General features: G+C 68.9%; 49 protein-coding genes (2 of these 49 only partly in view). 29 read left to right on the top strand and 20 right to left on the bottom strand.

Features of this window, described 5'->3' with window-relative positions:
• Window positions 1–210, bottom strand: the 5' portion of a protein-coding gene (rdgC, locus tag CYFUS_RS36805; protein WP_095992455.1) for a recombination-associated protein RdgC. 450 nt of this gene lie to the left of the window's left edge; only the first 210 of its 660 coding nucleotides appear in the window; its start codon is at window positions 208–210; the stop codon falls past the left edge of the window.
• A 101-nt stretch (window positions 211–311) separates the two neighbouring features.
• On the opposite strand from rdgC, the gene CYFUS_RS36800 reads away from it, so the two are divergent.
• Both CYFUS_RS36800 and CYFUS_RS36795 read left to right on the top strand, forming a co-directional pair.
• A complete protein-coding gene (locus CYFUS_RS36800; RefSeq protein WP_095989453.1) occupies window positions 312–779 on the top strand; it encodes an MAPEG family protein in 468 nt (155 codons plus the stop codon).
• A 33-nt stretch (window positions 780–812) separates the two neighbouring features.
• Window positions 813–1904, top strand: a complete 1092-nt coding sequence (locus CYFUS_RS36795; protein WP_095989452.1) for a hypothetical protein — start codon at window positions 813–815, stop codon at window positions 1902–1904.
• A 15-nt stretch (window positions 1905–1919) separates the two neighbouring features.
• Here CYFUS_RS36795 and CYFUS_RS36790 read toward each other — a convergent pair whose 3' ends face one another.
• Window positions 1920–2819, bottom strand: a complete 900-nt coding sequence (locus CYFUS_RS36790; protein WP_095989451.1) for an ATP adenylyltransferase family protein — start codon at window positions 2817–2819, stop codon at window positions 1920–1922.
• Between the two features lie 60 nt (window positions 2820–2879).
• Complete coding sequence (locus CYFUS_RS36785) at window positions 2880–3866, bottom strand: hypothetical protein (RefSeq protein WP_095989450.1); 987 nt, start codon at window positions 3864–3866, stop codon at window positions 2880–2882.
• 122 nt (window positions 3867–3988) lie between these two features.
• Here CYFUS_RS36785 and CYFUS_RS36780 point away from each other — a divergent pair, with 122 nt between their 5' ends.
• Entirely contained in the window at window positions 3989–4198 is a 210-nt protein-coding gene (locus CYFUS_RS36780; protein ID WP_095989449.1) for a hypothetical protein, read from the top strand.
• Window positions 4199–4285: 87 nt separating this feature from the next.
• Window positions 4286–7597, top strand: coding sequence for a PAS domain-containing protein (locus tag CYFUS_RS36775; protein WP_095989448.1), 3312 nt, complete (start codon window positions 4286–4288; stop codon window positions 7595–7597).
• Between the two features lie 3 nt (window positions 7598–7600).
• Here the strand turns inward: CYFUS_RS36775 and CYFUS_RS51990 are convergent, their stop codons facing one another.
• Complete coding sequence (locus CYFUS_RS51990) at window positions 7601–7738, bottom strand: hypothetical protein (RefSeq protein WP_198317012.1); 138 nt, start codon at window positions 7736–7738, stop codon at window positions 7601–7603.
• Between the two features lie 162 nt (window positions 7739–7900).
• Between CYFUS_RS51990 and CYFUS_RS36770 the strand changes: the two genes are divergently transcribed.
• Entirely contained in the window at window positions 7901–9004 is a 1104-nt protein-coding gene (locus CYFUS_RS36770) for an NADH:flavin oxidoreductase (RefSeq protein WP_095989447.1), read from the top strand.
• Between the two features lie 58 nt (window positions 9005–9062).
• Here CYFUS_RS36770 and CYFUS_RS36765 read toward each other — a convergent pair whose 3' ends face one another.
• Window positions 9063–10856 (bottom strand): immunoglobulin-like domain-containing protein, encoded by a 1794-nt coding sequence (locus tag CYFUS_RS36765; RefSeq protein WP_232537865.1) that lies wholly within the window; start codon window positions 10854–10856, stop codon window positions 9063–9065.
• Between the two features lie 448 nt (window positions 10857–11304).
• Between CYFUS_RS36765 and CYFUS_RS36760 the strand changes: the two genes are divergently transcribed.
• Window positions 11305–13500, top strand: a complete 2196-nt coding sequence (locus tag CYFUS_RS36760; protein ID WP_232537015.1) for a M4 family metallopeptidase — start codon at window positions 11305–11307, stop codon at window positions 13498–13500.
• Between the two features lie 62 nt (window positions 13501–13562).
• On the opposite strand, the gene CYFUS_RS36755 is transcribed toward CYFUS_RS36760, so the two are convergent.
• Complete coding sequence (locus CYFUS_RS36755; protein WP_095989444.1) at window positions 13563–14738, bottom strand: MFS transporter; 1176 nt, start codon at window positions 14736–14738, stop codon at window positions 13563–13565.
• Between the two features lie 143 nt (window positions 14739–14881).
• On the bottom strand, window positions 14882–16096 hold the full coding sequence (locus CYFUS_RS36750; protein WP_095989443.1) for a vWA domain-containing protein: 1215 nt from the start codon (window positions 16094–16096) through the stop codon (window positions 14882–14884).
• A gap of 198 nt (window positions 16097–16294) precedes the next feature.
• On the opposite strand from CYFUS_RS36750, the gene CYFUS_RS36745 reads away from it, so the two are divergent.
• Complete coding sequence (locus CYFUS_RS36745) at window positions 16295–19639, top strand: type 2 lanthipeptide synthetase LanM family protein (protein WP_095992454.1); 3345 nt, start codon at window positions 16295–16297, stop codon at window positions 19637–19639.
• Window positions 19636–19848, top strand: a complete 213-nt coding sequence (locus CYFUS_RS36740) for a mersacidin/lichenicidin family type 2 lantibiotic (RefSeq protein WP_095989442.1) — start codon at window positions 19636–19638, stop codon at window positions 19846–19848. Before CYFUS_RS36745 ends, CYFUS_RS36740 begins: the two co-directional genes overlap by 4 nt.
• Before the next feature lie 85 nt (window positions 19849–19933).
• Here CYFUS_RS36740 and CYFUS_RS36735 read toward each other — a convergent pair whose 3' ends face one another.
• Window positions 19934–20722: an aminoglycoside adenylyltransferase domain-containing protein gene (locus CYFUS_RS36735; protein WP_095989441.1), complete on the bottom strand. Its 789-nt coding sequence runs from the start codon at window positions 20720–20722 to the stop codon at window positions 19934–19936.
• A gap of 244 nt (window positions 20723–20966) precedes the next feature.
• Between CYFUS_RS36735 and CYFUS_RS36730 the strand changes: the two genes are divergently transcribed.
• From CYFUS_RS36730 to CYFUS_RS36655, 15 genes are all read left to right on the top strand, one after another.
• Window positions 20967–22232, top strand: coding sequence for an NAD(P)/FAD-dependent oxidoreductase (locus CYFUS_RS36730; RefSeq protein WP_232537014.1), 1266 nt, complete (start codon window positions 20967–20969; stop codon window positions 22230–22232).
• 17 nt (window positions 22233–22249) lie between these two features.
• Window positions 22250–23608 (top strand): sigma-54 interaction domain-containing protein, encoded by a 1359-nt coding sequence (locus CYFUS_RS36725; protein WP_095989440.1) that lies wholly within the window; start codon window positions 22250–22252, stop codon window positions 23606–23608.
• A gap of 100 nt (window positions 23609–23708) precedes the next feature.
• A complete protein-coding gene (locus CYFUS_RS36720; RefSeq protein ID WP_095989439.1) occupies window positions 23709–24395 on the top strand; it encodes an MBL fold metallo-hydrolase in 687 nt (228 codons plus the stop codon).
• A 13-nt stretch (window positions 24396–24408) separates the two neighbouring features.
• Window positions 24409–24750, top strand: a complete 342-nt coding sequence (locus CYFUS_RS36715) for a rhodanese-like domain-containing protein (protein WP_095989438.1) — start codon at window positions 24409–24411, stop codon at window positions 24748–24750.
• The gene (locus CYFUS_RS36710; protein ID WP_232537013.1) at window positions 24747–25613 is read left to right on the top strand and encodes a sulfite exporter TauE/SafE family protein; all 867 of its coding nucleotides are present in this window, start codon (window positions 24747–24749) and stop codon (window positions 25611–25613) included. Before CYFUS_RS36715 ends, CYFUS_RS36710 begins: the two co-directional genes overlap by 4 nt.
• 77 nt (window positions 25614–25690) lie before the next feature.
• The gene (locus CYFUS_RS36705; protein ID WP_095989437.1) at window positions 25691–26050 is read left to right on the top strand and encodes a PAAR domain-containing protein; all 360 of its coding nucleotides are present in this window, start codon (window positions 25691–25693) and stop codon (window positions 26048–26050) included.
• Window positions 26047–26919 (top strand): DUF4123 domain-containing protein, encoded by an 873-nt coding sequence (locus CYFUS_RS36700; protein ID WP_095989436.1) that lies wholly within the window; start codon window positions 26047–26049, stop codon window positions 26917–26919. Before CYFUS_RS36705 ends, CYFUS_RS36700 begins: the two co-directional genes overlap by 4 nt.
• Window positions 26920–26928: 9 nt before the next feature.
• Window positions 26929–29286: an RHS repeat domain-containing protein gene (locus CYFUS_RS36695; protein ID WP_095989435.1), complete on the top strand. Its 2358-nt coding sequence runs from the start codon at window positions 26929–26931 to the stop codon at window positions 29284–29286.
• Window positions 29287–29391: 105 nt separating this feature from the next.
• Window positions 29392–30627, top strand: coding sequence for an ISL3 family transposase (locus CYFUS_RS36690; RefSeq protein WP_095989294.1), 1236 nt, complete (start codon window positions 29392–29394; stop codon window positions 30625–30627).
• Window positions 30628–31095: 468 nt separating this feature from the next.
• Entirely contained in the window at window positions 31096–31596 is a 501-nt protein-coding gene (locus tag CYFUS_RS51255) for a DNA/RNA non-specific endonuclease (protein WP_157758874.1), read from the top strand.
• A 31-nt stretch (window positions 31597–31627) separates the two neighbouring features.
• Window positions 31628–32239 (top strand): hypothetical protein, encoded by a 612-nt coding sequence (locus CYFUS_RS36680; RefSeq protein ID WP_157758873.1) that lies wholly within the window; start codon window positions 31628–31630, stop codon window positions 32237–32239.
• A gap of 3 nt (window positions 32240–32242) precedes the next feature.
• The gene (locus tag CYFUS_RS36675; protein ID WP_095989432.1) at window positions 32243–32566 is read left to right on the top strand and encodes a hypothetical protein; all 324 of its coding nucleotides are present in this window, start codon (window positions 32243–32245) and stop codon (window positions 32564–32566) included.
• Between the two features lie 2 nt (window positions 32567–32568).
• On the top strand, window positions 32569–33246 hold the full coding sequence (locus tag CYFUS_RS36670; RefSeq protein WP_095989431.1) for an SMI1/KNR4 family protein: 678 nt from the start codon (window positions 32569–32571) through the stop codon (window positions 33244–33246).
• 949 nt (window positions 33247–34195) lie between these two features.
• Window positions 34196–34414 carry a hypothetical protein gene (locus CYFUS_RS53295; protein WP_232537012.1) on the top strand — a complete coding sequence of 73 codons (219 nt, stop codon included), beginning with the start codon at window positions 34196–34198 and terminating at the stop codon, window positions 34412–34414.
• A gap of 289 nt (window positions 34415–34703) precedes the next feature.
• Window positions 34704–35108: a DUF5335 family protein gene (locus tag CYFUS_RS36655; RefSeq protein ID WP_095989429.1), complete on the top strand. Its 405-nt coding sequence runs from the start codon at window positions 34704–34706 to the stop codon at window positions 35106–35108.
• 33 nt (window positions 35109–35141) lie between these two features.
• Here the strand turns inward: CYFUS_RS36655 and CYFUS_RS36650 are convergent, their stop codons facing one another.
• Window positions 35142–35618 (bottom strand): MarR family winged helix-turn-helix transcriptional regulator, encoded by a 477-nt coding sequence (locus CYFUS_RS36650; protein ID WP_095989428.1) that lies wholly within the window; start codon window positions 35616–35618, stop codon window positions 35142–35144.
• A 204-nt stretch (window positions 35619–35822) separates the two neighbouring features.
• Here CYFUS_RS36650 and asnB point away from each other — a divergent pair, with 204 nt between their 5' ends.
• Together asnB and CYFUS_RS36640 are read left to right on the top strand one after the other, a co-directional pair.
• Complete coding sequence (gene asnB / locus CYFUS_RS36645; protein ID WP_095989427.1) at window positions 35823–37739, top strand: asparagine synthase (glutamine-hydrolyzing); 1917 nt, start codon at window positions 35823–35825, stop codon at window positions 37737–37739.
• A gap of 114 nt (window positions 37740–37853) precedes the next feature.
• Window positions 37854–39674, top strand: a complete 1821-nt coding sequence (locus CYFUS_RS36640) for a penicillin-binding transpeptidase domain-containing protein (protein WP_232537011.1) — start codon at window positions 37854–37856, stop codon at window positions 39672–39674.
• Window positions 39675–39681: 7 nt separating this feature from the next.
• On the opposite strand, the gene CYFUS_RS36635 is transcribed toward CYFUS_RS36640, so the two are convergent.
• From CYFUS_RS36635 to CYFUS_RS36625, 3 genes are read right to left on the bottom strand one after another with little or no spacing between them, the layout of a single operon-like run.
• Window positions 39682–40014, bottom strand: a complete 333-nt coding sequence (locus tag CYFUS_RS36635; RefSeq protein ID WP_095989425.1) for a MazG nucleotide pyrophosphohydrolase domain-containing protein — start codon at window positions 40012–40014, stop codon at window positions 39682–39684.
• A 33-nt stretch (window positions 40015–40047) separates the two neighbouring features.
• Window positions 40048–40842: an ABC transporter ATP-binding protein gene (locus CYFUS_RS36630; protein WP_095989424.1), complete on the bottom strand. Its 795-nt coding sequence runs from the start codon at window positions 40840–40842 to the stop codon at window positions 40048–40050.
• 46 nt (window positions 40843–40888) lie between these two features.
• On the bottom strand, window positions 40889–43576 hold the full coding sequence (locus CYFUS_RS36625) for an MGH1-like glycoside hydrolase domain-containing protein (protein WP_095989423.1): 2688 nt from the start codon (window positions 43574–43576) through the stop codon (window positions 40889–40891).
• Between the two features lie 37 nt (window positions 43577–43613).
• Here CYFUS_RS36625 and CYFUS_RS36620 point away from each other — a divergent pair, with 37 nt between their 5' ends.
• Window positions 43614–44231 carry a hypothetical protein gene (locus CYFUS_RS36620; protein ID WP_095989422.1) on the top strand — a complete coding sequence of 206 codons (618 nt, stop codon included), beginning with the start codon at window positions 43614–43616 and terminating at the stop codon, window positions 44229–44231.
• A gap of 5 nt (window positions 44232–44236) precedes the next feature.
• Here the strand turns inward: CYFUS_RS36620 and CYFUS_RS36615 are convergent, their stop codons facing one another.
• Complete coding sequence (locus CYFUS_RS36615; RefSeq protein ID WP_095989421.1) at window positions 44237–44890, bottom strand: hypothetical protein; 654 nt, start codon at window positions 44888–44890, stop codon at window positions 44237–44239.
• Between the two features lie 65 nt (window positions 44891–44955).
• Between CYFUS_RS36615 and CYFUS_RS36610 the strand changes: the two genes are divergently transcribed.
• Window positions 44956–45660, top strand: a complete 705-nt coding sequence (locus tag CYFUS_RS36610; protein ID WP_095989420.1) for a hypothetical protein — start codon at window positions 44956–44958, stop codon at window positions 45658–45660.
• A 26-nt stretch (window positions 45661–45686) separates the two neighbouring features.
• On the opposite strand, the gene CYFUS_RS36605 is transcribed toward CYFUS_RS36610, so the two are convergent.
• The 5 genes from CYFUS_RS36605 to CYFUS_RS36585 are packed head-to-tail and all read right to left on the bottom strand — an operon-like array spanning window position 45687 to window position 50307.
• Window positions 45687–45872 (bottom strand): hypothetical protein, encoded by a 186-nt coding sequence (locus CYFUS_RS36605; RefSeq protein WP_002624798.1) that lies wholly within the window; start codon window positions 45870–45872, stop codon window positions 45687–45689.
• On the bottom strand, window positions 45869–46726 hold the full coding sequence (locus CYFUS_RS36600) for a hypothetical protein (protein WP_095989419.1): 858 nt from the start codon (window positions 46724–46726) through the stop codon (window positions 45869–45871). Before CYFUS_RS36600 ends, CYFUS_RS36605 begins: the two co-directional genes overlap by 4 nt.
• 50 nt (window positions 46727–46776) lie before the next feature.
• Window positions 46777–47952: a TadE family protein gene (locus CYFUS_RS36595; RefSeq protein ID WP_095989418.1), complete on the bottom strand. Its 1176-nt coding sequence runs from the start codon at window positions 47950–47952 to the stop codon at window positions 46777–46779.
• Between the two features lie 14 nt (window positions 47953–47966).
• The gene (locus tag CYFUS_RS36590) at window positions 47967–49466 is read right to left on the bottom strand and encodes a TadE/TadG family type IV pilus assembly protein (RefSeq protein WP_095989417.1); all 1500 of its coding nucleotides are present in this window, start codon (window positions 49464–49466) and stop codon (window positions 47967–47969) included.
• A 13-nt stretch (window positions 49467–49479) separates the two neighbouring features.
• The gene (locus tag CYFUS_RS36585) at window positions 49480–50307 is read right to left on the bottom strand and encodes a TadE family protein (RefSeq protein WP_095989416.1); all 828 of its coding nucleotides are present in this window, start codon (window positions 50305–50307) and stop codon (window positions 49480–49482) included.
• A 154-nt stretch (window positions 50308–50461) separates the two neighbouring features.
• Here CYFUS_RS36585 and CYFUS_RS36580 point away from each other — a divergent pair, with 154 nt between their 5' ends.
• A complete protein-coding gene (locus CYFUS_RS36580; RefSeq protein ID WP_095989415.1) occupies window positions 50462–52015 on the top strand; it encodes an SDR family NAD(P)-dependent oxidoreductase in 1554 nt (517 codons plus the stop codon).
• Window positions 52016–52021: 6 nt separating this feature from the next.
• Here CYFUS_RS36580 and CYFUS_RS36575 read toward each other — a convergent pair whose 3' ends face one another.
• Entirely contained in the window at window positions 52022–52936 is a 915-nt protein-coding gene (locus CYFUS_RS36575; RefSeq protein ID WP_095989414.1) for a glycosyl hydrolase, read from the bottom strand.
• A 164-nt stretch (window positions 52937–53100) separates the two neighbouring features.
• On the opposite strand from CYFUS_RS36575, the gene CYFUS_RS36570 reads away from it, so the two are divergent.
• A complete protein-coding gene (locus CYFUS_RS36570; protein ID WP_095989413.1) occupies window positions 53101–56148 on the top strand; it encodes a DEAD/DEAH box helicase in 3048 nt (1015 codons plus the stop codon).
• A gap of 26 nt (window positions 56149–56174) precedes the next feature.
• On the opposite strand, the gene CYFUS_RS36565 is transcribed toward CYFUS_RS36570, so the two are convergent.
• A protein-coding gene (locus tag CYFUS_RS36565; protein WP_198316264.1) for a hypothetical protein crosses the window boundary here: on the bottom strand, window positions 56175–56233 show its final stretch. The gene runs 358 nt beyond the window's last position; only the last 59 of its 417 coding nucleotides appear in the window; its start codon lies beyond the right edge, outside the window; it ends in the stop codon at window positions 56175–56177.

The following is a 56233-nucleotide window of genomic DNA, read 5'->3' as shown; positions in this document are numbered from 1 at the left end:
CACGCTGCCCGTGGAGAAGTCCGTGCCATCGGAGTTCTCCAGCTCCACGAAGCCCGCGGCCCGTTCGTCCTCGGTCTTCTTCAAGTCGATGGGCTCGAAGTGCCCGGACTTCAGGCCCTTGGACAGCCAGCGTTTCGTGTCGGATGGGGCGTCTCCGGCCGGTGCGGACCGGAAGCGCGAGAAGGTGACTGCTCCACTCAGGACAGGCATGAGGGGCGGCAACTTGGACAAGCCGGGGTCCGCCGTCAAGCCACCCGGCGTATGGCCCTCCCGGCTGTCCAAACGCGGACGCGGCTGGTAGAGGAGGCCTGATGAACGACCTGCCCTTCGAAGTCTCGCCCACCTTGTTGATCGCCCTGCCGGGCTTGCGGCTCTACGCATTGTGTGCCGTGTTGCTCGTCATCAAGATGATCGCCGTGGGCATCTACACCGGTGTGGTGCGCTCGCGGCTCAAGGTGGCCACCAACTCCGAGGACGCGGCCCGCTTCGGCGCCCAGCTCTCCGATGTGGAGCCCCCCGAGGTGGCGCGCGTGCTCCGGGCCCACCGCAACGATCTGGAGAACATCCCCGCCTTCCTCATCCTCGGCCTCGTGGCGGTGTTGCTGGGCGCTCCGTCGCTCGCCCTGAAGATCGCCCTCATCGTCTTCACCGCCGCGCGCGTGGGGCACTCCATCGCCTACCTCAAGTCCATGCAGCCCTGGCGCTCGGTGAGCTTCGGCTTCGGCATGCTGTCCATGCTCACGGTGATGGTGCTCATCCTCATCCGCGTCTTCGCCTGAGCCCCCCAGCCCCCCTCCGAGGAGTTGCCCTTCATGCGTCCCATGCTCGACAGCCTGCCGGTCCTCTACCGGGATCTGCTTCCGGACTTCTTCCGGAAGGAGGTGCCCGTGGAGACCAAGGCCACGTGTGACTCGTGCGCCATGTGTCCCTCCTCGGCCTCGGGCACGGTGGAGTCCGTGGATGGGGTGAGCCGCCTGTTCCGGCCGGACACCAAGTGCTGCACCTACTACCCCCGCCTGCCCAACTTCCTCGTCGGGGCGCTGCTCTCGGACGGACGCGCCGAGCTGGCCGAGGGCCGGCGGCGCATGGAGGAGAAGATGGGCACCCGCCTGGGCGTGACGCCCCAGTGGGTGAAGGCCTCCGCGCGCTACAACCTGCTCTACCGCAACTCGCGCCAGTTCTTCGGCCGCGCCGCCTCCATGCGCTGCCCCTACTACGAGGAGCAGCAGGGCGGCTGCACCATCTGGCCCTACCGCGAGGCCGTGTGCTCCACGTTCTTCTGCAAGTACGTGGCGGGCGCGGATGGGCGCAAGTTCTGGATGACGCTCAAGACGTACCTGACGCTCGCGGAGATCCAACTGTCGCGCTACGCCGTGCTCCAGTTGCTGCCCGAGTACATCCTCGCGGGCCGCGACAAGCCGGAGTTGACGGACGCGCCGAGCGTGGAGGAGCTGGACGATCGGCCCATGCCCGCCAAGGACTACACCGCGCTGTGGGGCAAGTGGGAGGGTCGCGAGGCGGAGTTCTACCGGGCCTGCTACGACCTGGTGCGCGCGCTCACGCCGGAGCAGGTGGACAAGCTGCTCGGGCTCGATGGCGTCATCGAGCTCAAGGTGCTGGAGAAGAGTCACCGGGACGCCGTCGCGCCCGAACTGCCCAAGGTGCTCAAGCTCAACTCCGAGGCCACGGTGAAGTGGCTCGCGGACGGCAGCGTCGCGCTCGGGGCCTACAGCGAGTACGACGCCGTGGCGCTGCCCGGCATGGCCTACGCGCTCCTCGTGGAGTTCACCGGTCTCGAGCCCGTCGAGAAGGTGCGCGAGCGGCTGCGCCAGGAGAAGCAGGCGGACCTGCACGAGGACATCCTGCTGGAACTCTACCGCCACCGCATCCTGACGACGGCTTGAGCCCCCTCCCGCGCCTCACCCGAGCACGATCGGCCGGGTCACCTGTCGCAGCAGCTCCATGGGCCCCTGCGCCTCGAGCTGCTGGCGCTGCTGCTCCGTCTTGACGAGCAGCGAGCCGCCGAAGCCCATGGCGTTGACGTTGATGCCCTGGGACTCGGCGCACGCGCGGGGCACGAGCAGCATCCAGTCGCGCGTGGCCAGCAGGTTGTAGGGCGGCAGCGGCGTGGTGCCCAGGGCGGCCGCGGCCATGAGGGCCTGGTAGGCCTCGAGCATGCGCGCCCCATCCTTCGCGGGCTCGTCCTCCCAGGACCCGAGCCCCGTCGCCACGTGGCCGAAGCCCAGGTCGGGCACCGTCGTCACCACGCCGCGCGCCAGGGGCGCGGACAGCCACGTCTCCATGGGGACGCGCAGGCCGTCGGGCCCCAGCGGGGGGATGAGCTGCAGGTGCTTGTGCCGCTGGCTCGCGCCCGCCGCCTCGCCGGAGTTGTAGAAGGCCAGCCCGTCCAGCCCGCTCATGCACAGCGCGAGCGCCTCGAAGTCCGCGGCCGTCAGCCACGACTCCTGCTCCTCGAAGACGCGCGTCACGATGAGCAGGTGGTGCTCGACGACGTTGAACTTGTTGAGCAGACACACGTGGGTGGGCGTCAGCCCGCCCACCACGAGGTCCGGATCCGGATTCTCGAAGGGGTTGAAGGGCGTGGCGCGGGGCGGCTCGCGTTTGGCGCGCTCGTCCTTGAGGTGCGCCCGTCCGAGCATGCGCACCTGGAAGGGGACGCCCCGGTGGTTCAGGGTGCGGCACTCGGTGGCGATGGGTTGCAGGGCTCCGGTGGCCAGTCCATGCCGGGTCGCTTCGAGCGTCTGGGACCACAGGTCCTCGGGCCGCAGCAGGGATGGGGGAGCGGTGCGCGTGTTCATCACGGCGTACCTTACCGCCTCCTCCGGGGCTTGCGGCGAACCGTTCGCACCCGGTGGGGCTCAGGGCTCACGCATCACCTCTTCCAGCCACCGGGCGAAGGGCGTCGAGCCCACGATGGGCCCCAACCGTCCGCGCACCGACTCCCGGCCCATCGTCTGGAAGGTGTCGAGCAGGCCGAACGCGCCCAGCACCTCGCGCACCGGTCGCTGGCCATCCCGCTCCATCGCCCGGGTGATGAACGCCTCGAGCTCCGGGAGGGCCCGCCCCGAGGCGAGCCACTGGGCAATTCCCTTGCGCGCCACGGCCGTGCCGCCGGGCACGTCCACCTGGCCCAGCTCGTGTCCCAGCCGCGACAGGTTCAGGCCGAGCACCCCATCGAGCAGCGCCACGCGCAGCTCGGCGTGTTCCGCGTGGCGGGTGGGGTTGCTCAGCGCGTCGGCCACCTGCTGGAAGATGCCCGAGAGGGCCGAGTCGACGAAGTCGCGGGCCCGCTTCTCCACCTGCCGCTCGATTTCGTCCGACAATGCCCCGGCGATGCCGCCCAGGGCTCCGCTGTTGCGCGCCTGCTCGGCCGCGAGACGCGCCAGGCCGGAGAAGCCCTTGGCGATGCGGTTCTCCGTCACGGGCGCGCTCACCTTGCGGCTGAACTCGATGAGCACGTTGAGCAGCAGCGCCCCCACCAGCGTGCGGACCGGCGGGCGATCCAACAGCGCGAGCACCAGCGCCCGATCCGGGGAGTAGCGGCGCGAGGCCAGCTCCACCGCCATCTTGGCCAGCTCGGGTGGCAGGGCCTCGCGCACGGTGTGCTTGTCCTGGGAGAGCTGCTCCTGGAAGTGCTGGAGGGCCGAGGCCAGCTCGTGCTCCGCGGTGGGCGAGGCCAGGGCGCCCTCGAGTGCCTGGGTGACGGCGCGGGCCAGCAGGGAGGGCGGAAGCAGGGCGGTGAGCGGCTGGGTCAGCTCATGCTCCACCACGAGCGCGGCGAGGCGGTCCAGGGGCCCGTCGGGCGAGGTGTCCTGGAGCCGCGTGAGGAGTTGCTGGGCGTTCATGCCGGCACCATAGCCTTCATGAAGGGCAGGTGGTCACCGGGGCAGGCGGGCAACCAGGGGCCAGGTGTCTTCCGCCGGGGACATCCTCATTGTTGAGGTACCCACCTGTAGGAGGTACAGCCATGAGCAAGAAAGACGTCCTGCATATTCCCATGACTCCTACACCCCCCTCCCGAGACGCGGGGGCGGAGGAGGAAGAGCATCCCCATCACGCTCCTCCGGTGATGCAGCCGGACGAGGGTCCAGGGGAGACCCCCTCGCTCGGTGGCAATCCACACGTCATCAAGCCCGTGAACACGCCGGGCCGGTACCCAGGCGTGAGCGTGACGTGACGCGTGGGGGGTCGCTCTCAAGGGGAGTTCCGTGGACCGGCCCCGGACGAGGGGGCCGGTCTTTCCGCATCACGACAGGAGAAGTCATTGGAGAGCCGTCTCGCCGAGCTGCTGGATTCCCGGCGCGAGGAGATCATGCGGCGCTGGCTCGAGCATGTCGCGCGCTTCCATGCCACGCGGCCCCACAGCCGCTCCGAGCTGGAAGATCACATGCCCCATTTCCTCTCGGCCCTCAGTCACAATCTGCGCGAGGGGCGCCGGGAGCGGGCGCGCGACTACGACTCGTCCAGTCCGGTGAAGAACCAGGGGGCCCAGCACGGCCTGCAGCGGCTGCGGATCGGCTTCGATCTCGAGGCGGTGGTCCGGGAGTATGGCGAGCTGCGGGAGATCCTCGATGATCTCTTCGAGCAGGCGGGCCTGGTGCCCTCGCTGGACGAGGAGCGCGTCCTCAACCAGAGCATGAGCCAGGCGGTGGCCGAGGCCGTGTCCAGCTATACGGCCAGCCAGCGGCTCCGCCTCCACGAGGGTCGGCTGACGCTCGACGCGGTGGAGAACGGGGATGCCTTCTTCATCCTGGACTCCGAGTGGCGGATGATCCGCGTCAACCGCTCCCAGGAGCGCTTGAGCCAGACGCCTCGCGAGCAGTCCCTGGGACGCGTTTTCTGGGATGTCTTCCCGCTCTCCCGGGATCCCTCCCTGCAGTACTGGTCCCAGTACCACCGGGTGATGCGCGAGCGCGTCCCGGTGGCGTTCGAGGAGTACTACCCGCCGCTGGATGTCTGGACCGAGGTGACGGCCTATCCCGAGGAGGCGGGCGGCATCATCGTCTTCTTCCGGGACGTGACCGGGAAGAAACGCCTGCAAGCGGCCCTGAAGCGCTCCGAGGAGCGTTACGAGCTCGCCTCGCGGGCCACCCAGGCGGCCATCTGGGATTGGGATCTGGTGCACGACACGGTGGGCTGGAACGAGGGGGTGCGGACCCTGTTCGGCTACGCGCCCGAGCAGGTGGGCGCGGACGGCGCATGGTGGCTCGGGCACATCCATCCGGAGGACCGCGAGCGCGTGGAGCGTGACATCCATGCCTTCATCGCGTCGGCGAGCTCCGAGCGCTGGCTGTGCGAGTACCGTTTCCTGCGCGCCGACGGCAGCCATGCCGAGATCGTGGATCGGGGCTATCTGGCCCGGGATGAGCAGGGCAAGGCGCTGCGCATGGTGGGCGCCATGGAGGACATGTCCGCCCAACGCGCGGCCGAGGCCGAGAGCGCGCGGGCCCGCAGGTTCGAGCAGCGCCGGGAGCGGCAGATCCTCGGCCTGGCGGAGGCCGCCGCAGCCATCCACGGTGCCTCGTCGCGCGAGGGGATGCTGCACGCCCTCACCCTGCATGCCCGGGCGCTCGTCGAGTCGCACCAGGCGGTGGTGTCCCTCACGGAGGACCAGAACTGGAGTCAGGCCATCACCGAGGTCTCCCTCTCGGAGAAGTACGCGCCCTGGCGCGAGTACTCCGCGAAGCCGGACGGCAGTGGCATCTACGCCTGGGTATGTCAGCGCAACCAGCCGGTCCGCATGACCCAGGCGCAGCTGGAGGCCCATCCCCGTTGGCGTGGCTTCGGCGCCCATCATCGCGAACATCCGCCCATGCGCGGCTGGCTCGCGGTGCCCCTGGTGGGACGAGATGGGAAGAACCTGGGCCTCATCCAGCTCTCGGACAAGATGGATGGCGGCGACTTCTCGGCCGATGACGAGGCCCTGGTCGTGCAACTGGCGCGGTACACCAGCGGCGCCCTGGAGAACGAGCGTCTGGCCCTGGAGACCCAGAAGGCCCAGGAGCGCGCTCGCATCGCGATCGAGGCCACGCAGTTGGGCACCTGGGACATGGATCCCCGCACCGGGACGCTCATCTGGGATGCCCGCTGCAAGCAGCTCTTCGGTCTGCCACCCGACGCCCCGGTGGACTTCCCCACCTTCCTCTCGTGCCTTCAACCGGAGGACCGGGAGCGGGTGGACCAGGTCGTCCAGCGCGCCATGGATTTCCGGAGCGGAGGGGTGTTCCACACCGAGTACCGCACCGTGCGCGCGCCCGATGGGACCGAGCGCTGGCTGGACGCGCGGGGCCGGGTGTACTTCGATGGCCTGCAACGGCCCGTGCGCTTCACGGGCACGGTGCTGGACATCACCGAGCGCAAGGCGCTGGAGGTCGAGCGCGTGGCCCTGCTGGAGCGCGAGCAGGCCGCGCGCACCGAGGCCGAGCACGCCAACCGGCTCAAGGACGACTTCATCGCCACGGTGTCACACGAGCTGCGCACGCCGCTCACCGCCATCCTGGGCTGGGTGCAGATCCTCCGCTCGGGTCAGCTCCCCGAGGAGCGGCGCACGCGCGCGCTGGAGACGGTGGAGCGCAACGCCCACGCCCAGTCCCAGCTCGTGGAGGACCTGCTGGACATCAGCCGCATCATGTCCGGCAAGCTGGTCCTGGAGGTCGAGTCCGTCGATCTCAGCTCGGTGGTGGAAGCCGCGCTCGAGTCCATCCGCCCGGCCGCGGTGGCCAAGGGCATCCTCCTGCAGCCCGTGCTCGACTCCGTCGCGACCGTCATGGGGGATCCCACCCGGCTGCAGCAGGTGGTCTGGAACCTGCTGTCCAACGCGGTGAAGTTCACGCCCAAGGCGGGCCGTGTCCAGGTGCTGGTGGATCGGCGCGACTCCTCGGTGGAGATCGTCGTCGCGGACTCCGGCAAGGGCATTCCGGTGGACTTCCTGCCGCACGTCTTCGAGCGCTTCCGTCAGGCGGAGGGCAGTGTCGCGCGCAAGTACGGGGGCCTGGGCCTGGGCCTGTCCATCGTCAAGCACCTGGTGGAAGCCCACGGCGGCACGATCGATGCGTTCAGCGAGGGCGAGGGCCGGGGCGCCACCTTCACGGTGCGGCTGCCCACGGCCGTGGTGCGGCGCAAGGAGTCAGGTGCCTCCTCCGCCACGGGCTCGCGCGACGAGCCCGACCTGAGATGCCCGCCCCAGCTCGAGGGCCTGCGGGTGCTGCTCGTGGACGACGAGGCGGACACGCGCGAGTTGCTGCGCACGCTGCTCGAGGGGTGTCGCATGCGGGTGGAGACCGCGGCCTCGGCCGCCGAGGGCCTGAGCGTGCTCCTCCAGACGCGGCCCCACCTGCTCATCTCCGACATCGGCATGCCGGGCGAGGATGGCCATGCCTTCATCCGCAAGGTGCGCGCCCTTCCCGCGTCCGAGGGCGGCCGCATCCCCGCCGTGGCGCTCACCGCCTACGCCCGCGCGGAGGATCGCACCCGGGCGTTGCTCGCCGGCTTCAAGGCCCACGTGCCCAAGCCCATCGAGCGCTCCGAGCTGCTTGCCGTCATCCTCTCGCTCGTTCCTCCCCCCGAGGAGCGCTGAGCTTCACGCGGGCCAGACCATCACCCACACCCACACCGGCGACCAGACACCCAGCGTGGGCATGGGACGCACGGCGGCGGGCTTGCTCTCACGGCGCTTGCGGAACTCATCCAGGTTGATGACGGCGGAGGCGTGGCTCATGGCGGACACCGGTTCGGTAAGGAAATCCTTCCTTATTGTCGGAAGGAGCCGTCCGCCGGTTGCGCGGATTTTCGTCCGCCAAAACGGAGAGGGTGCGGCGGGGGGAGGGGGAGGCCGTTATAAGGCGCGCCCGAACACCGCTGAACCGGAGGTCCGTTCCCCGTGGCCGCAGATGCTCTGTTCCGACCCTTCTCCTACAAGTCCCTTCATCTCAAGAACCGCATCGTCATGGCGCCCATGACCCGGTCCTTCTCGCCCAATGGCGTGCCGCCGTCCGAGGTCGCCACCTACTACCGCCGCCGCGCCGAGGGCGAGGTGGGCCTCATCCTGTCCGAGGGCACCGTCGTGGCCCGGCCCTCGGCCAAGAACGATCCCAACGTGCCGGACTTCCACGGGGAGCAGGCGCTGGCCGGCTGGAAGCGCATCATCGACGAGGTGCATGCCGCCGGTGGACGCATGGGTCCGCAGATCTGGCACGTGGGCTCGGCGCGCAACCCCCAGGTGAAGTGGGCCGCTCCGCCTCCGGTGGATAGCCCCTCGGGCCTGTCCTCGCCCGGCAAGCGCTTCACCGAGCCGATGACGGAGTCGGCCATCGCGGACACCATCGCCGCCTTCGGCAAGGCCGCCGCGGACGCCAAGCGGCTGGGCTTCGACGTGGCGGAGATCCACGGCGCCCACGGCTACCTCATCGATCAATTCTTCTGGGCGGGCACGAACGAGCGCACCGACGTCTATGGCGGCGCCTCGCTCGCCGAGCGCACCCGCTTCGCCGTCGACGTGGTGAAGTCCATGCGCGCCGCGGTGGGCGAGGACTTCGTCATCATCCTGCGCCTGTCCCAGTGGAAGCAGCAGGACTTCAACGTGAAGCTCGCCCAGACGCCCAAGGAGATGGAGGCGTGGCTCACGCCGCTCGTCGACGCGGGCGTGGACATCCTCCACTGCTCCCAGCGCCGCTTCTGGGAGCCGGAGTTCGAGGGCTCGGACCTCAACTTCGCCGGCTGGGCGAAGAAGCTCACCGGCAGGCCCACCATCACCGTGGGCTCGGTGGGGCTGGCGGGCGAGTTCCTCGAGACCCTCATGAAGGGCGCGGGCTCCAAGCCCGCGTCGATCGACAACCTGCTGCGGCGCCTGGAGCGGGAGGAGTTCGACCTGGTGGCGGTGGGTCGCGCGCTCATCTCGGACGCGCAGTGGGCGCGCAAGGTGCGCGAGGGCCGCGACTCGGAGCTGGCCGCCTTCGATCGCGAAGCGCTCGCCACGCTGGTGTGAGCCCGCGGCGGCGAGGGCGGAAGTCCGCTCCCGCCGCCGCCCGCGTGGGGAGGCCTGGCTACGGCGCGAGGACCGTCACGGTGCGCGTGGCGGTGGTCGTGTTGCCGGCGCCGTCCGTGAGGCGGTAGGTGAGGGGATAGGTGCCCGGTACCTGGGAGTTGACCGTGCCGGAGACCTGAATCCGGTTCGGCCAGGACCAGGTGTCCATGTAGGGACCGTCGCACTCGTCGCCACCCGTGGCCCCTGGCTCCTGGTAGGGCGTGTTGTAGGGCAGGGAGAGGCTCGTCGAGCCGTTGAGGCTCAGGTGGGGCGGGCGCGTATCGACGACCGTCCACACCGTGTCACAGCTCGTCAGGTTGCCGGCGAGGTCGATGGCGCCGACCGAGTGGGTCCAGGTGCCCGGTTGACCGAAGTATTGCGGCGTATTGCTCACGAACTGGATTCCGCAGTTGTCGTCGACGCTCATGTCCACGGTGGTCTGGCCGCTGTAGGTGCATTCCAGCCGGCGCGTGGCCGGACAGCTCACGAGCGGCGGTGACACGTCGTGGGCGCAGTCATTCGGGCCGACGAGCCGGAAGCGGGTGCGGTTGTTCTCCACCGACGAATCATACTGAGTATAGGTCACCAGGAAGTGGGAGGGGCTCTGCGCGGCGATGCCCACCCAATCCCCGGAGCCTCCATGGAGCGTGGCGAGCCCATCCTCCGCGCCCGCTTCGACCGTCCCCGAGGAGGACACCCGCGTGGTGCGCAGCTGGCGACCTCCGCCGCGGGACGCCTGCCAGAGCACCCGGTAGTCCTGTCCATCGAAGGTCGCGCTGAAGGACGCGCTGTTCCAGCCGGTGTCCGCGGGGAACTCGGCTCCGGAGCCCACGAGGATGTCCGAGGCGTCGAGCAGCGCCCCATCCGAGGCGCGCACGCGCCGGGCCTTCAAGGATGAGCCCTCGTTGAAGATCACGAGGAACTCGCCCGCCCGCGCGGCGACCCGGACCTGGGTCGCGGACGCCGGGGAGAGGTTCAGGGGAGTGGTGTCGAGCACCTGTCCCGCCGCGTCGACGCGGGCCGCCTTCACCCCGCCGTCGACCCACGCCACCAGGCTCGCGCCTCCCCACGAGGCGGCATGGAAGGCGGGCTCGTTCACGGCGACGTGGAAGGAGGCGGACTCGATGCGCGTGCCGTCCGAGGGACGGATCCGGATGCCCTGGAGCCTGTGGTCCGCGATGCCCTGGCCGAGCCAGGCGTAGCCGTGCCAGAACACCAGGTAGTTCGTCCCGTCGAACGTCACGGTCGGTGAGTACTGGGGCAGGAAATCCGGTGGGCTGATGCGCAGGGGCTCCGTATCGAGCAGCGCGCCATCCGAGGCCCGCACGCGTGCTCCCACGATGGCCGGGCTCGAGGTGAGGTCCGTCCAGGTCACCAGGAAGTTGGCTCCGTCGAAGGCCACCGAGGGCAGGTAGGAGACCTGGCTGCCCGTGGCGATGTGAAGGGGCGAGGAGTCCAACAGCGCGCCGTCCGAGGCGCGCACCCGCACGGCGAGGATGTCGGGAGTGTCGTGGCCCTCCATCTCCCAGACGACGAGGTAGACGCCATTGCCCACGGCCACCGTGGGCTGGGCGTCGACGGACCAGGGGGGCGTCGTGGTGCTCACGGACGTTTCGGCCGAGGCCTGGAGCGTGGACTCGAGTGCCCGGGCTGTCTGGCCAATGCCTTGCTCCTCTCGGGGAGCGGCGGAGTCCGTCGGACCACACGCGGCGAGCGCGCCCAGCAGCGGGGCGCAGCGCATCAGGGAATGCCAGGAGAAGCGCGCGCGAGCGCCCGGGCGGGAGCTCGTGCGGTGACGAGGGTTGGAAATCACCAAGGGGAAGGACCTCCTGTGATGGCGATGTTGGGGTAGGGCGGACAAACCCTAACATACGTTTCCCACTCCGCGTGCGGTGTTGGACTCCGCCTTCAATGACAGCCAGGCGCGTCATGAGGCCCTCCTCCGGGTGGCTTCCTTCCCCACGGAAGATTCCACGCGCGGCGCCCGGCTCAAGCCATACACAGACACCGCGCGGGGGCCTTCCTTCCGCCTTCGCCAATGGGCCCGGCGCCTAGCAAAAGATGCGCTTCGAGTCAAAGGGGGCTCCCTCGGATTTCACGAGCTCCGTTGCACCCTGACCGAACGGTCAAAATTCTCCATTCTCGATAAATGATAATGAACGATGATGTCGTAATAAGTTCCCTATTTTGTAAAAAGCAGTTATACACAGCTCACTGGAAATGCCCGTTCCCCAATTGTTCCAGTGACCGGAGGCAGTTCAGTGAGTCATCGAATTCGCGGAGTCGTGGGAGTCACCGCCCTGTCGTTGTTGATGAGCGCGTGCACCGAAGGCAGCGGCCTGGAGGGGTCCAAGGCCGAGGGTGTCAAGACTTTGGCGTCGGCGCTTGGCAACAACGTCGTGGACAAGGATGAGGCGGGAGTGGCCCGGTTCATCGTGGGCGACCTGGGCGCCGCCCCGGCCTCCTCGCTGGCCGCGGACCTCGCTCCGGCCCTGGCGACCATCGCGCCCCAGTTCCGCATCAGCCCGGACAACCTGCGGCTCACGCGCTCCTACAAGGACGCGCAGGGTGATGAGCACCACCGCTACCAGGTCAGCCACAACGGGCGGGCCATCTACGGTGGCGAGCTGCGCCTGCACGCGCGCGCCGGGAAGATCATCGCCGCCAACACCAACGTGCGCGGCGACCTGACGGGCCCGGAGAAGGCGGTGGTGGCTCCCGAGGCCGCCGCCATCGCGGCCGCCGAGGACCGTGACGCCCCGCTGTCCGCGCGCACCGCCGCCGGCGAGCCGGAGCTCTTCTACTACCGCGCGGGCGACAAGCTCCTGCTCGTCTATGAGGTCCGCCAGACGGGGACGCAGGCGGACGGCACGCCGGTGGACGACTCGGTGCTCATCAACTCGCTGGATGGCTCCATCGTCCAGCGCATCCCGCACGTGCACACGGCCCTGGACCGCAAGATGTACGACGGCCAGACCAAGAGCACCCTGCCGGGTGTCCTGACGCGCATCGAGGGCGCGGCTCCCGTGGCCGACGCGGTCGTCAACACCAACTACGACCACCTGGGCACCGTCTACAAGTGCTACAGCGAGCTGTTCGGCCGCGACTCCATCAACAACGCGGGCGCCACGCTCATCAGCACCGTGCACCACCAGGTGAAGTACGTGAACGCCTTCTGGAACGGCACCCAGATGGTCTACGGCGACGGTGACGGCGTCAACGCCAGCAACCTGGCCAACTCGCTGGACGTCACCGCGCACGAGCTCACCCACGCCGTGACCGAGTACGAGTCGGATCTCATCTACTCGGGCGAGTCCGGTGGTCTCAACGAGTCCTGGTCCGACATCTTCGGCGCCGTGTGCGAGTGGTACCGGGACGGCAAGGTCGTCAGCGCCGCCACGTGGATCGTCGGTGACGACGTGTGGACGCCGTCCATCCCCGGCGACGGCCTGCGCTACATGGCCAACCCCACCCAGGACGGTGACTCGCTGGACTACTACCCGGACTACTCCTCCGGCGTGGACGTGCACTACAGCTCGGGCATCTCCAACCTGGCCTTCTACCTGCTGAGCCAGGGTGGCAAGCACCCCGGGGGCAAGACGACCACGGAAGTGACGGGCATCGGCATCGAGAAGGCCGCGAAGATCTTCTACAAGGCCAACGCCGACATCATGACGGCGAGCACCTCGTTCGAGCAGGCCAAGGTCGCCACCGAGCAGGCCGCGCAGCAGCTCGGCTATGACGCGGCCACCATCGCCTCCGTCTCCAACGCCTGGAAGGCCGTGGGTGTGGGCGTGCCCGTGCCTCCTCCGCCCACGTCGCCGATCGAGAAGAACGTGCCGGCCAACGTCGAGGGCGCGAAGGGCTCCAAGAAGTACTTCGACTTCGACGTGCCCGAGGGTGCGTATGACCTCCAGGTCACCCTGGCCGGTGGCACGGGCGACGCGGACCTGTACGTGCGCTACGCCAACGCGCCCACCACCAGCCTGTACGACTGCCGTCCCTACAAGTCCGGCAACAACGAGTCGTGCACCTTCGCCGCGCCGAGCAATGGCAAGTGGTACGTCCTGCTCAACGGCTACAGCGCCTACTCCGGCGCCACGCTGACGGTGACCTGGAAGGGTGGCTACACCAACATCGAGAACCGCCAGAAGGTGGAAGGCCTCTCCGGTACGCCGGGCTCCGAGCGCATCTTCAAGCTCGCGGTTCCCGCTCGCAGGAACGGTGGCAACAACCACGTGCAGATCCGCCTGCACGGCGGCACGGGCAACGTGGACCTGTACGCGCAGCACGGCTCGGCGCCCAACACCTTCGAGTACGACTGCCGCGGCGTGAACGACCACAACAACGAGACGTGCAACCTCAACGACGTGCGCCCGGGCAACTACTACATCCTGGTGTACGGCGCGAAGGGTGGCTTCGAGAACGTGACGCTCGAGGTCCTCCACCAGGAGTAATCCGAAGCGCTCGAGGTAGTCGCTGAGGGGGGTGGGTCTCACGGCCCACCCCCTTCTCGTTTTCAGGCCCCGTCCGGGAACACGCGGCGCGCCCCCGCGGCGATGAGGCCGAGGAGCACCACGAGCAGTCCCAGGGCCACGGGCAGGCGCGTCCAGTCCGCGAGCAGTCCGACGAGCGGAGGGCCCACGAGGAAGCCGCCGTAGCCCGTCGTGGACACCGCCGCGATGCCCACCGCGGCGGGAATGGAGGAGACCCGGCCCGCCGCGCTGAACAGCACGGGGACGAGGTTGGACAGGCCGAGCCCCACGCACCCGAACCCCACGATGGCCGCCACCGGGTGGTGCAAGAGCAGCGCGGCCCCGAGTCCCCCGGCGGCCAGCAGGGCTCCCACGCCGAGCAGCACCCTCGGGCCCAGGCCGCTGACGAGCCGGTCCCCCGTCAGCCGCCCCATCGCCATGGCCAGCGAGAAGCCCGCGTAGCCCGCGCCCGCGAGTCCCGCCTCGGCCCCCAGGGATTGGCGCAGGTAGACGGCGCTCCAGTCCGCCATGGCTCCCTCCACCATCATCACCACGAAGGCCGCTGCGCCGAACACGAGCAGCGGCCCCCGCGGCAGCGCGAAGGCATGCGCGGCCCCCGTCCCATCCGCCGAGGCGGGCAGCAGGAAGCGCGCGCAGGCGAGCACCGCCGTGCCCCCGAACGCCGCCACTCCCAGCAGGTGCGTCTCGGGCGGCATCCCCCGGGAGAGCAGCAGCACGGAGCCTCCCGCGCCCGCCAGGCCGCCCAGGCTGAACAGGCCATGGAACGAGGACATGATGGTTCTTCCCACCCGGCGCTCCACGGCGACGGCGTGGGCGTTCATCGCCACGTCCATGGAGCCGTTGGCGGCCCCGAGCGACACCAGCGCCAGCACCAGGGACGGGAAGTCGAGCGCGCGCACGGGCAACACCACCAGGGCGCACAGCAGCAGCGCGCTCACGAGCGTGACGAAGCGGCTGCCCCAGCGCGACACCAGCGCTCCCGTCACGGGCATGGCCACCAGCGCGCCCGCCGCCACCCCCAACAGCGCCAGTCCCAGCAGGCTCGTGCTCAACCCCAGCCGGTTCTGCACCGTGGGGATGTGCGGCACCCAGCTCGCGAAGACGAAACCATTGATGAAGAAGACGGTGGAGACCGCGGCGCGGGCCTCGCCCGGGGTGGGCTCGGCGCGCGCCGGGACTTCGAGTGGGGAGGCCCTCATGAGCGCCCTCCTCTCGGGCACCAGAACTCCCAAATCGGCAAGATGACGCATGAACCAGCGCTTTTCGTTCGCATGAATCTCCGCATTAGTGCGTTGTTTTGCATGATAATGCGCGAGTATGCTGGTTCATGCAAGGGGAGGGTTCAGTAGCTCAGCCCGTGCGCGGCGGCCTTCGCCTTCACGCTCTTCATGACGTTGGCGTCGAAGGCGTCCTGCTTGTCGGCCACGTTCTTCGCGCGCCAGGAGTCGCGCTCCGCCGCCAGCTTCGCGGCCTTCTCCTCCAGGTCCTTGCGCTCGTCGGCGAGTTGTTTGACCTTCGCCGCGCGGCCCGCCGTGTCCAGCGCGCGCAGTTCCCCGGGCAGCTCGTCGTCCGCCACGCCGGCGAGGGCCTCGGGCTGCGCCGTCAGGTCCACCGCGCCCTGCACCGGCGCGGGCGCGCTGCTCACCGCGGCGGCGGCGGCCCCCTTGCCCCGGCCCCGGGTCGTCTTCATGAACTGGATGCGCTCGGCCGCGGCTTCCGCGGGCAGCTCCGCCATCTGTCCGGCCCGGGCCTGGTTCGCCTCGCGCGCTTCCTTCTTCCCCGCGTACATCGTCTTGCGCGCCAGCTCCGCGTTCACCCGGGCCAGCTCCGCGTCATAGGGCGTCACCACCGCCGCCATGCCGCCCGACTGCTCCAGGGATTCGTACAACCCGTCCGTCGTCTTCGCCGCGTACTTCCATTGCGTCTGGGTCTCGGGGTCGCTTCCACAGCGCACCGTGTTCACCACGATGTGCTGCTCCGCCGCCCGCTTCACCCAGTGCTGGAAGTTCCATTGCTTCTCGCGCTGCGCGGGCGGCGCGTCTCCCACCAGGAAGATGAGCTTCATCGTCTCGCGGCTCGGGTCCCACGACAGCTTCGACACCGCCTCGCCCAGGCCGCGTCCCACGTGCTCGGGCGTGTCCCCGCCGCCATCCGCCCGGAGCTGGCGCAGGTGCGTGAAGACGCCATCCAGGTCGTCCGTGAGATCCGTCCACCGGGTGACGTACTCGTCGCCCACGTCCCGGTAGGCCACCAGTCCCACCCGCACCCGAGGCGTGGGCTTGCCCTGGGCGATGCGCGACGCGATGGAGAAGATCTTCTGCTTGGCGCCCTCGATGAGCCCGCTCATGGAGCCCGTGGTGTCCAGGACGAAGACCAGATCGATCCTCGGCTGGGCCTCCTGCCGTGGGGGCGCGGGAGGCGGGGGCGTCTGTTGTTGGGGCTGGACCTGGGCGGGCGGGGCCGGGGGAGGGTCACCCGCGAGGGCGTGGGGCGCGGCGAACATGGAGAGGGCGAGCGCGGCCCCGAGCGCGGGGCGCGAGAAGGTCTTCAGGGTCATGACGGGGAGTCCGGTGAGGGAAGGAGGGGTGCTGACAATCCAGCGCGCGCCGGGGCTGTAACGCGCGAGCCGCCCCGCGGATCTACGGGAGTGTTCTTTCGTGAAGACGGGCGACTTCACGTGGGAGCGTTCGGGTAGATTGGGCAGGGCGGGAAGAGCCTTTCTTCCCCGGAACCCTCGTTCGTGAATGGAGCCCGCGTGTCCTCCTCCGACAATGACGCCGATGCGCAGGGCGCGAAGGGAGGGGAAACACCTGCTGCCTCGCGCTGGTATCTCGGAACCGAGCTGAGCGAGCGCATCCTTGCCCTGCGGCGTCACGGCGGCCCGGTCAGGACAGCGGGGGAGCGGGCCCGTCGCCGCGCCGAACGCTGGCGCGCGCAGGAGCCCTTCGTCCGGGAGGAGTGGTGGACACGCCGGCTCGCGGCCGATGGACTCACCGAGGAGGACTTCCTCTCCCTGCTGGGCCTGTCCCCCGAGGCCTTGCGGTCGTCCATGGAGTCCGCCCCCGCGTGGCTCCAGGAGATCGAACGGGCCTACGTGGAGCCCGTCTCCGAGCCCTTCTCCTGGCCCGAGCGCGCGGGGGGGCCGGAGCGCTCCGCGTTCCTCGCCCTGGCCGAGCCGTTGGTGCGAAGCGGCCTCGCCCGTCTCCTGCGCGGACTGGGCGAACTCGAGACGTCGTTTCCCGGGGCGCTCTTCGAGCCCGAGACCCTCGGGCGGGAGCTGCTGGGCCATCTGCCCACGCTGCTGACTCCGTTGCTCAGCCGGACCCTCGTCGTGGAGTTGCACGCGGCGCAGTTGCAGGAGCGGCTCACGGGCGACACGCCGCGGGCGCGCTTCCAGGACTTCGCCCACTCCCTGCGCCGACGCGAGGTGGCCCTGGAGATCCTGGCGCGCTACCCCGTCCTGGCCCGTCAGCTCGTCGAGTGCATCGCCCACTGGGAGCGCGCGGGGGTGGAGCTGCTGCGCCACTTCCGCGAGGACGCGCCGGAGCTCCAGCGCCGCTTCTCGGGAGGCGTGCCGTTGGGCCGGCTGGTGGAAGCCGAAGGCGGAGTCTCGGACTCCCACCGGGGTGGCCGGGGTGTCTTCCTGCTGCGCTTCGAGTCGGGCACGCGCCTGGTCTACAAGCCCAGGTCCCTCGCCACCGAGGCCGCCTTCCAGCGGCTCCTGTCCTGGTTGGCGCAGCAGGGCCTCGAGCCCGCCCCGCGCACCCTCGAGGTGCTCGACCGCGGAGACCACGGCTGGGTGGAGTTCGTGACCCCGGCCCCCTGTTCCTCGGCCGAGGAGGTGCGCCGCTTCTATCTGCGCCAGGGCGGCTTCATCGCCCTGCTGTACGTGCTCGACGCCACCGATTTCCATCACGAGAACCTGATCGCCTCCGGCGAGCACCCCGTGCTGGTGGACCTCGAGACGCTCTTCCATCCCCCCGTGCGCGTGCGCGAACAGCGGGACACCGAGCGCCATCCGGGAGCGCCCCTCGGGGAGTCGGTGCTCAAGAGCGGGCTGCTGCCCCAACGCACCTGGGGCACCCGGGAGCGCCCCGGGGTGGACATCAGTGGCCTCGGTTCCAGCGCCGGGCAGCTCACTCCCCAGGCCTTCCTCATGCCGGTCGAGCGGGGCACGGATCGCATGCGGTTCGAGCGCCGCCAGGTGGAGGTCCCCGGCTCCCACAACCGTCCGCGCCTGGAGGGGGTGGACGCCTCGCTGCTCGACTACGCCGACGCGTTGTCCGAGGGCTTCTCGCGCATGTACCGCCTGCTGCTGCGGCGGCGAGAGGCGCTGCTCGCCGGGGACGGGCCCCTCGCGGCGTTCGCGGAGGCGCCGGTGCGGGTCGTCTTCCGCCACACGTCCGTCTATGGCTCCCTGTTGCTCGAGAGCTTCCATCCCCATGCGCTCGGGGATGCCCTGGAGCGTCAGTGCTTCCTCGAGCACCTCTGGAAGGGCGCCGTGGAGCGCCCCTTCCTGGCGTCCCTGATTCCCTTCGAGCTCGAGGATCTCCTGCGCGGAGACGTCCCCCTGTTCACGACCCTGCCCGGCACGCGGCACGTCTGGACGAGCTCGGGGGCGCGCCTGGAGGATTTCCTGGAGACTCCTGGTCTGGAGCGCGTGCGGCGCCGGGTGGCGCTCCTGTCCGACGAGGATCTCGAACGCCAGCGTTGGATCATCCACCGCGCGCTCGATGCGCTGCGCCTGGGGGAGCCGGGTGGCGAGCGTCCCTCCTATCCGGTCCCGGAGCCGGGCGAGCGCGCGGGGAGGGAGGAGTTGCTCGCGGCGGCCCGGCGCATCGGGGAGAAGCTCGTGGGGTTGAGCCTCCGTGGACCGGAGGAGGCCCACTGGTTGACGCTCGACTACGCCGATGCGGGCGGATGGCAGCTCGCGCACGCGGGGGCCGATCTCTACCAGGGGCTGGGGGGCATCGCCCTGTTCCTCGGCTACCTGGGGGCCGCCACGGGCGAGGAGTCCTTCACCCGCACCGCCCGGATGGCCCTGTGCGCCCAGGAGCATCAGATCGAACTGGATGCCTCCCAGGTACGGGGACTGGGCCTGCTCAATGGCTGGGGCGGCGTCCTCTACGGACTCACGCACCTGGGCGTGCTGTGGGCGGACGCGCGGACGCTGGACAGGGCCGAGCACTATCTGGAGCGGCTGCCGGCGCTGATCGAGCGCGATGAGATGCTCGACCTGGGCGTGGGCTCGGCGGGGTGCCTCATCGCCCTGCTCACGCTCGCGGAGCACCGGCCGTCGGAGCTGCTGTGGAAGGCCGCCCGCGCCTGTGGAGAGCGCCTGCTCGACTCCGCCCGGCGCCAGGAGCGGGGCATGGGGTGGGTGGTGCCGCTGGCGGGACAGCTCGCCCTGGCGGGAATGTCCCACGGCGCCGCGGGCATCAGCCTGGCGCTGCTGCGGCTCGCGGCGGCCACGGGCGACGAGCGCTTCGGCCGGATGGCGCGCGAGGGCATCGAGTTCGAGCGGGGGCTGTTCTCCGCCGCGGAGCGCAACTGGCCGGATCTGCGCGCGGGCGCCGCCGAGCTGGCGGGGCCGCATGGCGGTGGGATGCACTTCATGACCGCGTGGTGCCATGGCGCGCCGGGCATCGGTCTGGCGCGGCTGTCGGGGCTGCCCATGTATGACGATGCCCGGGTGCGCGAGGAGCTCGCCCACGCCGTGGCCACGACGCTCGCGGGCGGTTTCGGCCAGAACCACTCCCTGTGCCATGGCGACCTGGGCAACCTGGATTTCCTCCTGGAGGCGGCGCGCGTCCTGGGAGACGAGGCGCTGGAGCATCAGGTCTACCAGCGGGCCCGCACGGTGCTGCGCGTCCTGGACGAGCGGGGCTGCCTCTTCGGGCTGCAACGCAACATCGAGACGCCGGGGCTCATGGTGGGGCTCGCGGGCATCGGCTACGGGCTGGCGCGTCTGGCCGCGCCGGAACGCCTGCCTTCCCTGCTCGCGCTCGCGCCGCCGGGCCACACGATTCCGAAGCCGAAGGGTTGGCGGCATTCGGAGCAGTCGAGGATCCAACCCCCATCCAAGGGAGAGCCCCCATGAGCAAGTCGAACACCGAGCATATCCTCCGTGCCTGGCGTGACCCCGAGTACTTCAACAGCCTGTCGGCGGAGGAGCGTGCCGCGCTGCCCGCCAACCCGGCGTCCGCCTTTGCCCTGGACGACAGCGTTCTGGAGTCCGTGACGGGGGGCGGCATCCTGGAGCCCACGTCGGCCTACTGCACGCCGTGTCCTCCGAAGTACTGCTACTGAGTCATCGTGGTGAGGTGCCCGGCGGGTAGCCGGTCCGGGCACGAAGGGGCCTGGAATTCCCTCGGGAGTTCCAGGCCCCTCGTCTTCATGGGTTGTCTCGGGGCATGGCGCGCTCGACGACGCGGAGAACCCGTTGCACCAGGGCGTGCACTGCCTCCGGGGTCAGCGCGGGGCCGGGTTGACCCCGCCGAGTGGCGAGTGCGGCATCGATGAGGGACGGCTCCTCCAGCCGCTCCCGGGCCCATGTGGCCGCGGCCAGTTTGGTGCTCCATACGCCCTCCTCGGCATACCGCCAGGCCCGGCAGGCGTTGAGCACGTTGTTGGCGCTCGCCGGCTCCTCCCGCGAGTGCCACGCGAGCGAGGTGCGGATGGCGTCGAGCACCCAGCGCTTGTCCTGGGGTGCGAGCAGCTCGTTGGCGGGCGGTCCGGCCAGTCTCACCCCGTGCTGGCGGGCGATGTCGAGGTCGATGACGAACCAGTGCGGGGACTCGTCTTCCGGGCGGACGGTGAACCGGTGGCCCATTCCGGCGCCGGTGTTGAGGTTCAGCTCGAAGCGGGGGCTCGGGGTCGGCCGCGAGACGGTGTCCTTGGGGTACAGGACGAACTCCAGGCCCCGGGCGGGACAGGGCAGGGCGCGGTGATCCAGCTCCCTCGCGAGGGCCTCTTTCGTCGCGAGCTCCACGGGCCGAGCGCAGATGGCGATGAGGTCGATGTCGCTCGGTCCGGCTTCATACCCCCCCAGGCTGTTCGAGCCGATGAGGTAGACGCCCAGCAGCGCGTCGCCGAGCACGGCCTGGAGTCGCTTCACGACGGCGTCCGTGTAGCGCGCGACTGCGGGGGCCACGTGCGTGGGAATGTCTTGTGGGGGATTCATTCGTCCTCCTGGAGCGCGATGGAGCAAGGCACGGACAGCGATTAGAGGCCAGTGAGTGCTTGGCTCGAGGTGCGGAGGGTGAACGGTTTGCGTGAAACACCCTGAAACACATCTTGAAACAACCGGAGGATGGGGCGCTCGTGTGTTCTCGGAGGAGAGGGGTGGCACGAGTGCTGCACTGGGTCAGGGTCCTTCCATCCACCCAGGATGGTTCCCACAGCGGGGGAGTGACATGAGCGAAGCGATGAGCGAACACGTCCGCGCAGGGCAGGAGGGCGCGCGGCTGGCCCGGATTCCCAGCGCCTCGAGGCATCGGATTCTCATCATCGGTGGGGGGACCGCGGGCATCAGCGTGGCCGCGCGGCTGGCCCGCGCCGGGCAGAAGGACGTGGCGATCATCGAGCCCAGCGCCCAGCACTACTACCAGCCGCTCTGGACGTTGGTGGGGGCCGGCGAGGCGCGCGTGGAGGACACCGTGCGCGACGAGGCCCGCCTCATTCCCAAGGGAGTGAAGTGGATCCAGGACTGGGCACGGGACGTGGACCCGGTGGCCCGGAAGGTGAGCACCCGGGGCGGTCTGGAGCTCGGCTATGACTTCCTCGTGGTGGCGCCGGGCATCCAGCTCGACTGGGACAAGGTGCGCGGGCTGCGCGAGGCGCTGGAGTCGCGGCCCAATGTCTCCAGCAACTACGAGGCGCGTTATGCCCCCAAGACGTGGGACATGCTCCGTGCCTTCCAGGGGGGCACTGCCCTCTTCACCCACCCCTCCACGCCGGTGAAGTGCGCGGGTGCGCCGCAGAAGATCATGTACCTGGCCGCGGACCACTTCCGGAAGCGGGGCCTCGACAAGGCCGCGCACGTCGTCTTCGCCTCCGCGGGCAAGGCCATCTTCGGGGTGAAGGAGTACGCGGCGGTGCTGGAGCAGGTGGTGGAGCGCTATGGCATCGACACGCGCTTCCAGCACGACCTGGTGGAGGTGCGCGGAGCGCGCAACGAGGCCGTCTTCCGGCACACCCGGGCGGATGGAGGCGCCGAGCAGATCGTCCTCGCCTACGAGCTGCTCCACGTGTGCCCACCCCAGAGCGCGCCGGACTTCATCAAGGCGAGCCCCCTGGCCTGGCAGGACGGCCCCAACCGGGGCTGGGTGAAGGCGGACAAGTACACGCTGCGCCACCCGGACTACCCGGAGGTGTTCGCGCTGGGAGATGCCTCGGACCTTCCCACCTCGCGCACCGGCGCGGCCATCCGCAAGGAGGCGCCCGTGCTGGTGGAGAACCTGCTGGCCGTCATGGCGGGGCGCGAGCCCGCCGCGAAGTACGATGGCTACGCCTCCTGCCCGCTCACCACGGCCTACGGCAAGCTGCTGCTCGCGGAGTTCGGCTACGAGGGCAAGCCCACGCCCACCTTCCCGTTCATCGATTCCATCAAGGAACGGCATGACATGTGGCTGCTCAAGAAGTACGGCTTGCCGCAGCTCTACTGGAAGTTGATGCTACGCGGACGGGCCTAGCGCGCCCCTCTCGCCCCATGTCCTCCTCCAGGCCCTCCCTCAACACGCTCCTGGTGCGCTCCGCCCTGGAGGCCCTGGCCGGTGACGTGCTGCTCGTGGATGAGCGGCTGCGTGTGGCCGATGCCACGCCCCAGGCGCGGGTCCGACTCGGCCTCGGTGAGCTGTTCCCGGGGCGGCCCCTCGCCGAGGTGCTCCGCTTCCGCGAGGGACAAGGGAGCCTCGAGGCGCTGCTGTCCCACGGGCGGCCCCTGGAGGTCATGCCTCGCGGGGAAGGCGGGGCGGGGTGCTCCATCCGCGTGCGCGCCGTGGCGCTCGACGAGGGCGCGAAGCGGCTCGGGTGGTTGGTGTTGCTCTCGCCGGGGGAGGCGGGGGCCTCGCCGCAGGGGGACGTCGAGGAGACCTTCCACGGGCTGTGGACGCGCGATCCGGGGATGAAGCGCCTGTTTCGCATCGTGGAGAAGGTGGCTCGCACCGAGTCGAGCGTGCTGGTGCGGGGCGAGTCCGGTACGGGCAAGGAGCTGGTGGCCAATGCCCTGCACGCCATCTCCGCGCGGCGCAAGGGTCCCTTCCGGGCCATCAACTGCGCGGCCCTTCCCCCCAGCCTGTTGGAGAGCGAGCTGTTCGGCCACGTGCGCGGCGCCTTCACCGGCGCGGTGCGCGACAGCCCGGGCCACTTCCGGCTCGCGGACAGGGGGACGCTCTTCCTCGACGAGGTGGGGGAGATTCCCCTGGAGCTCCAGGGCAAGCTGCTGCGGGTGCTCGAGACGCGCACCGTCATTCCCGTGGGCGGGCGCGCGTCGGTGCCGGTCAACGTGCGCATCGTCGCCGCCACCCACCGCGCGCTGCGCCGCGAGGTGGAGGAGGGCCGCTTCCGCGCGGACCTGATGTACCGGCTGCGCGTGGTGCCGCTCTTCCTGCCTTCGCTGCGCGAGCGGCGCGGGGACATCCTGCCCCTGGCCCGGCGCTTCCTCGATGAGTTGGAGCGCCAGGGCTCGCGCCACGTGGAGCGCATCTCCCCCGGAGCCCAGCGGCTGCTGGAGCGCCACGGCTGGCCGGGCAACGTGCGCGAGCTGCGCAACGTGATGGAGTACGCCTTCGTCATCGGAGAGGGCCCCCTGCTGCACGAGGCCGATCTGCCGCCCGAGTTCTCCGAGCCCCGCCCATCCGCCGAGCCCCGCGTGCCCTCCGCGTCCCTCCAGCCGGGGCGTCCGGCCAGCGCCCTGGTTCGTCCGGTGGACGATCATGATCCGGCCACCCTGCGCGCCGCGCTGGAGGAGGCGGGCGGCAACCACACCCAGGCCGCCCGCCTGCTGGGCATCAGCCGCGTCACCCTGTGGCGCCGGTTGCGCGCGCTCGGGGACAAGGTCACGCGGTAGCGCGTTTCCCGGTGTTTCACGCGGTGTTTCAACCAGGGGGCGTCCGGGCGTTCCTCCAGGAGGGGCGGCCCTGGCACGGTGATCGCAATGAGCGCGGGGCATGATCTTCCGTCAGCTCTTCGACGCCGAGTCCTCGACCTATACCTACCTCCTGGGAGATCCGTCCTCGGGGCAGGCCGCTCTCATCGATCCGGTGCTCGAGCAGGTGGAGAGGGATCTCACGCTGGTGCGCGAGCTCGGCCTGCGCCTCACCCATGTGCTGGAGACGCACGTGCACGCGGACCACATCACCTCCGCGGGGCGACTGCGCGAGCGTACCGGGTGCACGGTGGTGGCCAGTGAGCGGGGGGCGTCGTGCGCCGATCTCCATGTGCGGCATGGGGACGAGGTGTGCGTCGGGGCCCTGGTGGTGCGCGTGCTCGGCACTCCGGGACATACCGATGACGGCGTGAGCTACCGCCTGGGGGAGCGGGTGTTCACGGGGGACACGCTGCTCATCCGCGGCACCGGGCGGACGGACTTCCAGAATGGGGACGCGGGCCATCTCCACGACTCCATCACCCGGGTGCTCTTCGCCCTGCCGGACGACACGCTCGTCTACCCCGGGCACGACTACCTGGGCCGGACGGTGACGACCATCGGCGAGGAGAAGCGGCACAACCCGCGCCTCGCGGGACGCGGCCGCGAGGAGTTCATCCACCTCATGGGCAACCTCCACCTGCCCATGCCCCGGAAGCTGGACGTGGCCGTGCCCGCCAACCGCTCCTGTGGGCGCCTGGACTCGTAAGGAACGCGCGACCATGTCCTCTCCTCTCTTCCTGGATCTGCTTCCCGAGCAGCTCGACACCCTGGGGCCCGAGGTGCGGCGCATCGACGTGCGCGAGCCCGATGAGTTCGAGGGACCCCTGGGCCATCTGTCCCGGGCCGAGCTCGTTCCCCTGGGCACGCTCGAGGACGCGTGCGCCACCTGGTCCCGCGCGGAGCCGCTGCTGCTCATCTGCCGCTCGGGCCGGCGGTCCGTGACGGCCGCCGAGATCCTGGCCCGGCGCGGCTTTGGCCGTCTCTACAACCTCAAGGGGGGCATGCTGGCGGTACGCGAGGGGTCCGCCGCGCCGAGCGGCTCGGGAGTTCCGCCCACGTGAGCCCGGGCCTTCATGGCGTGCTCGCGCTGTTCGTCCCTCCGGCCATGCCCCTGGTGGGCTTCGCGCTCGCCGCGCTCATCGGTGTGTCCCTGGGGCTGCTCGGGGGAGGGGGCTCCATCCTCACGGTGCCGATCCTCGTCTACGTGCTGGGCTTCGAGCCCAAGGAGTCCATCGCCATGGGGCTGGCGATCGTGGGCACCACGAGCCTCTTCGGCGCCATCGGACACTGGCGCGCGGGCAACCTCCAGCTCCGGGCCGCGCTCGTCTTCGGGGCGATGGCGATGGGGGGCACCTTCGTCGGCGCGCGTCTGTCGGTCTTCCTTCCGGGCACCGTGCAACTGGTGCTCTTCGCCACGGTGATGTTGGTGGCGGCGGTCTTCATGGCGCGCAACGCCCGGCGCGAGCTCACCACCCCGGCCACCGGAGCCGAGCCGCGCGCGGCCTCCTTTCCCCTCATCGCCGCGTCCGCGCTCGGCGTGGGCGCGCTCACGGGGTTGGTCGGAGTTGGCGGGGGATTCCTCATCGTGCCGGTGCTCGTCCTGCGGGTCGGTCTGCCCATGAAGCAGGCGGTGGGCACGAGCCTGCTCGTCATCGCCTTCAACTCCTTCGTGGGGTTCGCGGGCTACCTCGGTCATGTGAACGTCGCGTGGGGGGCCCTCACGCTCTTCACGGGCCTGGCCATCGCGGGCTCCGTCGGCGGCACCTGGCTTTCGCGCTTCATCTCCCAGGCCACCCTCAAGCGAGCCTTCGCGGGCCTGCTCGTGGTGATGGGCGTCCTCATCCTCTACGAGAACCGGCGGACGTTCCCCTCGCTGGGTCGGGCCGCCGCCATGGAGTCTCCGCGCCCGGCGCGTCCGGGCTGACATAAAGCGGAGCGTCCCACCGGAACTGATAAAGTGGAGGGGACTTGAGGTCTGAGCACGGTCCTCGAGGAGGAACCATGCCGCCGGCAGCCAGGATTACAGATATGCATACCTGCCCGAAGGTCGAGCCAGGACCCGTGCCGCATGTCGGCGGGCCCACGGTGGCAGGAGAGCCCTCGGTCCTCATCGGCTTCCAACCAGCGGCCCGGGTCGGGGACATGCTCGTGTGTAATGGTCCACCCGATTCCATCTCACAGGGAGAACCCACGGTGCTTATCGGTGGCAAGCCCGCTGCCCGGCTGGGAGATCCGACCTCGCATGGTGGCGTTGTCGTCGCCGGGTGTCCCACTGTCTTGATTGGCGCCCCGGCTCAGGCCGGGTGTATGAGTTCGGCCTCTAATAGCGGCGCGTCCTTCGTGACAAAAACCGCCTCATGAGCACGCGGCTTATCGTCGAAATACGATTCAAGGCTCCTGCCCTCCACAGGGCTGTACTTGAGCCGGGACAAGTGCTCCGGGTCGGTCGGGGCGAGCAGGCCGGTCTCGTTGTCGCGAGCGATCCGCATCTGTCCGCGCTGCACTTCGAGCTCGTATGGAATGGAATGACCTGCCTGCTGCGGGACCTGGACAGCGCGACGGGGACCCTGCTGGATGGGCGCCGCATCACCAAGGAGGCCCAGATCCACCATGGGGCCTGGGTCCGTGCCGGCACCACGGACCTGTCCGTTTACTTCGAAGGGGCGACGCCCCCTGCGGAGCCCCTGACACCGGAGCGGGTGCAGCTCGCCAGCCGCCTGCTGGAGGTACTTGAGGTCGAGTCATTACCCTTGCTGGCCGTGCTCGACGCCGCCAGGAGCGAGCGCGTCCGCGTGCTGCTTCGGGAGTCCGTGGAGTTCTCTAAGTCCCTCTATGAGGGCCCACAGGCCGAAGTGCTCGCCGAGGTCGCGCCTTATCTGGTGAGTCTGCCAAGAGAGGGCCGCCTGCTCCACGCACTTCTGGCGGAGGGGTGGGGCAAGAGTTGGGGCATCTACCTTGCTTGTGCCCAACCATTCGCCGAGGTGCGGCGGCACCTGCGCAAGCTGCTGATGGTGGAGGGAGCGACAGGGCAGGAGCTGTATTTCCGCTTCTACGATCCACGCGTGCTACGCCCCTTCCTGCGCACGAGCAGCGCGTCCCTCGTGCGGGAAGTCCTCGGCCCCATCGACTGCTTCTGGCTGCAGGGTGAGCAGCCGGAGCAGATCCTACGAATTCACTACACGCCCGAGGGAGGGCGGGAAGCATCCCCTCGATTGCCACCAAGGACATGAGGAGACTTCATGCTCAAGCTCGGAGAGCAGCAGACCAGAGAACTGCGCAGACTTCAGCTGGGGGAACTCCTGCTGCGCAATCTGAATGCCCTGGGGCAGGAGGCCGAACGGGATCCACTCACCGGGGACATCCTCGCCAGGGACGGACGAGGCCATGTCCGGCGGCTGCACCTGGACCCGCTCGGCTACGTAGGCGGTGTCACCACGCCCCTGAATCGCCGCTGGCATATGGAGAACGATTCCGAGGGGCACCTGCAAGCGCTCACCCTCCCCTCTGGCATGCGGTTCGGAATGCGCTACCAGGGGAGCAAACTCGTCGAGATCAGTGATGACCAGCAGCACGTGTGGCGCATCTCCTACGACGCTCAGGGACAGCCACGAAAGCTCACCCATCCCGACCAGACGGCGACCGTGCTGGAGCACCAGGCTTCTGGGCTACCCACCTTGCTTCAGGACCGGCTCGGAGGGGTCACATGCTTCGAGTACGATGAGCGGGAGCGCCTCACCACGCTGACGGATCCAGGCGGGCGACGCACCCGCTTCACCTATGGCGCGGGGCCCAACCCCCATCGGGTGGAGCGCCCGGACGGCTCGGCGGAGCACTACACCTACGACGCGTCAGGACGTCTGCTCTCCTGCTCGGTGGGCCAGATGCCACTCTTCACAGTGGCCTACGAGGGCACGTCGCACCGAGAAATCCGCTACGCGGATGGCGTGGTGCTGCACCTGACGCAGGATGCCCGGGGACGCGTCACGCGCGCAGCCGGGCCCGAAGGAGAGGTGGAGTTCACCTACGACGAGCAGGGCAAACTCGTCCGCGAGCGACAGGACGAGCAGGTCATCGAGTACACCTATGACGAGGCGGGCTTGCTCACCGCATTGGTGCTGCCCTCGGGCGAGCAGGTGCGTTATGGCTATGACGCCGACCTGCGGCTCGCGGAGGTGACCGACTGGAACGGTGGCCTCCACACGATGGAACACCTGCCGAACGACCGGGGCCACCAGTTCCATGCGGCCAATGGCGTCACCACCTCCGTGGGCCTCTCCAAAGCGGGGCTGCCGCAGTGGAGCGAAAGCCGTCATGGCGGGGCCAACGGCGCGCTGCTCTTCCGGCAGGACTACACGCATGATGAGCAGGGACGGTTGCTCTCCACGAAAGACTCCGAGCACGCGGAGCGCTCTTTCCATTACGACGCGGAGGGGAGACTGCTGGCGACGCAGTCGGCGGGGTTGCCCGACGAGGAGTTCGCCTACGATGCGTGCGGCAACCGGGTGAGGGCCAATGGGGAGCAGGCCTCGTTCGACGCTGCCGACAGACTGCTGTACCAGGGCGAGCAGCAGTGTGCGTATGACGAGAGGGGCAACCTCATCTCGCTGCACGAGCCAGCCGGGCAGTGGTACTTCGAATACGACGCTCGAAACCTGCTGGTGAGGGCGCGCACGCCCGCGGGGCTCGAGGTGACCTTTGGCTACGATGCACTCGGCCGGCGCCTGTGGAAGCGCACCGCTCGACGAGAGGTCCGCTACCTGTGGGCCGGCGAGCACCTGGTACGAGAGGAGCGCCGCGAGCAGGGTCAGGTCACCATCCAGGACTATCTCTACCAGCCTGGCACCCACGTGCCGCTGGCTATGCGTGTGGACGGACAGGTTTACCTCTTCCACACCAATCTCCAGGGCGCACCCGAGCGGATTACGGACTGGCTGGGCCGCGTGGTCTGGTCCGCCGTCTATGGTGCTTTCGGCCTGGCCTCGGTCTCCGGCAGGGTAGACAACCCACTGCGGCTGCCCGGCCAATACCATGACGAGGAGACGGGGCTTCACTACAACCGCTTCCGCTACTATGCGCCGCGGCTCGGGCGCTACACCTCGCCAGACCCGCTCAAATGGCTCAACGGCACCCACTTCTATGCCTACGCGCATAACGATCCGATCAACCGAACGGATCCGTTAGGGCTCTGGAGTTGGGGGGGGCGTGCTGTCGGTGGTGGCCGGCGTCGCGGCGGCGGCGGCGGTGGTGGCCGTGGCCGGAGTGGCCTTGCCAGCACTGCTGCTGGGCGCCGTCGTGGGCACGGCCGTGGGGCTGGGCGTCAACATGGCCCTGAGCGGAGAGGGATTCTGCCTCTCCTGCTTCCTGGAAGGGGCCGCCAAGGGGTTGCTGATGACGGCCCTCTTCGGCGCCGGATTGCTGCTGCTTGCCGCGGTCGCCCCCCTTGCCGCGGCCGTGGTGGCCGTGGGGCTGGCCATCGTGGGGATCGTGGGTATGGTGGGCCTCGTCATGTCGTGGGACGGCATGTCGATGGAGCAGAAAAGTGGATCTTCTGTAGCCGAAATGGGCGTTCCCGCCGTGGACGGGAGGGTCTCCGATGAGAGATGGGGAGCGAGAAGCCGATAGAGGCTGTCGCTCTGGGAAGAGACCAGGTCGCGGAGTTGCAATACGTGCCGCCCCCGGGGTGCTGGAGGGGGAGGCGGGGCGTGGCGGGGCCAAGGCTGCGAGAGGTGCTGGGGCGGGTGTTGCGCATCCAGGGGCTGAGTGTGCAAGGGGCCCGGCTGGAGGCCAAGGGAGTGGTGGTGGAGGTGCGCCCGCGCCAGCGCAAGCCTCGCTGCGGAGTGTGCGGCCGGCCCGCCCCCGGCTACGACACGAGCCCTGGGCGGTTGTGGCGGCACCTGGCGCTGGGACAAACCATCTTCTGGCTGCATTACGCCCCGCGCCGTGTGCACTGCCGCGAGCATGGGGTGAGAGTGGAGCGGGTGGCCTGGGCGGCGCACGACTCGAGCTTCACGCGGGCCTTCGAGGAGCTGGTGGCCTGGCAGGCGCAACGCCTGGACAAGTCCTCCATCTGCCGGCTGCTGGGCATCAACTGGCGCACGGTGGGCACCATCATCGAGCGCATTGTCGAGGAGCGCCTGTCGCCAGGCCGCCTGGAGGGGTTGCAAATCATTGGAGTGGACGAGCTGGGCTGGAAAGCCGGGCACAAGTACGTGAGCCTGGTGGTGGACCACCTGCGCTCGCGAGTCGTCTGGGTGGGAGAGGGGAAGAACGAAGAGACCCTGGACGCCTTCTTCGACGAGCTGGGAGAGGAGAGGACGAAGGAGTTGACGCACGCGACGATGGACCTGTCGGCGGCCTTCAGCAAGGCGGTGGGCAACCGTGCCCCACATGTGCGCAAGGTGTTCGACCGGTTCCACGTGCAGAAGCTGGCGAACGAAGCGCTGGATACGGTGCGCCGGCAAGAGGTGCGCGAGCAGGCGGGGAGCCAGGAGGGAAAGGCGCTCAAACAGAGCCGCTGGGCGTTGCTGAAGAATCCGTGGAACCTGACGGTGCGCCAGGGAGAGAAGCTCAGCGAGTTGAAGAAGACGAACCAGACGCTCTACCGGGCCTATCTGCTCAAGGAAAGCCTGGCACGGGGCATGGACTACGTGCAGCCCAAGCGAGCCTCGGAGCACCTGGACAAGTGGTGTCAATGGGCCAGCCACTCCAGGCTCGCCCCCTTCGCGAAGCTGGCGAAGACAGTCCAGCGGCACAAGGACGGCATTCTCGCCTACGTGGAGACGGGACTGAGCAACGGAGTGGTGGAGGGAATCAACAACAAGATTCGAGCCCTCAGCCGCCGCGCCTATGGCTTCCGCAATCCCAAGGCATTCAGGGCGATGATACTGCTGTGCTGCGGGGGCATGGAGTTCACTCCGCCGTTGCCAGTAGCGGCATAGCCCCTCGCCGTAGAAGCAGGCGGCTGGGGACCGAGCCCCGCAGCGCCGACAGATTCGACTGCAACCCGGCCAGTAGGGCAGCGGAGCCAGGCGCTCTGTCATGCACAGCTGCGGCTTTCGGCACCCCAGGTCGTGCCCCTGTCTCATTCATGCCTCGAACTCTCGCGGGGACTTGAATCCCATGGCCATCGCTCGGCTCCGCACGCCCTTGAGCCCCATGTCCTCCCCATGCGCACGGCCTCTTGTCGACAGTCCTGCCCACTCGACGTACCGAAGACCCAGAAAAGTGGGGCACTGGGCGAACTGGTGGGCAGCCTGCTCGATCCCTGGGTCGTGGGTCGTGGGCTGAAGGGCCTACGGGGCCGACCCGAACCCGAACCGGTCCCCGAGATTCGACCCGAACCCGAAGCGGTCCCTGAGATCCGCCCCGAACCCGAGCCGCTTCCTCCAGGCTCGCGCCGGGAGACGGTGCTCGGCAAGGACGAGATGTTCCTGTCGGATGGAACGTCTATGCCTGAGGGCACCCGTCGCGTCGAGTATGGCAACGGGGATGCCGTCTACCATGTAGACTCCAAGGGCCGCACCATCCATGCCGAGGGCGTGTTGGATCCTCCTACCACCTATGAGAAGGAGGGGCTGTCCAGCAGCATCAGGCCCGAGGGACTCCAGACGGGGGTCGACCACCGTGGCCACTTGGTCCCCGAGCGTGGCGCGGCTCATGCCGATAACGTCAACGTCCAAGAGAACGTGATCGCCGAGCATGGGACCAAATCCAACCTGAGCACCAAGAAGCGCTGGGAGAACCAGGCCATCGAGTACGCCAAGGAAAATCCGGGCAGCAGGTCCATTCACGAGCCTCAATATCATGGCGACGAGATGCGACCCCACGAAGTCATCCATGACCTCGTGGGGCCGGATGGAAATAGAGTGCCAGGATTCCGAACGACTATTGCCAACCCCAGGAACTGATCGGAGATAGACATTGGGTATTCGGGAGAAGTTGCAGCCGCAGATCGAGTCACTGGGCAGTCTGATGTTGGGGTTTCTCAAGGACGCGCATTCCTCCCATACGGAGGCGTCTTGCCAAGCAGTAGCGATGGATCAGGAGGGAATTGCCTTACAAGGGGGGCTTATCGAGGCGCCCAAGCCGCCCCCCATCAAGCAGAACTCCAGCGCGTTGACGGAGGCGCTGAGGACCTTCTTCCAGCGGGCTCCGCAGTCGGGCGAGCCGATACGGATGATCGAATTCCGCTTCCGGCGAAGTGGGGCGGGGTGGACCTACCAGGTAGCACTCGAAACGCTGGCGGCCCACGAGGCGCTGGTCCAGGAACGGACCGCGCTGGATCAGGAGGTGGCCAAAGCGATGATCGCGGCTGCTGGCGCCAACTGGAACAAGGTCGTTTTCGAGCGCAGGCTGCCGACTCCCGCCAAGCTGGTGGCCTTCCTCGACCGGGAGCGTCGGGAACTCGCCGTCACGCCTGAATTGGAGGCACTGTTGCAAAGGGCCTTCCGCTTGTATGATCGGCATGGCCGGGAGTTGCGATGGCCGCTCTGGCGGGTCAAGGGTGACCGGAATACTTTTGAGGTCGAGACGCAGTTCCTCTATGGTTGAACGATGCTCCAGGACGAACAGTTCGAGGTCGATCGTGAGTTGGGCCGGGCGGTGCTCGCGAGAATGCCACAGGGCTGGCATGCCGTGACCCTGCGGGCCGAGTGCAAACCCGGCGCCGGGGACAAGGAGAGCTATCAGCTTTCTTTTGAAACCGCCCCGGGGGTACCGGGTTCGATGGTGGCGGATGAATCCATGGAGTTCGCCGTGCGCAAGCTCTTCCTGCTACACCGCCGATACGCCACCGGACTGAAGGTCGCCACCTATCTATTCCGGCAGCGGCCGGATGAGCGCTGGGCTTGGAGCGCCGACTACGAGTACGAGGACTGAGCATGTGGGGCGCTCCGCTCGAGCAAGCGTGGCTGCGCTACCGGGAGTGGTTGCAAGGGAATGCGCCGGAGTTGGCCAACCAACTCCGTCCACCCGCCAACGAGGCCAGCATCCAGGGACTCGAGGAGGTCGTTGGCGGTCCCCTCCCGATAGAGGTGACTCAGTGGTGGAGGCTGAACGACGGCCAGGGCGATGGGGAGATGGGAGTGCTCGCCGGCTTCCAATTTCTCTCGGTGGCCGAGGCCCAGGCCGAGTGGAGACAGTGGGCCGGGCTGCGTGCGCACAGTTCCGCCCGCGAGTTGCAGGATTTGAACAAATCCGCGCTCTCCCTGGCTCCGGGCGCCATTCAGCGTGTGTACACCCACCCGGGGTGGGTGCCGCTGTGGAAGGAACCTCTGGAGGGCAACTACCTCGGAGTGGATCTCGCCCCAGGACCCCAAGGTCATGTCGGTCAGGTGATCAACTTCGGGCGGGACGAGGATGACAAGGCCGTGCTGGCCCGCTCACTGGCGGAGCTGATCGAATGGCTCGACAGACAGGCCGAGCAGGGCTGCGTGCGCCCACATTCAGTCCGGACACGCTCCGGGAAGCAGTTGCTCGAACTAAGACATGTGCGCGGCCGCGTGTTGACCGTGCTGTTGCAGGAGGCTCGAGAGAAACTGAGACGGGGTGGTGATTGAGCTGTCGGGCTTCTGATGGATCACTTCTGGTACTCACGCACCACCGTACGCAAAGCCCACCACGGCCTGCCCCGCGAACTTCGCCGAGCCTCGAGCTACGTACCGCCGCCCCCTCCCGCTCCAGGACTTCGGTACTCCTTCGCCATGGTGCTGGCCTTTCCCCCACGTGTGGCGGAGTGTTGGCTGGAGGATGGATGAAACCCCGGTACTCATGGGGATGCTCAACGACGCCGAGTCCGGCTACGGAGCAGGGCTGGGTCAACCAGGTGGCGGGCGAGCTGTTCGAGCTGGCGCCAGGGCCCGTGGAGCCGGTGCGGCTGGCCCAGGCCATGGCGGGGCTGCGCGCGCGCGAGCAACCCCGAGGAGATCGCCGCCAAGGGCGCGCGCCTGTTCTCCCATCCCCAGGCGGACATCCGCGATTGGATTTGGACACTTCAACGCCAAGCGGGAGGAGCCGCTGCACCTGCGTGTTCGAGGGCCGGAAGAAATGAAGAGAGGAGGGCCTGTGTCGGGCCTTCAACGTCCAGGGCCCGTGGCGCATCCGCGCCCGCGTCCCTTCGCTTCTCTTCGCGAGCCCGATTCCTATCGTGTGCTCCCCCCTGACGGGAGCGCCACGCATGTTGCAGGAGCCGATGGAGATGAAACCTCGACTGGGTGACTCCCGAGCTCGTGGTGGGAGGCAGCTTCCCGATGGAAGCCGCGGCCCATCTCTCCCAGCGGCTCGGCATCCGTTGCGTCGTCGACGTCCGGGTGGAGTGCTGTGACGACGAGCGCGTGCTGCGCGAGCACGGCATCACCCTGCTGCACTTGCCCACGGTGGACATGTGTGCCATCAGCCTGCCGATGATTCGCGACGGGGTGGCCTGGGTCCGCGAGCGCCTGGATCGGGGGGAGAAGGTCTTCATTCAGCGAGTACGGCATCGGCCGCAGCGCGCTGCTGGCGCTGTGCGTGCTCGTGTCGCGAGGGTACAGCCCGCTGGAGGCACTCGCGCTGGCCAAGCGGCGGCGGCCCAAGGTGTCTCCGAGTCCGGAGCAGCTCGAGGCCTTCATGGCCTTCGCGGAGGAGTGGAGACGGGTCCATGGGGCCTCCTGGACCGTGCCCGTCTTCGACGCGCTGGCGGCCATCGCCTACAGCCACCTGCGACCCTCCTCGCCGCCGCCCGCGTAGGGCTCCCGGGCGTCACGCGCATGCTCGTCTGAGGACTGGCCCGTCGTCCATGTCCAACAGGAGCGGCGCAAATACCTCCTGCGGACCGCGCTGGGACTCTTCCTGCTCAAGTTCGCGGGGCTGGGCAGCCGCGGAGCGCATGCCCTCGAGCGCTCGCGAACGCTCGCCGAGGCCGATGCGCGGGCCCTGGAGCGGGAGCTGGCCGCCGGGTGAGCGGGGGAGGGAGGGCGGACGCCGAAGCCCGCCTCCCTCCGTGGCGCGCACCTACCTTTCCTGGAGGAGGCCGCGCATGGAACGCACGACGGAGATTCCGCCTCAGGGGTGGTTCAACTACTTCGCGGGCTTGAGCAGGCGGGCGCTGAGTCATCCCGTCCGCGTGGAAGTGGAGAGCGTGCAGATGGGGGCCCAGGAGCTGGTTCGCGCGCTGCCCCTGTTGGGCATCGACGTGGAGCCCAGGGGCTCGGAGCTGGGCTCCATCGAGTTCACCCTGGGAGATGAACACCAGGACTTCCTGCATCGCATCGCCCGGCCCGTGCAGGTCTACCTCAAGATTGATGACAACGGAGACCTCGACTGTCTCGCCATCGAGGACCGGAGTGGAACCAGGACCCTGCTCTTCTTCGAGAAAGGGGACGTACCCGCCTGGGCCCACCCGAGCATCCAGGAAGCGGAGCCGCCCGCGCCGGGCCTGTGAGCCCTCCGCTCCACGGCCTGCCCGCGTGCCGGGCTAGGTGTCTCCGTACTGGTCGAGCTCCCGGTTGAGCTGGCCGAGAAGCCGGGTGAGCTCCGAGCGGTCGCGCTCGGGCCACGAGGCGACCACCCGACGCAGGGGGTGGAGCCGCGTCGCGCGGGTCGCCGCGAGGTGTTCCGCTCCCTGCTCCGTCACCTGGAATAGCACCGAGCGGGCATCCTCTGGATCCGGATCCGCTCGGATCAACCCCTGGCCCTCCAGCCGGCCGAGGTGTCGGCTGGCGGTCGACTTGTCGATGCCGAAGCGTCGCGCCATCTCGCCCCCGCGCAACGGGCCTTCTTCCGCCAGCCGCATCAGCAGCGCGTACGTCCACCGATCCAGGGCTCCTTCCTCGTTCTTGCTCCAGAGCAGCGAGCCCAGCCGACGCACCAACACACTCAATTCCCGCTCCATCACCGAGAGGGTCTGCCCGGGAATGTGGGTCCGCTGTCGTGTTTCCGACTTCTCTGCCATGACACCTCGATGGTTTGAATTCACTTTATATCAGCCCTTCGTACGGCGCCGCTCCTGGTGATGCGTTTCACGACGCGGCGCATCGTTGCGCGGCGCAACGAATGCGATTATCACCTCCTCGTGCGAGGGCGAGACGCGGCCGGAGAGGCATCGCGCCGACCGATTGATGCCATACGAAAGTCATTGAACAGGAGGTGGTCGACCATGTGTGGAATCGCGGGGTGGATCGATTTCGAGCGGAACCTGACGCGGGAGCGTCGCACCGCGGAGGCGATGGCCCAGACGATGCACAACCGGGGGCCCGATGATTCAGGGCTGTGGTTGGAGCCACATGCGGCCCTGGGGCACCGGCGTCTGTCCATTATCGATCTGGAAGGAGGGCGCCAGCCGATGGTGGCGGAAGAGGAGGGCAAGCCGGTGGCGGTGCTCGTCTACACCGGCGAGGTCTACAACTTCCGGGAGCTGAGGGCGGAGCTCGTGTCGCTCGGGCGCACCTTCCGCACGCACAGCGACACCGAGGTGGTGCTCGAGGCCTACCGGCAGTGGGGGCCCTCGTTCGTCGAGCGCTTCAACGGCATGTTCGCCTTCGCCCTGTGGGACGTGCGCGAGCAGAAGCTGTTGCTCGTGCGCGACCGTCTGGGCATCAAGCCCCTGTACTTCTACCCCACGCCCCACGGCGTGCTGTTCGGCTCGGAGCCCAAGGGCATCCTCGCCAACCCCATGGCACGCGCCGAGGTGGACGATGACGGTCTGCGCGAGCTGCTCGCGTTCGCCAAGACGCCGGGCGAGGCCATCTTCCGCGGCATGCGCGAGCTGCGCCCGGGCCACGTGTTGACGGTGACGCGCGACGGCCTCAAGGAGCGGGCCTATTGGAAGCTCGAGGCGCGGCCGCACACGGACGATCTGAAGACCACGGTGCGCACCATCCGCGAGCTGCTCGAGGACATCGTCTCGCGTCAGCTCATCTCCGACGTGCCGCTGTGCACGCTGCTGTCCGGAGGGCTGGACTCCAGTGCCATCACCGCGCTGGCGCAGCGTGCCCTGGTCGCGCAGGGCGCCGGGCCCGTGCGCTCGTTCGCCGTGGACTTCGTCAACAACGCGCGGGACTTCACTCCCGACGAGCTGCGTGGCACGCCGGATGCCCCCTTCGTGGCGGAAGTGGCCGCGCATGTCCACTCCCAGCACACCGACATCGTCCTGTCCGCGAGCGAGCTGGCGGATCCCAAGGCGCGCGCCGCCGTGCTGCACGCGAGGGATCTGCCCGTGAGCATGGGGGACATGGACACGTCGATGTACCTGCTCTTCCGCGCCATCCGTCAGCACTCCACCGTGGCGCTCTCCGGCGAGTCCGCGGACGAGGTGTTCGGGGGCTACGCCTGGTTCCATGATCCCCAGGCCATCGCGGCCGACGCCTTCCCCTGGAATGCCATGACGACGAAGCACTTTGGCTCGCGCTACCACGCCCTCTCGCCCGAGCTGCTGCGGCGGCTCGACATCCAGGGCTACCTCCAGGCGCGCTACCAGGAGGCGCTCGCCGAGGTGCCCCGGCTGGAGGGGGAGACGGGACTGGAGCGGCGCATGCGCGAGGTGTTCTACCTGCACCTCACGCGCTTCCTGCAGGTGCTGCTGGACCGCAAGGATCGCACGAGCATGGCCACGGGCCTGGAGGTGCGCGTGCCGTTCTGCGACCACCGACTGGTGGAGTACGTGTTCAACGTCCCCTGGTCGATGAAGACCTTCGACGGTCGGGAGAAGAGCCTCCTGCGGGCGGCGACGGCGGACCTGCTGCCCAGGTCGGTGGTGGAGCGGCGCAAGAGCCCCTATCCCTCCACGAAGGATCCCGAGTACGTGCGCTTCCTGCGCGGCCAGTTCACCTCGATGCTCGACGATGCGCGGGCTCCGGTGAAGCCGCTGCTCGACGAGGCCCACGCGCGCTCTCTCACCCAGGAGGCAGCGGAGAACGACTCCCCGTGGGCGCGCTCGAGCATGGAGCAGGTGCTGATGCTCAACGCGTGGCTCGAGGACTACGGCGTGAAGCAGGTCCCATCCACCTCGGCGGGCCAGGGCGCACCGCTCGGCGAGGCGCGTGAGCTCACGAGCGAGCCTCGGCTGGGCGGGTAGCTTCCAGGCCGCCGGGGCGCCTCCTCCTCGTTTCTTGACTCGACGGAGAGCGCCCGCACAGTGCGAGGCGTGTTCTGGCGAGGGTGGAGGGTAGTCAGTGTCGCGGCGGCCTTGATGTTGGCCTCGTGTGTGTCCGTACGTGGTCGGCCGGCGCCGGTGGAGGTGGGCCCGCTCGACGTGGCCCGGGACTACCTGCGGGCCTGGGGCGAGGGAGACCTCGCCGCCATGAGGCGCGCGGTGGTCGAGCCGCCAGCCGATCTCGAGGTGCAACACCAGCGCTTCCGGGACGAGCTGCGCATCATCGCCTCACGTTTCGAGCTGGGACGCATCGAGCGCGAGGCGGACAGCGCCCTGGTCACCTTCCGCGCCCTGCACGTCCTGCGCGGGCTGGGCGAGTGGGAGGTGGACGGCGTGCTGCGCTTCGTGCGCCAGGAGGGCCGCTGGTGGGTGCGCTGGTCTCCGGCGGTGCTGCACCCCGAGGCGCGCGAGGGGGACCGCTTCTCGCGTACGAGGACGCGTCCCGAGCGGGCCCGCCTGCTCGATGGGCGGGGGCATCCCCTCACCGGCGAGGGCGAGGTCATCACCATTGGCGTCGAGCCCCGGCGCATCCAGAGCCGCGCGGCCGTCGCCTTGGCGCTCCAGACGCGGCTGGGCGTGGATCCGGCGCGGTTGGACAAGACGCTGAACGCACCGGGTGTGTCCCCCGAGCACTTCGTTCCCATCATCGACGTGCGGCCCGCGCTCTACCAGCAGGTGCGTCCGGCGCTGGCGCCCGTGCCGGGCATCTTCTTCCGCCGCAAGAGCGCCTGGCTCACCCCGGAGGAGGGCTTCGCGGCGCACACCCTGGGCCGGGTGGGGGAGGTGACGGCCGAGCTGCTCGCGCAGTGGGGGCCGACCTACCAGCGGGGAGACACCGTGGGCCTGTCGGGATTGGAGCTGGCCCATGAGTCGCGGCTCGCGGGGCTCCCGTCCGGAGAGGTGCGCCTCACCCGTGCTTCGGGTGAGGTGCGCGTCCTCGGCCGCTTCGCGGGAGCACCCGGTACGCCGGTGCGGACCACGCTTCTGCCCGAGATCCAGTCGGCCGCGGAAGCCGCGCTCGACGGAGTGACCTGGCCCGCGGCGCTCGTCGCGGTGGATACGCGTACGGGCGCCATCCTCGCCCTCGCCAGCCGACCGCTCGAGCAGCCGTTGAATCGCGCGCTCACCGGCCGTTATCCGCCCGGCTCGACGTTCAAGGTCGTCACGTCGGAAGCGTTGCTCGCCCGGGGCATGGGTGTGGACGCCGCGGTGTCGTGCCCGCCCACGGTGACGGTGGGGGGCAAGGCGTTCCGCAACTTCGAGGGCGAGGCCTTCGGGGTCTCCCGCCTGCGTCAGGTCTTCGCCCACTCCTGCAACACCGCCTTCGTGACGCTGGCCGCGGGGCTCGGCACGGGCGCGCTCGAGGACGCGGCCCACCGCTTCGGCTTCGACGTGGCGTACGACGTGGGGCTTCCCTCTCCCGGCGCCTCGTTCCCCGTGCCCCGGGATGAGGCCGAGCGGGCGGCTGCCTCCATCGGCCAGGGCCGCGTGCTGGCCACGCCGCTGCACATGGCCTCGGTGGCCGCGGCGGCCGAGTCGGGCAGGTGGCGCTCGCCCTATCTCCTCACCGAGCTGTCGGGAGGCCCCAGCGCCCCGCTCGCACCGGGAACCCGCGCGCCCTTGCAGGCGCTGATGCGGGCCGTGGTCACCGAGGGCTCGGGCCGGGCGGCCGTGGGCGTGACGGGGCTCGCCGGCAAGACGGGCACCGCCGAGTTCGGCACCGGCACGCCCCTGCCCACGCATGCGTGGTTCATCGGCTTCCGCCAGGGCATTGCCTTCGCCGTGCTGGTGGAGGGGGGCGGTGTGGGGGGCCGGGTCGCCGTGCCCATCGCCGCGAGGTTCGCCGCGGCGTTGTGAGCGCCGCTCAGCTCCAGGTGCGCTGCTGGTTGCGCGCGTTCTTCTCGCGGAACGCCTGCTCCAGGTCCACGCCCGTCCGGTTGGCGATGGCCACCAGGTAGTTGAAGACGTCCACCAGCTCCTCGGCGAGGTGGGCCCTGGCCTCCTCGGTCGGGGTGCTCTTTCCCTCGTCGTAGTACTTGTTGTAGCGGCGCACCGCCTTGAACAGCTCACCCACCTCCTCGCCCATGAGGAAGCAGTTGTGCACCAGGTCCACCTTCAGCCATCCATGCAGCGTCTCGAGCTCGTGGATGTAGCGCTGGTAGTCCTTCATCGTCGCGCCTTCGGGGAGTGAGATCATGCCGTCCTTCCTCGCTGGCGGCCCCGCTGGCTGTCAACCCTGGGGCGTGCGGTTCTTCGAGCGGCGCGCCAGCCAGTTGCGCAGGAAGGCCTTCACCGCCGGGTGGGGGGACTCGCGGACCACGTCCGGTGGGCCCGACGCGACGATGAGGCCCTCGTGCATGAGGGCGAGGCTGTCGGCCATGCCGAAGGCGGACGCCACGTCCGGGGTGATGACGAGCGAGGTCGCCCCGAGCTGCTGCTTGCCGGTGACGATGATCTCGTTGACGGCGGCGGTGGTGAGCGGATCCAGACCGGCCGTGGGATCGTCGTACAGGAGGATTCTGGGCCGGAGGATGGTGGCGCGCGCGAAGCCCACGCGCTTCTGCATGCCGCCGGACAGCTCGCCCGGGAAGCGCTGGGCCGCGTGGGACAGCCCCACCTTGGCCAGTGTCTCGTTCACCGTCTGGCGGATCTCCTCCTCGGGCATGCGGGTGCGCTCGCGCAGCGGGAAGGCCACGTTGTCGAAGACATTGAGGGAGTCGAAGAGGGCATTGGCCTGGAAGAGGATGCCCTGCTTGCGGCGCATCTGATCGAGCGTGGCCTCGTCCATCTTCGCCACCTCCTGGCCCTCCACGAGCACCGCGCCCCGGTCCGGGCGCAAGAGGCCCATGATGTGCTTCATCAGCACCGACTTGCCCGAGCCGGACATGCCCATCAGCACGCAGGTGGTGCCCTCGGGAACGACGAGCTCCACGCCGCGCAAGGCCTGCTGGTCGCCGAAGGACTTGTGGAGCTCCCTCACCTCGATGGCCAGCTTGCGTACTGGCCCGCCGCTCGTGTCACTCATCGCTTCGCGAGCATAGCGCACGGACCCCGGGCGGTCCCCACCCGTGCTACCCGGAGGACCTGTGGAGCTCCTCGAGGCATTGCACCACCAGGGCCGTCCAGCCCGTCTGGTGCGTGGCGCCCAGTCCCCGGCCGGTGTCTCCGTGGAAGTACTCGTGGAAGAGCACCAGGTCGCGCCAGTCGGGGTTGTCGGTGAAGCGCTTGTCGTCTCCGTGGCAGGGGCGGCGGCCGGTGGCGTCCGGGAGGAAGAGCCGGCTGAGCCGCGCCGACAACTCGCGAGCCACCTGCGCCAGCGTCATCATCCGTCCCGAGCCCGTGGGGCACTCCACCTGGAAGCTCTCGCCATAGAAGTGGTGGTAGCGCTCGAGCGCCTCGATGAGCAGGAAGTTGAGGGGGAACCACACCGGGCCGCGCCAGTTGGAGTTGCCGCCGAACATTCCACTGTCGGACTCGCCGGGCACGTAGGCCACCCGGTACTCCTCGCCCCGCACGTTGAACACGAGCGGCTCGGAGTCATGCACGCGCGAGAGCGAGCGGATGCCGTACTCCGAGAGGAACTCCTCGGGATCCAGCACCCGCCGCAGCACCCGCAGGAGCCGCTCGCGCGAGGGAATGGCCAGCAGCCGGTGGCCGTGCAGACAACCCTTGCCGTCTGGCTTGGTGAGGTAGGCGGTATTGCGTGACAGGTCCGCGCGGTTCTCCAGGAACCAGCGCAGGCGCTTGGAGAAGCCGGGCAGTCGCTCGATGAGCCGATCCTCGAGGATCTCCGCGGCGAACAGCGGCACCAGGCCCACCATCGAGCGCACCCGCAGGGGCGTGGCATGGCCCTCCAGGAGCAGCTCGTCGTAATAGAAGCCGTCCTGCTCGTCCCACAGGCCCGTGCCGCCCAGGTTGTTCATCGCGTCCACGATGGCCACGAAGTGCTCGAAGAACTTGGAGGCGATGTCCTCGTAGGCGGGATCGTCTTGCGCCAGCTCCAGCGCCATGGCCAGCAGGGTGGTGCAGAAGAAGGCCATCCACGCCGTGCCGTCCGCCTGATCCAACCGTCCGCCGGTGGGCAGGGGCTTGGAGCGGTCGAACACCCCGATGTTGTCCAGTCCGAGGAAGCCACCCGCGAAGAGGTTCTTCCCCTCGGCGTCCTTGCGGTTCACCCACCAGGTGAAGTTGAGCAGCAGCTTGTGGAAGGTGCGCTTGAGGAAGGCCGTGTCCTTCTTCCCCCGGGACGCCGTCATCTTGTACACGCTCCAGCAGGCCCAGGCGTGCACGGGCGGGTTCACGTCCGACAGCTCGAACTCGTACGCGGGGAGCTGGCCGTTGGGGTGCATGAACCACTCGCGCAGGAAGAGCACGAGCTGCTCCTTGGCGAAGGTGGGGTCCACGCGCGCGAAGGGAATCATGTGGAAGGCGAGATCCCACGCCGCGTACCAGGGGTACTCCCACTTGTCCGGCACCGAGATGATGTCCCGGTTGTACAGGTGCCCCCAGTCCCGGTTGCGCCCCTGGAGGCGCGAGGGGGGTGGTGTCGGCTGACTGGGATCGCCCTCCATCCAGGGCTTCACCGCGTAGTGGTAGAACTGCTTGGTCCACAGGAGGCCCGCGTAGGCCTGCCGGGCCACGCGCCGCTCCTCGGGGGAGAGGGTGCGCGGCAGCCGGGAGTCATAGAACTCGTCCGCCTCGGCGATGCGCTGGGCGAAGAGGGCGTCGAAGGACTCGCCGAAGAGCTGGGCGGGGGCTTGCGCCTCGGAGAAGAGCCGCAGCCGGAGCACGACCCGGCCTCCCGGGGGCAGCTCCAGCACGTGGTGGAAGGCGGCCTTGGTGCCCGTGCCGGCCGCGTTGACGGCCTCGAGGCGTCCCTGGACCACGGCGTCGTGGAACGCGTCCTTCACATGGGGGACCGCGTTGGGCACGCCGAAGAGCCGCTCGCGGTTCGTCTCGTTCTGCGTGAAGAGCAGCGGCGGGGCGGGGTGGCCCCCGACGGGCTCGGCGTGCCACTGGAAGCGTCCCAGCGAGGCATGCTCGGCGACGAGCGCGTGGGTGCTCAGCGCGGTCATGTGGGGCCGGGGCCAGTAGCCCTCGCCGGTGCGGCCCCAGTCCCACGTGTTGCGGAACCAGAGCGTGGGCAGCACGTGCAGGCGCGCCGTCTCGGGTCCCGCGTTGGTGAGGGTGAGCCGGATGAGCAGATCGTCCGGGCCCGCCTTGGCGTACTCGGCGCGCACGTCGAAGTAGCGGCGCTCCTCGAAGACGCCCGTGTCGGCCAGCTCGAACTCGGGGGCGGCGCGGCCCCGGCGCTGGTTCTCCGCGATGAGCCGCTCGTAGGGGAAGGCGGCCTGGGGGTACTTGTAGAGCGCCTCGAGGTACGAGTGCGTGGGGGTGGAGTCGAGGTAGAAGTACTCCTCCTTCACGTCCTCGCCGTGGTTGCCCTGGGGGCCGGTGAGGCCGAAGAGGCGCTCCTTGAGGATGGCGTCCTTCTCGTTCCACAGCGCCACGGCGAAGCACAGCCGGCACTCACGGTCCGTGATGCCGAGCAGGCCGTCCTCGCCCCAGCGGTAGGCGCGGCTGCGCGCCTGCTCGTGGGGGAAGTCCGTCCAGCTCGTGCCCCCGGGCGAATAGTCCTCGCGCACGGTGCCCCACTGGCGCTCGGCGAGGTAGGGCCCCCACCGCTTCCAGTTGTGATCGCGCCGCTCGTCTTCCGCCAACCGGCGCGCCTCGGCACCGAGTCCCCGGTTTTGTGACATGCCCGCTCCTCCCATCCCCGGGATATCTTCTCCGCCCATGCGTGTCCCGTCGTTTCCCACTCGCGCGGTCGCCTTCCATGCCCTGGCGCTGGGGGTGTTTCTCGGGAGCGCGGTCTGGCTCGTGCGCGAGTCCCGCGCGCTCGTGGGCCGACAGGCGGCGCTGGAGCTGGCCGTGGCCGTGGCGGCCGGGGGCGTGGCCCTCCTGTCCCTGGTGGCCCTGGTCTCCCTGCTGCGCGCCCGCGCGGTCGTGGTGCTCGCGTCCCGGGCCTCCTCCGAGACCTATCTCCAGGTGATGGGGGCGATGGCGGTGCTGGTGCTCATCGGGGTGCAGGTGCTGGCCACCGGGACGCGGCCCGCGCTGGGCGCCTTCTGCCTGCTGCTGAGCGCGTGGCTGATGGGGGTGGGCCTTCACCTGGTGCCCGCGCTGCTGCTGTCCTCCGAGGGCTTCGTGGACCAGCTGGGCAAGCGCACCCGCTTCTCCGAGCTGGAGTGGTTCGAGCTGCGGCGCACCCAGGACGAGCCTCCGCGCACGCTGCTGCGGGCGGGGCGGGGCGATCAGCTCCACATCCACACGCGCCTGGTGGACCTGGACTCCGAGGCGCTGCGCAAGGTGCTTGTGCGCGCCGGGCTGTCCGCGAAGGCCCCTCGGGGCTGAACGCCCTACTTCTTGTCCTTCTCCTTGCCCTTGTCCTTCTCCTTCTCCTTCTCCTTGCCCTTCTCGGCTTCAGGCCCCTGGGGACGCCCGGAGCCCGAGTCCTTCCATGGATCTCCTCCCACGCCGAACGCCACGAGCCGCAGCGGACTGTCTCCGTTGAGGTAGGTCATCCCGAGCCCGGGGACGGAGGGAGACCAGCCCGCCTTGAGCTTGTCGCCGATGAGATACTCCGTCACCTCGAGTTGCCGCCCGGCCACCGTCTCGGGGTGCTTGCGCAGGACCTTGATCGGGGGGGACACGCCCTCGGTGTCCCTGGGGGGCTCTTGCTCCTGGGTCTCCCGGCCCGGGATGTACGAGCGCATCAGGAGCAGGTTCTCGGGTGAGAACTTCTCCCCGGCCACCAGGAAGTGGAGGGCGATGCGCCCCATGCCCGGCGCGTCCATCTCGAGGATGTACCACTGTCCCCTCCTGCCCTTGTGCGTGCCGAACATGCCCACCTTGAAGACGATCTCCGTGGCCCCGTCGGAGGACTGGGCGGTGTAGCGTGCCCACCCATTCCTCTGGGGCACGAGGGGCAGCCCGAACATGTCCCCCTGCGCGGACGCGGTGGGCATGGCGGTGAACCACAGTGTCAGGATGACTGCCCAGATCCGGCTCATGCTTCCTCCTGTTTCGATGTCGGGCGGCTTGTCGCCGTCCATGATGGGGCCGGATAGTACCCGGCATGCTCCCTGCCCTGTCCGCCTCCGTCCTCGCCCTCACGCTCCAGCTTGGCCCCGGAGCGCCCGCGGGCCCGCTCCCCGATGCCGGCACGCCCCTCGACGCGGGCACGCCCACCGTCGCCGCCTCGCGCCTGGAGGAGGCGCGCACGCTGGTGCCCTTGCCGCTGCTCTACGGGAAGTTCCGCCCCGAGGTGGGCTCCTTCGTCGAATACGACGTCACCACGAAGGAGGGCAAGGTGCGGGTGCGGGCCGCGGTGGTGGGTCGGACCGAGCGCAAGGACGGGCCCCTGTTCCAGGTCGAGTTCGAGTACCTGGACGTGAAGCCACGCTCGCTGGTGGTGCTGTGGCTCATCGGCGAGGCGCGTCCGACGGTGGACCGGCTGGCGCTCTCGCTGGAGCCCCACGCGCCCATCTCCATCCCCGTGGATCTCCCCGTGGACAGCCCGGAACTGCGCGGGCGGCCGGGTCCGGAGACGGAGGCGCCGGTGAAGTCGGGCCCCTTCGCGGGCAAGGCGGTGCGGCGCACCTGGCGGTTGGAGGACGGCCGCGCCGCGGAGGCGGTGCTGTCGGACAAGGTGCCGCTCTTCGGCGTGGAGTCCGTGCGCGGCGGTGATGGAGCCACCTGGGTGGCGCGCAAGTCGGGCACGGGGGCCCGCCCGGAGCTCAAGTCGGTGCCCGTCGTCATTCCCCGCCTGCCCGAGGAGTGAGCGGGGGGCTCGCGCGAGCCCGGGCATCAGCCGAGCGGAAAGCCGAGGATGACGTAGAAGCCGCGGATGTAGATGGTGATGACGTCGAGCATGTCGGGAGCGAAGTGCATGAGCCCGCCCCCCATCACCAGCAGCGCGGCGGACAGCAACGTGAACTCCGTGAGCTGCTGGCCACGGTCGCGCCGGGCCCGACGGGTCGTCAGCCTCTTCATGGTCTGACCTCCTTCTGCTTCGTCTCCATCACCACGGCGATGATGGTCTCGGGGTTGCCTTCCTTCGTGCGCATGGCGGAGAGGGTCAGGGACACCCGTTCCCCCCGCCGCTCGAAGTCGAGCACCTCCACGTCCTTGTCGCTGCGTCCCCCCACGGCGGAGTAGCCGCGCTCGGCCATCTCCTTGCGGTAGAAGTCGGCGAGTTCCCGGGGCGAGCCCCGGGCGATCTGCGTGAGCGTGGAGCTGTCCTTCGCCGGGCCCGGGTTCTGATCATCCACGCGCAGCACCGTCACCAGGCCATTGGGCTGGGGCAGCACCGTGGGGGGCTCGGCCTTGAGGTGGATGCCCTCGGGGGCCTCGATGATGGCCGGGAAGACCCGCGTTCGCGGGGACACCTGCGTGCCTCCGGCCATCACGTTGACGGTGACGAGCGCTCCCAGCTTCTCGTCGTAGTAGTTGACTGCTCCGCCCCCGGAGCCATCCGGCTGTTCGACGACCTGACGGCCTCGTTGCTCGAACTGCTGGATGTAGAAGTCCATCACCTCGCGGGCGGAGGTCTTCACCTCGAAGAAGCCCATCTCCATCGGGTTGCCATTGGCCTGCAACTGGCCCATGGGCGTCAACTGGGCTCCGGGGAAGACCGGAATGAGCCGGCGCAGGCGCTGCACGGTGCCCGAGGGGGTTGGAGGCGGTGGCGCGGGCATCTCCTGCCGCGGGGCGGGGGAGGGCTCTGGCGCCTCGGCTTCGGGCTCGGGGGGCGCCTCGGGCATCCACATCACCGTGGCGATGAGCGCGAGCACGCCCACCAGCCCGAGGGCCCTCGGCACCTTGCCTGTCTTGTCCGACAACTTCATCGCCTCGTTCCCCGCATGCCGTGCCGTCCTGGCCCACCCTCACCCGCGCTTCAGTGAGTGCTCGCGTTCGGATCCTCGGCGCACGCGTTTCCGTCGTAGCGGAAGTAGCTCTGGGACAGGCTCAAGTTACCGACCTGCGAGTACACCGACTCCGGCTCGTCCGACTTGGAAGCGCCCTGGAAGAAAGGACCCCGGCAGTTATAGGCGCGCATCGGCCAGTTGTCGTCACGACCCCCGCCGTTCTTGACGCCCCGCTTGTTCTTGATCTCGTCGGGCTCGCAGCTGTTGAAGCAGGCCTGGTCGTCCGACTCCCAATAGGCCGCCTGGAGCACGTCTCCTGGCACGGTGCGCGTGGGCCGATTGCCCGCTGGCGACGGCGCGGAGAAGTAGCCGCTGTCGGGCACCTTCCGCACGAGGACCGCCTTGTTGATGAAATCGTTGTTGAAGGGATACTCGAGCTTGAACAGGCTGAGCACCGTGCCGATGGCGCTCAGTGCCGAGCCCGCGGCACTGCCGAGCAATCCCATATAGGCCACCTTCTGCACCCGCTCGCGCACCCGGCTCTCCACGACGCCCTGGTTGTTCTTCGGGTTGTCTCCTGGCTGCCAGGCGCGCCAGGTGTCGTGGTACACGTAGACGGACTCGGTGAAGCCCACGTTCAGCTTGTTGTCGGAGAAGCCGGTGATGTACTGGCCGATCCGCTCCGGGATGATCCTGTTCTCCATCCGGGCCGTCACCGTGCTCTGGACCGCGCCCTTCGACGGGTCGAAGCCCATCTGGCCGACGATGCCCTCCACGGAACTGCCCACCAGGGAGGTGACCATGCCGAGCATTCCGCCCACCCCCGCGCTCGAGCCGATGCCCGACATCGAGCCCGTGACCGGCGCGGGTTTGTCACTGGCGGAAAAGGAGAGGGTGAGCTTGTTGCGGAAGCCCGAGCCGAGCGCCACGCCCGAGTCCGAGCCATTGAGATCCTGATAGCGGCTCTGGGCCTCGGCGGTGATCTGCCCCAGGTCCTTGCGCGCCGTGCGCTCGAAGGCGATGAAGCGCGCCGCCTCGGCGACCTTGATGCGCACCCGGAGGACTTCCCAGAAGTAGTTGGACCACAGCACGAGCACCACGAGCAGTGGCGCCATGATGGCGAACTCGACCGTCGAGCTGCCCCGGCGGGCCGGGAGGCGGCGCGCCCGGAGGTTCGCGCGGGGGTGGGCAAGGGGATGGTTCATGGCCCGGGTCTCCATCAGTAGTTGAGCGACGAGCGCTGGATGGTGTCCCAGTCGTCCATGACTCCCACCATTGCGTCCACGAGCTGCTTTTCCCAGTGCGTGCTGATCGGCGCGAGGCGGGCCGTCCACAGGGGATTGTAGAAGTTGGGCTCCTCCTTCCAGTCGCCAGGGCGATGATAGAGGGCGCGTCCCACCGACATGGCGAGCATGCCGCCCGTCATGTCGGCGAAGATCTGGTCACCCGTCTCCTTCTGGGTCATGTCGAGCTCCCCCCCCATGAACTTCGTCTTGAGCTGGAAGACCTTGCGCGCCTCGATCACTTCCTTGCTGGCGAACACCACGTTGCACGGGTAGCCGAAGTGGTAGGTCCACGGAGAGTAGTAGCTCGGATCGGCGAGGATGAAGGGCGTGATGCCCTGCCACGTATGATGATCGTTTGACTTCGAGCCGTTCGCCTCATGGAAGCCCCCGTCCTTGTTCGCCGCGACGCGGACCCGGTAATCGAATTTGAAGATGGTCTTGCGGAAGGGGCCGAAGCAAGGGGCCAGCACCCGCATGCGGATGTCGTCCGAGGCGAAGAGCTCGTCCCTGCGCTCCTCCGAGACGAAGCTCTTGATCTGCGAGTCCGCCACCTTGTTGATGTTGATCCCGATACCGAGGCAGATGTTGATGCTCCATCGGCGGCCAATCAGCAGGGGCCCCTCGCCCTCGGCGGTCCACTTCTTGCGCACGCCGTTGGCGATGTTGCCCATGAGCAGGCGGTACTTCGCCATGTTGGGATCGCTCAACGTGTTGCTGTTGCTCAGCAGCTTCTTGCGATCTTTCAGCCCGGTGTCCCCAATGGCGGAAGGGGCATTCGAGCTCGGGCCGTCATCCAACACGTGGAGGAAGTTGGTCGCGTTGGTCTCCTTCATGATGTCGAAGAGATCCTGTCCGAGCTGGCCGCCCTGGCCCCCCGTGAAGAAGCCGTATTTGGCCTTGGGATCCGTCCCCGTGAATGGCTCGCTTGCTTGCGCGTTGTAGATGTTCATGTACGTGGACATCAGCAGCGCCTCCTGGGCCAGCCATAACCCTATGTTGACGAAGGTCAGGACGGGGATGATCGCCTGGGTCAGGATGTCCACGATCTTGACCCAGGCATCGATGGCTTGCTCGATGGCCGCGAAGATGGCGCCGATCGCGGGGATGTACTTGAGGTACTTCGCGGCGGTGCCCACCGTCTTCTGCAGGTAGAGGGCATGGCTCACGTAGGACATCAGCGTGAGCATGGCCGAGTAGTGCACCACCATCGCGCGGTTGGTGTAGGCCAGGAAGTTATAGGTCCGCGCCTGGGTGACGGCGATGGAATAGGACTGGGCGTCCGCGGCGTCCTGCGCCTTGATCTTCGAGTAGACCCCGTGACCGATGCTCACCGAGGTCATCACCATGACGGCCAGGATGAGCATGGCGATCGCGCCGATGATCATGGCCTGTCCGCGCTCGTCGCGGCGCATCTTGCGAATCAGACGGAACATCAGGGGCTCCTCGTCATTCGTCCACCGCGCAGGGGCTGACGTGCTTCTGCATCATGTTGGACTGCATGCGCATGGAATAGTTCGAGCTCAGGGGGATGATGTACTTGCGCTTGTCCAGGGCGAGGCTGGAGATGAGCTTGTAGTCACCCTTCTGGCGGTTCGTCTTGCCCTTGTTCGCACCCAGCTTCTCCAGGGCCTGGTGAGAGGCTTCGCCTCCCAGACGCTGGTTCTCGAACTGGAGGCCCCTGAGCTTGTCCAGGGAATCGAAGCCCATGAACCAGCCGTGGATGAGCCAGTTGGCGAAGGGGATGCGCATCTCGTAGAAATAGGTGATGCGCACCGTCAGCAGGTTGGCGCGGACGATGGTGTCGTCGCGCACGTCGTCGTAGTCGATCTCCTGCGACATCATGGCATCGCCATAGGTGGAGAAGAGACCCGAGATCTGGCTCCTCCTGGGGTTGAGCACCTCCACGCGCACCTTCTCGAGCTTGGTGCCGCTGTGGAAGAGCACCGGGTCGGTCGTTCCCTTGACGGCGTACTCCTTGTAGGCCGCGATTGCTCTTTCCAGGTCGTCGACCCGGCCCGACTCTCCCGAGGGCCTGGGCCCCAGCGTGGGCAGCACGGCGAAGTACGCCGCGTTGCGCATCAACTCACAGTGTCCGTGGTTGACGATTCCCGCCCGCGCGGAGCGGTAGGCCGCGTACTCCGTCATCAGCCGCGCCTGATACATCATGCCCAGCTGGATGATGCCCAGCACCATGAACACCATCATGGGGATGATGAGCGCCGCCTCGACGGCCGCTTGACCCGATTCACGGGAAGATGTGGGGGGCATCTTCATAAGTGGGCGCCAATTTCACGCGGGGGAGCTGATGTAGGGTATACGTCAACTGGCCGAGCACATCGTTTCAGGGCCTGGTTGTCCACTGACTGCCCGTTGGGGCGACTTCCCCCGTCCTTTCCGGGACCCGCCGCGGAAGGTATGGACTCGGGGCATGAAGGATGCAGACGCCCAGACGCCCCCCGCTGAAGTGCCCGCCGCCCCGTCCCTGGACGAGGTGCTCCGGTGCACACAACTCCTCGAGCGGTTGGCTGGGGATCGCCGCCTGCTCAAGGCCATCCCCGAGGCGGAGCGGGTCGCGCTGCTGACCGCCGCCGGCAAAGTGGTGCACCCGGACCGGGACACGAAGGCCCGGCTCGTCAAGGCGCTCCGGCGCGAGCGCAAGGAGACGAAGCGCGAGCATGATCGGGAGCTGCGCGCGGGGACGGAGATCCGCTCGCTGCGCCGGAGCGCCGTCTTCACGGTGCCGCTGCTTCCGCCGCCGCCCTCGGAGGGGCCGGAGCGGCTGCTCGAGGTCGCGCGCAAGTGCTACGTGTGCAAGGAGGAGTTCCGCAAGCTGCACTTCTTCTATGACGCCATGTGCGGGGCGTGCGCGGACTTCAACTACGCCAAGCGAACCCAGCGCGCGTCCCTGTCCGGACAGGTGGCGCTCATCACCGGGGCGCGCGTGAAGATTGGCTATCAGGCGTCGTTGATGTTGCTGCGCTCGGGGGCGCGGGTGATCGCCACCACCCGATTCCCCAAGGACGCGGCGCGTCGCTACCTGCGCGAGCCGGACTTCGCGGAGTGGTCCCACCGGCTGCACCTGCACGGGTTGGATCTGCGCCACGCTCCCAGTGTCGAGCTGTTCGCGCGGCACGTCGAGCGGACGCACCACCGGCTGGACATCCTCATCAACAACGCGGCGCAGACGGTGCGCCGCCCGCCCGGCTTCTACGCGCACCTGCTCCAGGGGGAGCTGCTCCCCGTCGACGAGCTCCCGGCGGAGGCGCGCCCGCTGCTCGCCGGACATGAGGCGTGTGTCGCCGAGCTGCGTCCCGTCCTGGGGGCGGGGGCCCAGGCGCTCGAGCCCACGTGGCGCAGCGCCGATCCCGCGCTCGGCATCCACTCGTCCGCCGCGCTGTCCCTGCTGCCGTACGCCCTCGAGCAGGAGGGGGACACGCGCGCCCTCTTCCCCGAGGGCCGACTGGACGCGGACCTCCAGCAGGTGGATTTGCGGCGGATGAATTCCTGGCGGATGCGGCTCGCGGAGGTGCCCACGGCGGAGATGCTCGAGGTGCACCTGGTGAACGCGGTGGCGCCCTTCATCCTCTGTGGGAAGCTCAAGCCGCTGATGATGCGCGAGCGCTCCACGCCCGGCCACATCGTGAACGTCTCCGCCATGGAGGGCAGCTTCTCGCGCGGGACGAAGACGGACAAACACCCGCACACCAACATGGCCAAGGCCGCGCTGAACATGATGACGCTGACCTCGGCGACCGACTACGCCAAGGACGGCATCTTCATGAACGCGGTGGACACCGGCTGGGTCACCGACGAGGACCCGGCGGTCTTCGCCGAGCGCAAGCAGCGGGAGTTGGATTTCCAGCCGCCGCTGGACATCGTCGACGGCGCGGCGCGCGTGGTGGATCCGGTCATCTCCTCGGTGAACAGCGGCCAGTACGTGTGGGGCAACTTCTTCAAGGACTACCGCCACACGGAGTGGTGAGGCGCGTCAGCGGTAGGGGAGCGAGAGGTAGTGGGCGCCCAGCTCCGTCAGGGTGCCCGGCGCGCCCAGCAGGCTCGCGAAGCACGGGTCATTCGTCCACCGGCCCGTGAACCAGGCGTAGCGGAACACGTCCTCGCGGCTCTCGCAGACGGCGACCATCTCCGCCATCTGGGCCTTCTGCTTGGCCACCGAGTCGATCTGCGCGCCATCCTTCTGGCTGTGGCAGTTGGCGAACTCCGTGACCCAGAAGGGCTTGCCGTACTTCTTGAGCCGATCGAGCTGGCCCGCGAGCCCGTAGTCGTACCAGTGGAAGGCGATGTAATCGATGCGCGGGTCGCGGTTGCCGTTCGCCCCGCGGTAGGCCGCGTAGAAGGCATCGAGCCAGACCACCGGATCCGAGTAGCCCTCGAGGGTTCCCCAGCTCATCGCGGGGCCCACCAGCTTCACTCCCGTGTTCGCGGCGACGCTCTCGTACCGGGGCCACAGCTTCGCCGCGTCCTGGGGCGTCATCCTGGCCTGATCATTGAGGTTGGGCTCGTTGAGCAGCAGCAGGTACTGGATCTCCGGATGGGCCTTGAGGAAGGACTCGATGCTCGCGGCGTCGAAGTTGCCGTTCCACAGCATGGGGATGAAGTCCATGCCGTAGCGGGACCGGTAGTCCGAGGGGATGTTCGCGTGGGGCCTGGCGCTCCAGTTGTACCACCAGCTCACCCCGGGAGCGACGGCCGCCATGTCCTCGGGCGTCGCGAAGTCGAAGGCGATTCCGCGCTTGGCGCTCTTGGTCACCACCGGCTGGGTTCCCCCGTCTCCCGCGGGGGGCGTGCCCGCGTCATCCGGGGGCGTGCCCGTGTTGGAAGGACCCACACCACAGCCCAGCAGCAGGAATGCGGTGATGCACGCTGACGCGACCAGGGATTTCATCTGTTTTCACCTTCGACCGGGAGGAAGCGCGCATCATCCCCACCCCCGGATGCCGCGACAAGCATGTTGGAATTCCAGCGAGGGCCACTCCCCCGGGAGCGGGTCCGCCCCGGGCCGGAGGCCTTTTTTTGCGTGGGGCCCGGCGCGGGGATAGCAGTCCTCGTATGTCAGTGACCGCGGAGTTGCTCGAAGCCGTCCGGGAGGAAGCGCGCCCGGACACCTGGTCCGCTGGTATGGGCCTGGCCCGCGCGGGCGCCGTCTCGGTGCAGTCCGTCGGAGAGGAAGAGGCCGTCCTGCGGGTGCGCGCCGCGGGCAGGCCGGCGCCCCTGAGAACCGTGCTCTACCCGGAGGACGAGATCTGGGAGTGTGATTGCCGCGGCCGGGTGGATCCCTGTGAGCACGTGGTGGCGGCGGCCATCGTCCTCCACCAATCGCGGACCCAGGCCGCTGCCGCGCCGCGTCCCGCCGCGCGGCCCATGCCCGCTCCGAACCGGCTCGCTCCGAACCGACCCCCTCCCGCCCAGACCCCCACGGCCCAGGCCGGTCCGCGCCCGGGCACCGCGCCGAAGCCGGAGCGCATGGTGTACCGCTTCAAGCGCGTGGACGGAGGTCTGCAACTCGAGCGCCTGCTGGTGCGTCCGGACAACACCGCTCGGCTGCTCGCGCGCAGTCTGGCGTCGCTGCTGGCCAACCCCGTGGAGGCGGCGCGGATCCACGTGGAGCCGTGCGATCTGCTCGCGGACAAGCTGCTGTCGCGGCCCACGAAGGGCGCGCTTCCGCCCGAGCGGCTCGGCGCGCTGCTGCGCGTGCTGGAGCCCGCGCGCACGGTGATCTTCGACGGCGCGCTGGTGTCCGTGTCGAGCGAGCCCCTCCTGCCGCGCGTCACCGTGGAGGATCGCGGAGAGCAGACGGTGCTCAAGATCGAGAAGGATCCGCGCATCTCCGAGGTGGTCAGTGCCGGGGTGGCGCTATGCGGGGGCGCGCTCTGTCCGCTCGGCGAGCAGGGCCTCACCGGCGCGTGGCTGGAGAGCCTGCCCCAGGAGAAGAGCTTCTCGCCCGCGCAGATGGGGGACTTCACCGGCAAGGTGCTGCCGGACCTCGCGCGGCGCATGCCGGTGGACGTGAAGAGCCAGCGGCTGCCGCCCATCGATCGCACGCTCGAGCCGCGCATCTCCGTGGAGCTGAATCAGCTCGACTCCGGGCTCTCGGTGTTGCCCACCCTGGTGTACGGCGCGCCGCCCTCGGTGCGCATCGACAACGGGCGCATGGTGTACCTCAAGGGCGCGGTGCCCGTGCGCGACGAGGCCGCCGAGCAGAAGCTCGTCCACCAGTTGCGCGACGAGCTGAACATGGTGCCCGGCCGGCGCGTGACGGTGCAGGGCAAGGAGGCGGTGCAGCTCGCCGACAAGCTGCGGCGCTGGCGTGGCGACCTCACCGGAGACGCGGCACGCGTGGTGAGCCCCCACGTGCAACTGCGCCCCGTGCTGTCGGTGGACGCGGGCGCCTCGCGTGATGGGGTGCCCCAGGTGGGCTTCTCGTTCGACTTCCAGGTGGAGGGCGCGGGTGATGGCGCGCCCCGCTCGGTGGACGCGGGCGCGGTGATGCGCGCGTGGGAGGAGGGGCTCGGGCTGGTGCCGCTGGAGGGCGGCGGGTGGGCGCCCCTGCCCACCGATTGGCTGAAGACGCACGGCCAGCGCGTGGCGGACCTGCTGGCCGCGCGGGGGAAGGATGGGCGGCTCGCCAACCATGCCATCCCCCAGCTCACCGGGCTGTGCGAGGCGCTGGAGCACCCCCCTCCGCCCGGGCTCGAGCGGCTGGCGCCCCTGGTCCAGGGCTTCGAGAAGCTGCCGGACGCGCGGCTGCCCGAGGATCTCACCGCCACGTTGCGCCCCTACCAGCTCCAGGGCCTGAGCTGGCTCACCTTTCTGCGACAGGCGGGACTGGGCGGCGTGCTCGCGGACGACATGGGTCTGGGCAAGACGCTGCAGACGATCTGCACGCTGGGGCCGGGCTCGTTGGTGGTGGCGCCCACGAGCGTGCTGCCCAACTGGGAGGCGGAGGTGAAACGCTTCCGGCCCTCGCTGAAGGTGTCCGTCTATCACGGCCCCGGCCGCGCCCTGGACGAGACGGCTGACGTGACGCTCACCACCTACGCGCTGTTGCGCCTGGACGCGGAGGTGCTGGGCGCGAAGGAGTGGGACACGGTGGTGCTGGACGAGGCCCAGGCCATCAAGAACCCGGACAGCCAGGTGGCGCGCGCGGCGTACGGGCTGCGGGCCGCCTTCCGGGTGGCCTTGAGCGGCACGCCCATCGAGAACCGGCTCGAGGAGCTCTGGAGCCTGATGCACTTCACCAACCAGGGGCTGCTCGGGGGGCGCAAGGAGTTCGAGGAGCGGTGGGCGCGGCCCGTGTCGGACAACCAGAAGGGCGCGGCCGAGCGGTTGCGCGCGCGCATCCGTCCCTTCGTCCTGCGCAGGCTCAAGCGGGACGTGGCGCCCGAGCTGCCGCCGCGCACCGAGTCCGTGCGGCACGTCACGCTGAGCGAGCGGGAGCGCGCCGTCTATGACGCGGTGTACGCCGCCACACGCGAGGAGGTGGTGTCCCAGCTCGAGGAGGGGGGCAGCGTGCTCAAGGCGCTGGAGGCGCTGCTGCGGCTGCGCCAGGCGGCGTGCCACCCCGCGCTCGTGCCGGGACAGCAGGCGAAGACGTCCTCCAAGGTGGAGGCGCTCATCGAGGCGCTCGGCACCGCGGTGGCGGATGGGCACAAGGCGCTCGTCTTCTCGCAGTGGACGTCCATGTTGGATCTCATCGAGCCGGCGCTGCGGGAGGCGGGCATCGGCTTCATCCGGCTGGACGGCGGCACGGCCAATCGCGGTGCCGTGGCCGAGCGGTTCCAGGATCCGGAGGGCCCACCGGTGATGTTGATCTCGCTCAAGGCGGGCGCCACGGGACTCAACCTCACGGCGGCGGACCACGTCTTCCTGGTGGACCCGTGGTGGAACCCGTCGGTGGAGGCGCAGGCGGCGGACCGCGCGCACCGCATCGGCCAGCAGCGGCCGGTGATGGTGTACCGGCTGGTGTCCCGGGGCACGGTGGAGGAGAAGATCCTCACCCTGCAGGAGAAGAAGCGGGCGCTCTTCGAGTCCGCGCTCGGCGGAGCCTCGGGGGGAGCGGCCATCACCCGGGCGGACCTCATGCAACTGCTCGACTGAAGAGTGATCAGGCGATGTTGGCGACTTTATTTATTTCCAGCGCCTTGACGTCCCAACTCCCTGTCCCAAGCGGATAACTGCGCGG

Source organism: Cystobacter fuscus (genome assembly GCF_002305875.1).
Lineage (GTDB): Bacteria > Myxococcota > Myxococcia > Myxococcales > Myxococcaceae > Cystobacter > Cystobacter fuscus_A.
Note: the sequence above shows the minus strand (reverse complement) of the source record. Positions and strands in the feature narration are given on the sequence as shown.

What these genes read in the sequence shown, in the direction of transcription:
- CYFUS_RS36800 (WP_095989453.1), top strand. Translation starts at nt 312, where the DNA reads ATGAACGACCTGCCCTTCGAAGTCTCGCCCACCTTGTTGATCGCCCTG.
- CYFUS_RS36795 (WP_095989452.1), top strand. Translation starts at nt 813, where the DNA reads ATGCGTCCCATGCTCGACAGCCTGCCGGTCCTCTACCGGGATCTGCTT.
- CYFUS_RS36790 (WP_095989451.1), bottom strand. Translation starts at nt 2,819, where the DNA reads ATGAACACGCGCACCGCTCCCCCATCCCTGCTGCGGCCCGAGGACCTG.
- CYFUS_RS36785 (WP_095989450.1), bottom strand. Translation starts at nt 3,866, where the DNA reads ATGAACGCCCAGCAACTCCTCACGCGGCTCCAGGACACCTCGCCCGAC.
- CYFUS_RS36780 (WP_095989449.1), top strand. Translation starts at nt 3,989, where the DNA reads ATGAGCAAGAAAGACGTCCTGCATATTCCCATGACTCCTACACCCCCC.
- CYFUS_RS51990 (WP_198317012.1), bottom strand. Translation starts at nt 7,738, where the DNA reads ATGAGCCACGCCTCCGCCGTCATCAACCTGGATGAGTTCCGCAAGCGC.
- CYFUS_RS36755 (WP_095989444.1), bottom strand. Translation starts at nt 14,738, where the DNA reads ATGAGGGCCTCCCCACTCGAAGTCCCGGCGCGCGCCGAGCCCACCCCG.
- CYFUS_RS36750 (WP_095989443.1), bottom strand. Translation starts at nt 16,096, where the DNA reads ATGACCCTGAAGACCTTCTCGCGCCCCGCGCTCGGGGCCGCGCTCGCC.
- CYFUS_RS36740 (WP_095989442.1), top strand. Translation starts at nt 19,636, where the DNA reads ATGAGCAAGTCGAACACCGAGCATATCCTCCGTGCCTGGCGTGACCCC.
- CYFUS_RS36735 (WP_095989441.1), bottom strand. Translation starts at nt 20,722, where the DNA reads ATGAATCCCCCACAAGACATTCCCACGCACGTGGCCCCCGCAGTCGCG.
- CYFUS_RS36730 (WP_232537014.1), top strand. Translation starts at nt 20,967, where the DNA reads ATGAGCGAACACGTCCGCGCAGGGCAGGAGGGCGCGCGGCTGGCCCGG.
- CYFUS_RS36725 (WP_095989440.1), top strand. Translation starts at nt 22,250, where the DNA reads ATGTCCTCCTCCAGGCCCTCCCTCAACACGCTCCTGGTGCGCTCCGCC.
- CYFUS_RS36720 (WP_095989439.1), top strand. Translation starts at nt 23,709, where the DNA reads ATGATCTTCCGTCAGCTCTTCGACGCCGAGTCCTCGACCTATACCTAC.
- CYFUS_RS36715 (WP_095989438.1), top strand. Translation starts at nt 24,409, where the DNA reads ATGTCCTCTCCTCTCTTCCTGGATCTGCTTCCCGAGCAGCTCGACACC.
- CYFUS_RS36705 (WP_095989437.1), top strand. Translation starts at nt 25,691, where the DNA reads ATGCCGCCGGCAGCCAGGATTACAGATATGCATACCTGCCCGAAGGTC.
- CYFUS_RS36700 (WP_095989436.1), top strand. Translation starts at nt 26,047, where the DNA reads ATGAGCACGCGGCTTATCGTCGAAATACGATTCAAGGCTCCTGCCCTC.
- CYFUS_RS36695 (WP_095989435.1), top strand. Translation starts at nt 26,929, where the DNA reads ATGCTCAAGCTCGGAGAGCAGCAGACCAGAGAACTGCGCAGACTTCAG.
- CYFUS_RS36675 (WP_095989432.1), top strand. Translation starts at nt 32,243, where the DNA reads ATGCTCCAGGACGAACAGTTCGAGGTCGATCGTGAGTTGGGCCGGGCG.
- CYFUS_RS36670 (WP_095989431.1), top strand. Translation starts at nt 32,569, where the DNA reads ATGTGGGGCGCTCCGCTCGAGCAAGCGTGGCTGCGCTACCGGGAGTGG.
- CYFUS_RS36655 (WP_095989429.1), top strand. Translation starts at nt 34,704, where the DNA reads ATGGAACGCACGACGGAGATTCCGCCTCAGGGGTGGTTCAACTACTTC.
- CYFUS_RS36650 (WP_095989428.1), bottom strand. Translation starts at nt 35,618, where the DNA reads ATGGCAGAGAAGTCGGAAACACGACAGCGGACCCACATTCCCGGGCAG.
- asnB (WP_095989427.1), top strand. Translation starts at nt 35,823, where the DNA reads ATGTGTGGAATCGCGGGGTGGATCGATTTCGAGCGGAACCTGACGCGG.
- CYFUS_RS36640 (WP_232537011.1), top strand. Translation starts at nt 37,854, where the DNA reads ATGTTGGCCTCGTGTGTGTCCGTACGTGGTCGGCCGGCGCCGGTGGAG.
- CYFUS_RS36635 (WP_095989425.1), bottom strand. Translation starts at nt 40,014, where the DNA reads ATGATCTCACTCCCCGAAGGCGCGACGATGAAGGACTACCAGCGCTAC.
- CYFUS_RS36630 (WP_095989424.1), bottom strand. Translation starts at nt 40,842, where the DNA reads ATGAGTGACACGAGCGGCGGGCCAGTACGCAAGCTGGCCATCGAGGTG.
- CYFUS_RS36625 (WP_095989423.1), bottom strand. Translation starts at nt 43,576, where the DNA reads ATGTCACAAAACCGGGGACTCGGTGCCGAGGCGCGCCGGTTGGCGGAA.
- CYFUS_RS36620 (WP_095989422.1), top strand. Translation starts at nt 43,614, where the DNA reads ATGCGTGTCCCGTCGTTTCCCACTCGCGCGGTCGCCTTCCATGCCCTG.
- CYFUS_RS36615 (WP_095989421.1), bottom strand. Translation starts at nt 44,890, where the DNA reads ATGAGCCGGATCTGGGCAGTCATCCTGACACTGTGGTTCACCGCCATG.
- CYFUS_RS36610 (WP_095989420.1), top strand. Translation starts at nt 44,956, where the DNA reads ATGCTCCCTGCCCTGTCCGCCTCCGTCCTCGCCCTCACGCTCCAGCTT.
- CYFUS_RS36605 (WP_002624798.1), bottom strand. Translation starts at nt 45,872, where the DNA reads ATGAAGAGGCTGACGACCCGTCGGGCCCGGCGCGACCGTGGCCAGCAG.
- CYFUS_RS36600 (WP_095989419.1), bottom strand. Translation starts at nt 46,726, where the DNA reads ATGAAGTTGTCGGACAAGACAGGCAAGGTGCCGAGGGCCCTCGGGCTG.
- CYFUS_RS36595 (WP_095989418.1), bottom strand. Translation starts at nt 47,952, where the DNA reads ATGAACCATCCCCTTGCCCACCCCCGCGCGAACCTCCGGGCGCGCCGC.
- CYFUS_RS36590 (WP_095989417.1), bottom strand. Translation starts at nt 49,466, where the DNA reads ATGTTCCGTCTGATTCGCAAGATGCGCCGCGACGAGCGCGGACAGGCC.
- CYFUS_RS36585 (WP_095989416.1), bottom strand. Translation starts at nt 50,307, where the DNA reads ATGAAGATGCCCCCCACATCTTCCCGTGAATCGGGTCAAGCGGCCGTC.
- CYFUS_RS36580 (WP_095989415.1), top strand. Translation starts at nt 50,462, where the DNA reads ATGAAGGATGCAGACGCCCAGACGCCCCCCGCTGAAGTGCCCGCCGCC.
- CYFUS_RS36575 (WP_095989414.1), bottom strand. Translation starts at nt 52,936, where the DNA reads ATGAAATCCCTGGTCGCGTCAGCGTGCATCACCGCATTCCTGCTGCTG.
- CYFUS_RS36570 (WP_095989413.1), top strand. Translation starts at nt 53,101, where the DNA reads ATGTCAGTGACCGCGGAGTTGCTCGAAGCCGTCCGGGAGGAAGCGCGC.